This window comes from Cellulosimicrobium sp. EB106-03-01-XG111, assembly GCF_058792115.1.
Window position 1 is genome coordinate 103,476 of record NZ_JBYTEQ010000013.1, and the last position, 57,671, is coordinate 161,146.

A 57,671-nucleotide genomic window follows, 5' to 3' on the forward strand; every position below is an offset into this window, starting at 1 on the left:
AGCAGCCCGACGAGCACGAGCAGGAACAGCGCGTTCGCCCCGGGGAACCGGATGCGCGCGAACGCGTACCCGGCCATCGAGGCCACGAGGATCGTCCCGACGGTCACGACCACGGCGATGTAGAGGCTGTTCCAGTACTGCTGCGCGAACGGCTGCAGCCGGAACACCTCGCCGTAGGCCGCGAACGACGGGTCCTGGGGCCAGAGCGTCGGCACGGCCCGCAGGATCTCGCTCATCGGCTTGAGGCTCGACGTCGCCATCCACCACGTCGGGAAGACGAACGGCACGCTGAGCACCACGAGGAGCGCCACGAGCGCCGCGCGCCCCCAGCGGCGGCGCGTGCGCGCGCTCCCCGTGCGGCGCCCGCGCCGTCCGCCGCGGGTCGCCCCGCCGTCGGCGCCGCCCGTGCCCGACGCCGCGGGCCGGGCCGGGCCGTCGTCCGCGCCCGGGAGCGTGGCCGGGCCGGGCATCACGTCAGACTTCATGGAAGACCCACCTCTTGCGCGTCTGCCACTGCACGAGTGTCAGGACGAGGACGATGACGAACAGCAGGACGGAGATCGCGCTCGCGTAGCCGAAGTCGTTGAACCGGAACGCCTGCTGGTACAGGTAGTAGACGAGCACGGTGGTCGAGTTCCCCGGCCCCCCGCCCGTGAGCACGGCGATCTGCGCGAACACCTCGAGCGAGCCCACGATCGTGAGGATCGAGACCAGCAGGACGGTCGGGCTGATGAGCGGAAGCGTGATGGACCGGAACCGGCGCCACGCGCCGGCGCCGTCGATGCGCGCGGCCTCCTGGATCTCCTCGGGCACCCCCTGCAGGGCCGCGAGGAACAGGATCATGTTGAGGCCCACGTTCTTGAAGACCTGCACGACGATCACCGAGAGCATCGCCGTCGTCTCCCCGCGCAGCCAGTTCGGGCCGTCGACGCCGAGCAACGACAGGAACCCGTTGATGCCGCCGTCGGCCTGGAGCAGGAAGCTCCACACGATCGTCCACGCCACGAGGGACACGACGACCGGCGAGAAGAAGAACGTGCGGAACGTCGTCGTGCCGGGGAGCCGCTGGTTGAGCAGCACCGCGAGGACGAGCGCGAGCGAGATGTTGAGCACGACGAGCCCGACGGAGAACCACAGGCTCGCGAGGAGCGAGTCCCGCAGCCCGGGGTCGGCGAGCATCCGCTCGTAGTTGTCCGCACCCGCGAACGTGAACGTGTTCGCGAGGACGTTCCACTCGTGCAGCGAGTACCAGACGACGGCGACCAACGGCGCGACGACGAACGCGAGCGCGCCGAGCACGGCGGGCGCGACCATGGTGTAGCCCACGGCCGCGTCCCGTCGTGCGAGTGCGGAGGACGCCACGCTCAGTCCCCGAGGAGGGGCTGGATCGCCGCGCAGGTGTCGGCGAGGACGCCCTCGACGTCCGCGTCGGCGGTCCACAGCGCGTCGAGCTGGGCCCGCACCGTGTCCTGCAGCTTGGCGAAGTTCTGGTGCGACGGCTTCGTCACGGCACCCTGGATGCCGTCGACGACGACCGCCTGGAGCTGCTCCTCGCTGAGCTTCGGGTTGGCCGCCCCGAGCGTCTCGGCGGTGAGCAGCGACTCGCGCGGCGGCGGGAAGTACGCGGCGAGCGTCTCGGCGTTCTCCGGGTTGGTGAACCACGCGAGGAAGTCGGCCGCGACGTCAGGGTGCTCCCCGGCCGCGAAGACGCCGATGCCGGCCTGGCCGATGACGTTCTGCTGGCCCGCCGGGCCCGCCGGGAGCGGCACGACGTCCCACCCGAACGAGTCGTCGAGCGACGACGCGCGGCTGATCTGCGTGATCGTCATGGCGGAGTCGCCCGCGAAGAAGTCGGCCGTCGTGCCGGGGCCGGGCAGCGCCTTGTCGACGAACGTCGCGTCGTGGACCCACGTGAGCGCGTCGACCATCTCGGGGTCGGTGAACGTGCACTGCGTGCCGTCCTCGCTCCAGGGCGCCGCGTCCCAGCCGTCCCAGATCGTCGACAGGTTCTCCCACACCTTGTAGTCGAAGTCGCGCACCACGAGGCCCTGCTTGCCCGACGTCGCGGCGGCCGCCGCCGCGATCTCGCGGACCTGGTCGTAGGTCCAGTCGCCCGACGCGACGAGGTCCGCCGGGCTCGGCTGGCCCGCCGCGGCGACCTGGTCGGTGTTGACGAACAGCGCGAACGGCGAGTTGGAGAACGGGTAGGCGTACAGGCCGTCGTCCTTCTGCCACAGCGCGAGCGAGGAGTCGAGCAGGTCGTCGTACGCGTACCCCTCGGTCTCCTGCAGCTTGGGGGCGACGTCGACGAGCGCGCCGCTCGCCACGAACTCGGGCGCGTAGCTCTCGAGGATCCAGGCGAGGTCCGGCGCGTTGCCGCCGGCGAGCTGCGTCGTGAGCGACGTCGTGTAGTCCTCGAACGGGATCGTCTCGAACGTCACGCCGGACACGAGGTCCGGGTTCTCCGCGACGTACGCGTCGGCGATCTCCTGGAACTGCGCGAGCTGCGTATCGTCGGCCGTCCAGACGGTCATGCGCAGCTCGACCGGCTCGCTCGGGGTGCTCGGCTCGCCCGCGACGTCGTCGCCGCCGCCGGAGCACGCGGTGAGGACGAGGGCGAGCGCGACGCCGCCGGCGGCCAGGGGTGCACCGACGAGGCGGCGTCGGGTGCGCGGGGTGAGGGGGTTCATCAGTTCTCCTTCGGACTGAGGGTGGGCGGGGTGCCGGGCGCGGGGAGCCCGGGTCAGTAGGGGTGGGCCTCGGCGGGCCAGCGCAGCTCGACGCCCGCCCGGACGAGCTCGTCCTGGTAGTCGGCGAGGAGGTCGGCCTTCGACTGGACGGCGTGCGGCGTGCGCCCGGTCGCGAGGCAGTGCGCCGCGAGGTGGCCGGCGGCCTCGCCGATGTTCCACTCGACCGGGTGCAGGCGGTAGCAGCCGTTGGTGATGTGCGTCGTGCCGATGTTCTTGTTGGCGGCGAGCAGGTTGGTCACGCGCTGCGGCAGCAGGGCGCCGAGCGGGATCTCGAACGGCGTCGACGCGACGTCGATGTACGTGTCGCCGCCCGTCGAGGGGTGCAGGTCGATCCGGTACATGCCGACGCCGACCGAGTCGTCGTAGCGCGTCGCGCCGCGGTCGCCGCGCACGGCGTACGAGACGTCGTTCTCCGTCACCGTCGTCACGGCGCGCAGGCGGCGGGACTCGCGGTGGTAGGCCGCCTGGGCGAGCCCGTCGGCCGAGCCCATGACGTCGGGCCGCAGGCGCAGGCCCGGGAAGCCGGTCCCGCCGTCGGCGCGGGGCGCCTCGGTCTGCATCCAGTAGAGCATCGAGAGGCTGAGCTGCCGGGCGTCGGCGATCCGGGCCTCCTCCACGTCGCGCGGCACGTCGAGCACGGGCTCGAGGAAGTAGTCGATGCTCGGCCAGTTCACGAGGCACAGGTCGCTCGCGTAGTGACCCGGCGCGAAGAGGTCGCGGGCCGCGATGCGCCGGAACGTCCAGAGGTTGCCGTCGCCGGGGTTCTTCGACTGGTCGGCGTCGACGGCGCGCGGGTCGTCGCCCGGGTTCGGGGTGAACGACCGCACGTCCATCGCGAGCGTGCGCGGGTTGGGCGCCTCCCACGACAGCATCCGCCGCCCGTTCCACGGCCCGGGGGTGTACGTGCTCCAGAAGTCGTAGCGCTCGGGACGGTCGATCGTGTGGTCGCCGTCCACGTGCTCGACGGCGAAGCACACGCTGAGGGCCTGCACGTTGTCGGGCTGCGCCTCGTCCGGCGCGCTCGGCTCCCCGGTCTCGCGGTTCGACTCGAACCCGGTGACGTACTCGGTGCCCGTCAGCGGCAGGAGCTCGCCCGTCTCGGTCGCGTCGACGACGAACGCGGCGTGGACCGTCACGGCCGCGCCCGCGCCGTCGGCGGTGACCGGGGTGAGCGTCACGGAGGTGACGCGGTCGCCGTCGGTGGTGGCCGCCGTCGGGCGCACGCGCTCGAGCAGGCGGACGCGGCCCGCGGACCGCCACGGGGCGAGCATCTCCTCGAGCACGCCCACCGCGACGCGCGGCTCGTGGCACAGCTTGGAGACCCAGCCCGCGCCAGGGTTGAGGGCGTCCCACGTGCGCGCGGCGTCGGTGAGCGGGTAGGAGCGGCGGTAGACGTCGCGGATGCCGTCGCGCAGCGCGCGGTAGCGCGCGGTCACGCCGAACCGCTCGACCCACGGGCTCTCGTCCGGCGGTACCGCCTGGGACGTGAGCTGCCCGCCGATCCACGGGTGCTCCTCGGTGAGGACGACGCGGGCGCCGCGCTCCGCCGCCGCGAGCGCGGCGGCCACGCCGCCGAGCCCGCCGCCGACGACGAGGACGTCTGCCTGGAGGTCTGCATGGGTCACGCTGGGGTTTCCGTTTCTCTGGTGCTCGGTGGTGCGGTCTGAGGTCGGTCAGGCGGGCGCGGCGACGCCCGACGGCGCGGCGACGGTCTCGCCGTCGACGTCCACGCACTCGAGGAGCTGGTGGAGCTCCTCCTCCGGGACGGCGACGGCGCGCGACGCACGGCGGTCCGAGCGGCCCGAGCCGGACTCGGCCGCGACGAGGCGGGACAGCAGGACGAGGGCGCGCGCGCCCATCTCCTCGCGCGGGATGGAGAAGCCCGACCAGCGGCGCCCGCCCGGGCGCCCGTGGTGCGGCTGGCCGAGCAGGAGCACCGAGACGTCCGCCGGCACGCGCACGCCCCGGTCCTCGAGCTCGTCGACGAGCTCCTCCGGGGAGTTCTCGGGCGCCACGACGACGGCGGTGAGCCGCTGGTCCACGATCTCGGTCGCCGTCGCGGGGACGTCGTCCAGCTCGACGAACCGCACGGTCAGGCCGTGCGCCTTCATCGTCGCGCGGTAGGCGTCGACGCGGTCGAGCGTGGGCTGGTCCGTGCCGCGGGGCCCGACGTACCCGATGCGCTCGTGCCCGAGCTCGACGAGCCGCTCGACCTGGCGCGCGGTCGCCGCGACGTAGTCGGCACCGACGTAGGGCAGGCGTCCGCCGTCGCTGCCGCGCTTGCCGATGAAGACGAAGGGGTAGTTCGTGTCGAGCAGGTGCTGGAGCTCGCCGCGGTCCTCGTGCTGGCCGAGCAGCAGGCAGCCGTCGGCGATCCCGAGGCGCTGCCAGCCGTCGCGCGTGAGGCGGCGCCGCCCGTCGACGACGCGCGCGCTCGTGAACAGCAGGATGTCGATGCCGAGCTTCTCGGCCGCGTGCTCGATCCCGACGAGGAACGGCCCGTAGAAGTCGCGCCCGGCGCGCGGGAACGTCGCCTCGTAGGTGAAGACGCCGAGGATCTGGTTGCGCCCGCCCGCGAGACGCTGCGCGACGGGGTTCGCCGAGTAGCCCGTGATCCGGATCGCGTCGAGCACGCGCTGCCGCGTCTCCTCGCTGATCCGCACCCCCGCGGGCGTGGAGTCGTTCAGCACGAACGAGACCGTCGCCTGGCTGACGCCCGCCATGGCGGCGACGTCGGCCTGGGTGATGCGGTGCCTCGGCATGGATCCTCCTCGATCACGTCGTCGATGACGTGGAAGGAGTCTCGCCAGGCCGGGCCCGGCCGGTCAACGCGATAATACGCATTATTACGCCGGGATCCGCGCGACTCCGCGGCCGGGCGGGCGTCGGGTGATCCGCATAATGCCGTGCGGCACGGGCTGAGGCCGGCGCTGCGGCCGGGCGAGCGGGTCGCGGGGACGCACGACGGGCCCGGGGCCGCACCGTGGTGCGTCCCCGGGCCCGTCGCCCCCCTGCTCGCGCGGCGCGCTACCCGCAGGTCAGCGCGCCGTACGGCGCGGTCGCCGTCCCCTGCCCGACGCCGTCCGTACCGACGACCTCGACCGTCGCCTCCCCCGCCGCGACCGTCGTGGCCCGCGTCGCGAACGACTGGTACGCGCTGCGCCCGGACGCGACGTCGGCCACGGTGCGCTCGCCGAACGGCGTCGCGAGCCGGACCGCCACCGCGCCGTCGCCCGCGTTGCGCGCCGTCACGGCCACGTACGCGCGGCCCGCGAGGCACCGCGTGACGGCCTCGACCTCGACGGCGGGCTCGTCGTCGTCGCACGCCGCCGCCTCCTGGGCGGTGGGCGTCCAGCGGAACCAGTCGAACGACGCGACGATCTCCGGCGGCGTCGCCGAGCCCCGCATCGCGAACGGGCCGACGCCCGTCGCCCGGAGCGCGGCGACGTCCACCGTGCGGCCCCACGGCGCGAACTCGACGCCGTCGACCGACACCGACGCCTGCACGGCGGTCCCGTCGCTCGTCAGGCGCAACCAGAAGGTGTCGCCGAGACCCGCGGGCGGGACGACCGAGTCGAAGCCGGTGTTGCGGTCCGTCCCGTCCTGGCGCCAGATGAACTCGACCCGCGGTCCGAGCGACCCGTGCACCAGGTCGAGCTTCGCGTAGTTCGCGTCGTCGCGGTACAGCAGGAGACCGCCCTGCTGGAACCGCTCCGTCGGGGAGACGGAGACGGCCGTCGTGACCTCCCACGGCCCGGCGGGCACGGCCTGGAGCGGCAGCGCGGCGCCGGCGACGCCGGTCGGGTACGCGGGGACGCGCAGGGAGCCGTCGACGAGCTCGTGCCGGGCGGTCCCCGGCCGGACCACGGTCCAGCGCGCCGGGTCGAGCGTCGTGCCGTCGAACTCGTCGGACGCCGCGCCGCTGCACCGCTCGCGCAGCGGGTCGGGGTCCTGGCCCGGCTCCGGGGGCCGCACGGCGTCGGGGTCGCGCTGCGCCCACGCGATCGTCGCGCCCAGGCGGTCGCCGGACTCGTAGAAGAGGTACGTCTCGTCACCGTCGGTGACGATCTCGGGGGCCGCGACCCGGCCCGTGTCGTCGCCCACGCCGCTCGCCCGGTGCAGCTCCCACCGCGGGCCGACCTGCGTCATCGTCGGGTCGAGCGTGCGGGCGAACGTGATGCCCGTGGAGCCGTGGTAGATCACGTAGAGCTGGCCCTCCCACTCCCACAGGTTGCCGCCGGACACGTTGGTGCCGGTCGCGGCATCGGGCACGACGAGCGGGTCCGGCCGCACGACCCAGGTCTTGCCGTCGACCGACTCGGCCACCTTGATGCGGCGGATGTTGTCGGTCCGGTTCTGCATGTACGTCATCGCGAACCGGTAGCCGGACGACGGGTCCGGGTGCTCGACGACGCGCGCGTACGAGGTCTCCGTGGTCCCCGCGCCGCTGTCGGCGTTCGTCACGGCGACCCCCGAGTCGTCGAACGCGAGCCCGTCGGGCGACGTCGCCCAGCGCGTCGTGGAGTTCTCGCCGTGGAAGTACAGGAGCACCTGGTCCGTCGCGTCGTCCCACAGGACGTCGGGCGACGAGACGTGCGAGACGCGCTCGTAGAACGGCAGCCACTCGTCCGCGACGATCGGGTTGTGGGCGTACTCCGTCCACGGGCCCTCGAGCGAGTCGGCGTACATGACCGAGATCCCGCCCGGGGAGTCGTGCGGGGCGTAGTAGAGGTACCACTCCCCCAGCGGGTCGTCGAGGTACGCGCCCGCGTGGAAGACGCTCGGGAAGATGAACTCGTCCGTCGGGTTGTAGATCATCGACTCCTTGTCGGTGACCACGCCGCGGTACTCGAACACGGGCAGGTCGGACGCCGACGGGCCGTCGGCCGTCGCTCCGGTCGTCGCTGGGGTCGCCGTCGTTCCGGTGGTCGCTCCGGTCGTCGTCGGGGCGGTGGCCGCGGACGGCGCGCCCGCGGCCTGGGCCGTGGCCGGGACGACCGCCCCGGCGGCGAGGACCGCCGTCAGGGTGGCGACCGCCGTCGCCGCGGCGCGCGGTCTGCGGCGTGGTGCTGCTGCTCGGGTTCTCACAGGGGACCTCCGTCGGTTCCTCGCCGGCGGCGTCGTCGCCGCCGGGCGCCACGTCGGGACGTGGGCTGCTGGCAGTGTCGCCGGACGAGCACGGTGGAGGTCAAAGGGATGATGCGCATTATTAGCGTGCTCACGGTGCTCGGGGCCACGACGCTAGAGTCGTCCCGACCGCACCTGAATGTCGGACATCAGACGTATTGACCGGAGGATCGCCCCGTGCCGCTCTTCGACCTGCCCCTCGCCGAGCTCGAGACCTACGCCCCCGTGCTCGACGAGCCCGCCGACCTCGACGCCTTCTGGGCGAAGACCCTCGCGGAGTCGCGCGAGGCGGGCGGGGACCTGGCCGGGTCGGTGCGGCTGGAGCGCGCGGAGACCGGCCTCGACCTCGTCGTGGTCGACGACGTGACGTTCCCCGGGTTCGCCGGCCAGCCCGTCAAGGCGTGGCTCGTGCGGCCCGCCGAGGCCGCCCGCGCCGCCGCGGCCGGCGACGGCGCCCCGCTGCCCGCGGTCGTCGAGTTCCTCGGGTACGGCGGCGGTCGCGGCCTGCCCCACGAGCACCTCGCGTGGGCGAACGCCGGGTACGCGCACCTCGTCGTCGACACGCGCGGTCAGGGCAGCCAGTGGGGCAGCGGCGGTGGAACGCCCGACCCGGCCGGGTCGGGACCCGCCGTCCCGGGCGTCCTCACGCGCGGCATCGAGGACCCGCACGACCACTACTACCGTCGCGTCTTCACCGACGGCGTGCGCGCCGTCGACGCCGTCCGCTCCCTGCCCGGCATCGACCCCGAGCGTGTCGCGGTGCACGGCGTGAGCCAGGGCGGCGGCATCGCCATCGCCGTCGCGGGCCTCGCCGACGGGCTCGTCGCGGCCCTCCCGGACGTCCCGTTCCTGTGCCACTACCGCCGCGCCGTCGAGATCACGGACCGGGACCCGTACCGTGAGCTGACGCGCTACCTCGCCGTCCACCGCGACGCGGAGGAGACCGTGTTCCGCACGCTGTCCTACCTCGACGGGGCGGTCCTCGGGCGCCGCGCCACCGCGCCGACGCTGTTCTCCGTCGCGCTCATGGACCAGGTCTGCCCGCCGTCCACCGTCTACGCGGCGTACAACGGCTGGGGCGCGGCCGCCGGGGCGGCACCCGCGGCCGAGCGAGCGATCGACGTCTACCGCTACAACGAGCACGAGGGCGGCCAGGGCTACCGCTTCGCCCGCCAGCTCGCCTGGCTGCGCGACCGCTAGACCGCCGGGACGTCAGTGCGCGACGACGCGCGCGCCCGCCGCGGGGGCCGTCGTGCACCAGACGGTGTCGCACGCGTCGTTCGCGGTCCACGAGGCGGCGATCGCGAGCGCGTGCTGGCGGCTGCGCGCGAGCGCGGCGACGGTCGGGCCGGAGCCGGACACGATCGCGCCCAGGGCGCCGGCCTCGGTCGCGACGTCGATCGTCCGCCGGAGCTCGGGCCGCAGCGCGAGCGCCGGGCCCTGGAGGTCGTTGCGCAGCACCTGCCCGAGCCCGACGGCGTCGCCCGCGCGCAGGGCCTGCATGAGCGCGGTGTCCTCCGCGAGGTCGAGCTCGGCCGGCCCGCCCACGGTCTCGTCGAAGGTGCGGTAGACCTGCGCGGTCGACAGCCCCTCGGCCTGGACCGCGAACACCCAGTGGAACTCCCCGCGCGTCATCGCGGGCGTGAGCACGTCGCCGCGCCCCGTGCCGACGGCGGTGTGCCCGACGAGGCCGAACGCGACGTCGGCCCCGAGCCCCGCGGCGAGGCGGACGAGCTCGGCCCGCGGCACGCCCGCGTCCCAGAGCGCGTCGCACGCGACGAGCGCGGCGGCGGCGTCGGCCGACCCGCCGGCCATGCCGCCCGCGACCGGGACCTCCTTGTGGATCTCCAGCCGGACGTCGGGGTCGAGCCCCACGTGCTCCGCGAGCGCGACGGCGGCGCGCCACGCGAGGTTCGTCTCGTCGGTCGGCACGGCGTCCGCCTGGAGGCCCGAGACGCTGAGCGACACCCCGGAGCCGGGCGGCACCTGGTGCGCGACGACGTCCTCGCTGAGCCCCACGGCCTGGAAGATCGTCACGAGCGGGTGGTAGCCGTCGTCCTGCACCGCACCGACGCGCAGCGAGAGGTTGACCTTGCCGGGCGCGCGCACGCGGACGGACGGGGGCGGCGCGAGGGAGATGCTCGGCGGGCGCGGGGGTGTCACGCGTCCACTGTGCCAGGTCGGCCGGTGGGCCGCCCCGCGGCGGGGCCGGCGCCGCGCACCGGTCGGTCGGCGAGGCCGACGCGGCGGACGAGCTGCTCGGCGACGCGCGCGAAGGCCGCGACGTCGAGCACCTCGCCGCGCGCCTGCGGGTCGACGTCCGCGGCCTCCAGCACCTCGGCCGCGACGCTCGCCGAGCCGGCGAGGCCGGACAGCGCCGAGCGCAGCATCTTGCGGCGCTGCGCGAACGCGGCGTCCACGACGGCGAAGACCTGCTCCCGGGTCGCCACGGTGGCGGGGGGCTCGCGGCGGTCGAGCGCGACGAGGGCCGAGTCGACGTTGGGGACGGGCCAGAACACGTTGCGCCCGATCGTGCCCGCGCGTCGTGCGTCGGCGTACCAGGCGGCCTTCACCGACGGCACGCCGTACGTGCGCGACCCCGGGGGCGCGGCGAGCCGGTCCGCGACCTCGGCCTGCACCATGACGAGCACGCGCTCGAGCGAGTCGAAGCGCTCGAGGAACGTGAGCAGCACCGGCACCGCGACGTTGTACGGGAGGTTCGCGACGAGCGCCGTCGGGGCCTCGCCGGGCAGCGTCGTCACCTCGAGCGCGTCCGCGCCCACGACCTCGAGCCGGTCGCCGACGTCGGGCACGTGCGCCGCGACCGTGTCGGGGAGCTGGCGCGCGAGGACGGGGTCGATCTCGACCGCGACGACGCTCGCGCCCGCCTCGAGCAGCCCGAGGGTCAGCGAGCCGAGGCCGGGCCCGACCTCGACGACGCGCTCGCCCGGGCGGACGTCCGCCGCGCGCACGATCTTGCGGACGGTACCGCCGTCGTGCACGAAGTTCTGGCCGAGGGTCTTCGTGGGGCGGACGCCGAGACGCCCCGCCAGGTCACGGATCTCGGCCGGACCCAGCAGGGCGCCTCGGGTATCGCTCATGGGACGCAAGCCTACCGACCCGGCGCCGACCGGCCCTCGCCGGGCACGACGGAGGGCGGGGCGCCGTGCGCCCCGCCCTCCGCGGTGTTCGTCGGTCCGCCGTCAGGCGGCCGCGTGCGTGCCGTGCGGGCTCAGAGGAGCCCGAGCTTGCGCGCGCACGCGGGCCACTGGCCCCAGCCCGAGCGGGCCTGGAGCGCCTGGGCACGCTGCGTCTGCTCGGCCGCCGAGGCCTCCGACGGGAGGCCGGAGCCGCCCATCGCCCGCCACGTGGAGAGCGAGAACTGGTACAGGCCGTAGTAGCCGTTGCCCGTGTTCGTCGCGGGGTTGCCCCCGGACTCGCACTGCGCGAGGGCCGACCAGACACCCGCCGGGGCCGACCCGAGGTCGGCGGCCGGGGCCGGCGCCGGGGCGGGCGAGCCGCCCGACGCGGAGCCACCGCTCGACGACGACGAGGACGACGAGCGCTGCGGCGCCGCAGGCTTGGGCTCCGGCTTGGGGCGCTCCTTGGTGCCCTGCACGAGGATCTTGTTCACCGGGGGCGTCGTGACGCCCTCGGAGACGAGCTCGCGGGACTCCTCGACGCCGTCGACCGTCGTGACGCGGTGCACGGTCGTGTGGACGCCGTCGGCGCCCTCCTGCTTGACGACCGGGTCGAGGTCCTTGAAGCGGTCGGCGTCCTCCTCGGTGACCGTCTCGAACGGGACGGCCGCCTCGGTGGGCACCTCCTCGACCTTGACGCGCTGCACGACGAGCGAGACGGGCGCGGCGTCCGCCGCGGCCTCGGTGTCCTTGGACGTCGCGACGGCCGCAGGCTCCTCGGTGGCGGCCGCGTCGGCGGCGGGCGCCTCCTCGGCCGGGGCCGCGGCGGCCTGGGCCGCCTCGACCTGCTCGGTCTTCTCGACGTGGACGCGGTCGAGCTCGCCGAGCTGGACGCCCTGCTGGTCGAGGATCGCGTCGATGCCGATGCTGCCGTCGGGGGCGACCTTCGTCTCGCCGTCGACGACGACGTTCACGGGGCCGTCCGCGTCGAGGCGGATCGGGAGGGAGGCGCGCTCGCCGGAGCGCGACGCCACGAGGCGCACGTCGCTGCCGCGCGAGGCGAGGGTCGTCAGCGCCTCGTCGGCGTCGAGCGACGTGAGCCAGACGGAGGACTGGGAGCCGTCGACCTGCACGGGCACCTCGCGCCCGTAGCGCACGACGACGTCGCCGCCGCCGCGCAGGGCCGAGTCGACGTCGGGGACGACGAGGTCGCGGTCGCCCACGGCGACGTCCTGCTCGGCGAGCAGGCCCTCGACGGAGCCGGCGAAGGTGGTGACGGTGGTGATCTGGCCGTCGACGTCGAGCTCGACGGTCTTGCGCGCGTTGCCGTAGGCGACGGCACCGGTCGCGAGGAGCACGACGGTGGTCGCGCCGGCGACGAGCGGCCAGCGACGGCGACGGTGCGCGGTGGTGGTCGCGGGGCTCTGGGGGCTCTCCGCGAGGGTCTCGGTGGTGTCGGGGGTGATGTCGGCGCCCTCGGGGGCGCCGGCCGCGTCAGCGGTCCGGTGGAAGGGGTTCTTCACTCGGGTCCAGTCGTCGTGCGTCCCGGGCACGGAGGCTCGACGGCGCGTAGCACCACCCGTGGCCCACGGCGGACTGTCGTCCTCCGCGGCGGGCGCACACGTGCGACCACGGGTCTCGAGCGGCCGATCCGGCTGCCGGCGCCACCCTCGGCACCCCTTCCCCAGGGCCCGTCGACGGCGCACCGCTCGCGTCGGTCCGGGCACGTCCCGCCGGTCCGGGTGGACCGTCGGGGCACGCCGTTCACGCGCGAGCGACGATCGACCGTAACCGATCTGTTATCGAAGTCCAACCCCTGGGGGGATACGCTGGCGAGTTCTGTCCGTATTTCGGCGTGAATGTCGTGCGCCCTCCACGACTCCCGCACGCCGTCTCACGGGCCCTCCCCCTCCGCACGCGCACGCCCGGCGCGCACGCCGCGCGCCCCGAGCCGGGCGAGGACGGCCGCGAGCTCGGGCGGGTCCAGCACGGTGAGGTCCACGTCCAGGCTCAGCAGGAACCCCGCGACCTGGGCGAGCGACGTGCCCCCGGTCTCGAGCACGCACGCGTCGGGGCCGTCGTCGGCGAGCGCGCCCGCGACCGGGGAGAGCCGCTCCGCCACGACGCTCGCCGGGGCGTGCAGCCGCACCCGTACCGGCCGCGCCCACGCGGCCGAGCCGACGCCGCGCACGACGTGCGCGACGGCGTCGCCGCCCGGCACGGGGCGCGGCACGAACCGCGGGCCCCCGGGCGTGCGCAGCGCGAGCCGGTCCACGCGGAACGTGCGCCAGTCGTCCCGGTCGAGGTCGAACGCGAGCAGGTACCAGCGGCGCCCCACGTGGACGAGACGGTAGGGCTCGACGGCGCGGGACGTCGTCGTGCCGTCGTGCGCGCGGTAGTCGAGGCGCAGCCCCGTGCGCGCGGCGATCGCCGCCGCGACGTCCGCCAGCACCTGCGCCCCGACGGCCGGCCCGCCGCCGGGCGCGCTCGCCACGGCGGCGCGCAGCGCGTCCGCCCGGACCCGCAGGCGGGCGGGCAGGACCGTGTCGAGCTTGACCAGCGCACGTGCCGCGACCTCCTCGACCCCGGCGATCGACCCGGCGGCCGCGGCGATCGACCCGGCGGCCGCGGCGCGCAGCGCGACCGCCATGACGGTCGCCTCCTCGTCGTCGAGCAGGAGCGGCGGCAGCGCCGCCCCCGAGCCCAGCCGGTACCCGCCCGCCGCTCCCGGAGACGACCGCACCTCGTAGCCGAGGATGCGCAGGCGCTCGACGTCGTTGCGCACCGTGCGGGTCGTCACGCCCAGGCGCTCGGCGAGCTCGGGACCGGACCACGACGGGCGGGCCGGCAGGAGCGCCAGGAGGCGCAGGAGCCGGACCGAGGTGTCGAGCACGTCCCCATCGTGCCGCAGGATCCGGAACCGCACGTTCCGCAGGGGGTCCTACGTTCGAGGTGTCGGCCCCGCCGGGGGCGACGGGACGACAGCACCGGGCACCGCCCGACGACGAAGGAGACGACGATGCTGCGTGGGATGGCGACGCTGAACCTGTGGGCCGACGACCTCGAGGCCGCGTCCGCGTGGTACGCGGAGGTGCTCGGGACCGAGCCCTACTACGTGGTGCCGGGCGGGTACGTGGAGTTCCGGGTGGGCGACCGGCAGGACGAGCTGGGCATCATCGCCCGCTCGTGGTCGCCGCACCCCCAGCCGGGGACGCCGGGCGGCGCGATCGCGAACTGGCACGTCGACGACGTGCGGGCCGCGTTCGCCCGGCTCCTGGCGCTCGGCGCGACCGAGTACGAGGGCGTCGTCGAGCGCGGGCAGGGCGAGGGCTTCGTCACCGCCTCGGTCGTGGACCCGTTCGGCAACGTCCTCGGGATCATGCAGAACCCGCACTACCTGGAGATGCTCGGGCGATGACGGGCCGACGGCGGGGCGGCAGCGGGGAGGCAGCGGGGAGCGGTCAGTACCAGCCCTTGGCGACGGAGTGGGACCACGCCGAGCACGGCGTGCCGTAGCGGCCCTCGATGTACCCGAGGCCCCACGTGATCTGCGTCGCCGGGTTGGTGCGCCAGTCGGAGCCGGCGCTCGCCATCTTGGAGCCGGGGAGGGCCTGCGGGATCCCGTACGCGCTCGAGCTCGGGTTGTCCGCGTCGACGCGCCAGTTGCTCTCCTTGGTCCAGAGCTTGTCGAGGCACACGAACTGGTCGTCGCCCCAGCCGCGCTGCGCGGCGAGGGAGCGGCCCACGGCGCGCGCCGAGCCGGGGTCGACCGAGACCGAGACGTCCATCGTCCCGACCTTGATGACCTCGTTGCGCGGCTCCGTCGTGACCGTGCGCGTGAGGACCGTGCGCGACACCTCCGCCCCGCCGAGCGTCTGCACCGAGTAGGTCGTGACCGCCTCGCCGACGCGACCGGACTGCACGACGACGCGGTGCCCCTGCGGGAGCGTGGGGTCCTCTCGCTCCTCCGTCTCGAACGGCAGGACCTCCGTGACCGTGTCCGCGGTGGCCGCCGCGCGGCTCACGAGCACGAGCATGCCGTCCACCGCCGCGGCGTCGAGCGGCGCGGACGTGCCGTCGCCCTCGGCGAGCACGATGCCCGCGGTCGCGAGGACCCCGCGCACCGTGGGCTCGGCCGTCGTGATGGGCATGACCGCGCCGTCCACCGCGACGTGGACCGTCTTGAGCGTGGAGACCCGGATCGGCTCGCGCCCGAGGGCCTGGGTACGCGACACCTCGGTCACGGCGCCCTCCGCGCGCGGGCCGAGGTACGTGAGCAGCTCGCCCACGGTGCGGGCCGTCGTCGGGATCGTCTGCACCTGGCCGTCGATCTCGACGGTGACGTCGTGGCTCGTGCGCACGACGATCGTGCCGCCGTCGCGCGCCGGGTCGGCGAGCGCGGGCTCGACGAGGTCCTGCTCGCCGACCGCGACGCCCTGGTAGTCGAGCACCGCGGCGACCGTGCGCCCGTAGGCGGAGACCTGGTGCAGCTCGCCGTCGACGTCGAGCGTGACGTCCTTGTGGAGCGTGGCGAACGCGCCGGTGACCCCGACGAGGCTCGCGACGACGAGGCCCTGGGCCGCGAGGCGCTGCACGCGCCGCCGACCGGTTCCGTCAGGTGCGAGCACGCGGGCGGTCCCTTCTGCGGGAGGACGCCCGTCGGCGAGCGCCGAGGGCGAGGTGCGGGACGTCGTCGGCGCGGGGCGCACGACGCACGGACCCGACCGTAGCCGAAACGTGACCTGGGGCGAAACCTCGCAGCCCTCGCGCACCGGACGCGGTCCGCCCGCCCGACCGCGTCGTCGTCACCAGGGTCCGTAGACCGCGACGGAGGTCGCGGCCAGGCGCTCGCACACGTCCGCGAGCGGGAGGTCCACGACCTCGGCGACGGTACGGACCGTCGTCGGCAGGACGTACGGAGCGTTGGGACGCCCGCGGTACGGGTGCGGCGTGAGGTACGGGGCGTCCGTCTCGACGAGGACCTGCTCGAGCGGGACGGCGCGCAGCGCCGCCCGCAGCTCGTCGTTCGCGCGGAACGTCACCGGGCCCGCGAAGGACAGGTACCAGCCCTGCTCCGCGCAGGACCGGGCCATCGCGGCGTCGCCCGAGTAGCAGTGGAAGACCGTCCGCTCGGGGGCGCCGTCGCGCGCGAGGACGTCGAGCACCTGCGCGTGGGCGTCGCGGTCGTGGATCTGGAGCGCGAGACCGAGCTCCTTCGCGAGCGCGACGTGCGCGCGGAACGCCTCGCGCTGGACGGCCTCGCCCCGGGGGCCGGTCCGGAACAGGTCCATCCCGGTCTCGCCGATCGCGCGCACGCGGTCGTTCGCGCGGGCGATCGCCGCGATCTCCGCGACCGCGTCGTCGAGCGGTACGTCGTGGTGCGGCCGCGGGTCGGGCTCGAGCCCGTCCGGGCCGACCTCCCGCACCCCACCGTGCAGCACGGCCTCGTTCGGATGGATCGCCACGGCCCCGAGCACGCTCGCGACCCCCGGCGCCCCCGCGCGGCCGACCAGGTGGTCCTGGCTCGTCCCCGCCTCAGCACGCGCCGGATCCGCCTGCTCGCGACCCCAGATCGCCTGGTCGCCGCGCAGGAGGGCGTCCGTCCACCGCGCCGCCGGCAGGTCGCAGCCGACCTGCACGACCCGGTCCACGCCGACGGCCGCCGCCCGGGCCAGGTGGTCCGCGACGGTCGGGGCAGGGGTGTCCCCGGGGAGGACGTGGGCGATCGAGTCGAGGTGCGTGTGGTTGTCCACCACCGGGACCGGCAGCGGCTCCGGGTCCGGCGGCCAGCCGCGCTCGCGCTGCTTCGCCACCGTCAGGCGTTCTCGCGCAGGCGGTCGAGCTCCTCCTCGACGATCGAGTCGTCGAGCTTGGTGAACACCGGCGTCGGCTTGCCGACCGGGGTGCCGGGCACGACGGCCTTCGGCTCCCACGTCGCCAGGCCCTCGGCGCGGTAGTCGCCCGTGATGACCGGGTAGTGGCGCGAGTCGTCGTCGAGGTCGGTCACCTCGTCGATGCGCGGCTGGGCGGCGAACGTGCCCGTGCCGCCGAACGCCTCGTGCACCTGCTGCGCCGAGTGCGGCAGGAACGGGGACAGGATCGTGTTGAGGTCGCTCACGGCCTGGGTCACCGTGTGCAGCACGGTCGCGAGCCGGTCCGGGTCGGTCTTGAGCTTCCACGGCTCGGTGTCCGACACGTACTTGTTCACCTCGCCGACCGTCTTCATGGCCTCGGCGACGGCGGCGCGCTGACGGTGCGTCGCGATGAGCTCGCCCACGCGCCCGAACGCGGTCGTCGTCGTCGCGAGGACGCCCTCGTCGATCGGCTGGCGCTGCCCCGGCTCCGGGATCGCCCCGAAGTTCTTGTGCACGAGGTTCGCCGTGCGGTTCACGAGGTTGCCCCAGCCGGCCACGAGCTCGTCGTTCGTGCGGCGCTGGAAGTCCGCCCACGTGAAGTCGACGTCCTGCGTCTCCGGCCCGGCCGACGCCACGTAGTACCGGAACGCGTCCGGCTGGTAGCGGGCCAGCATGTCGCGCACGTAGATGACGACGCCGCGCGACGACGAGAACTTCTGGCCCTCGACGTTGAGGAACTCGCTCGACACGACCTCGGTCGGGAGCTGGAGGTTCCCGTACGGGCCCGGGGCGCCGCCCTTGCTCCCCCGGCCGTCGTAGCCGAGCAGCTCGGCCGGCCAGATCTGGGAGTGGAACGTGATGTTGTCCTTGCCCATGAAGTAGTACGACCGCGCCTCCGGGTCGTTCCAGAACGCGCGCCACGCGTCCGGGTCGCCGCTGCGCCGCGCCCACTCGATCGAGGCCGAGAGGTACCCGATCACCGCGTCGAACCACACGTACAGGCGCTTGCTCGAGTTCTCCTCCCACCCGGGGAGCGGGACCGGGATGCCCCAGTCGATGTCGCGCGTCATGGCGCGCGGGCGCACGTCGTCGAGCAGGTTGAGCGAGAACTTCAGGACGTTCGGGCGCCACGCGGTGCGCGTGCGCAGCCAGTCCCCCAGCGCGTCGACGAACGCGGGCAGGTCGAGGAAGAAGTGGTTCGACTCGACGAACTTCGGCGTCTCGCCGTTGATGCGGCTGTGCGGGTTGATGAGGTCGATCGCGTCGAGCTGGTTGCCGCAGTTGTCGCACTGGTCGCCGCGCGCGCCGTCGTAGCCGCAGATGGGGCACGTGCCCTCGATGTAGCGGTCGGGCAGCGTGCGGCCCGTGGAGGGCGAGATCGCGCCCATGGTCGTCTGCTCGACCATGTACCCGTTCTTGTGCACCGTGCGGAACATCTCCTGCACGACGGCGTAGTGGTTGCGCGTCGTGGTCCGCGTGAACAGGTCGTACGACAGGCCGAGCTGGTGCAGGTCCTCGACGATGACCCGGTTGTACCGGTCCGCGAGCTCCTGCGGGGTCACGCCCTCCTTGTCGGCCTGGACGAGGATCGGCGTGCCGTGCTCGTCGGTGCCCGAGACCATGAGGACGTCGTGACCCGCCATCCGCATGTGCCGGCTGAAGACGTCCGACGGGACACCGAAACCTGCGACGTGGCCGATGTGGCGCGGCCCGTTGGCATACGGCCACGCCACGGCCGAGAGGATGTGGGTCATGGTGCCCGATCCTAGTCGGGCCGCGCCGCGCTCTGCGGCGGCGTCCGCCTCCCGGAGATCGAGCGACGCCGAGCACGGGGTCGTCGACCTTCCTCAGCCTGGGAAGGTCGGCAACCCCGTGCTCGGCGGGAGCGCGCTCGTGCTCAGTACCAGTTGACGGCCTGCGAGTGCGACCACGCGCCGCACGGCGAGCCGTAGGAGCCGGCGATGTAGTCGAGGCCCCAGGCGATCTGGGTCGCGGGGTTGGTCGCCCAGTCGGCGCCCTTGCTCGCCATCTTCGAGCCGGGCAGCGACTGCGGGATGCCGTAGGCGCTCGACGTCGGGTTGTCCGCCGTCGGGTTCCAGTTGGACTCCTTGGTCCACAGGTTCTCGAGGCACGTCCACTGCGAGCCGGTCCAGCCGCGCTCGGCGGCCATGGCCTGCCCGATGGAGCGCGGGTCCTTCGGGCGCTCCTTCGTGCCGGTCGCGACGACCTCGTCCACGGGAGCGGTCGTCACCTCCTGCGAGAGCTGCTCGCGCGACTCCTCGACGCCGTCCACGAGGGTGACCTGGAACGTCGTCGTGGTGACGCCGTCGGCACCCGCCTGGGTGACGGCCGACTCGTCGGTGTACCTGGCGTCGTCGGGCTGCTGCACGGTCCCGTGCGGCACGGGGGTCGCGGCCTGCTGCTGCTCGACGACGACGCGCTGCACGACGAGCGACACCGCCGGTGCGCCCGGCTCGGGCGCCTCGACGCGCTGGACGCTCACGCGGTCCAGCTCGCCGAGCTCGATGCCCTGCTGGTCGAGGATCGCGGGGATGCCGATGCTGCCGTCGGGCGCGACCTTCGTCTGCCCGTCGGCGACCACGTTCACCGGCCCGTCGGTGTCGAGGCGCAGGTCGAGCGACGCGCGCTCGCCGGACCGCGACGCGACGAGGCGGACGTCGCCGCCGCGCTCCGCGAGGGTGTCGAGCGCCTCGTCGGCGTCGAGCGCGGTGAGCCAGACGTCGGACTGCGCGCCGTCGGTCTGGACGGTGACCTTCTTGCCGAGGCGCACCACGACGTCGTCGCCGTCGCCGAGCGCGGAGCCGGGATCGGGCGCGACCTGGTCGCGCGCGCCGACCTCGACGCCGGCGGCGTCGAGCGCGCCGCCGACGGAGCCGGCGAGCGTGCTGACGGTGGTCGTCTCGCCGTCGACGTCGATCGTCACGGTCTTGCTGGCCTCGCCGTAGGCGACGGCGCCGGAGCCGACGAGCGCGACGGCGGTGGCCGCCGTCACGATCGACCAGCGCCGCCGACGCGTCGACCGGAGGGACCGGGCCGCGCGGGCGGACCGACGGGTGGGGTTCTCGGGGCTCTCGGCGGTCGGCACCGCCTCAGGGGTGGTCTCGGGGGTGTGCGCCGTGACGTCGGCCGTCTCGGGCGCGCGGGAACGGAAGGGGTTGTGCACAGTGGTCCAAGTCGTCGGGGGCTCCCGGGCACGGGGGTCGACGGCGCGCACGCGCCTCCGGGGTGCTCCGCAGCGTGGCGGGCGCACCCGGCTCGACCGGCCGATCCGGCGTCCTGCGGCCCTCGGCGCCCTGGGCGCCCGGGAGAGGCCGCGTCCCACGGCCGGCCAATACACCTGTCCCCGGTGAGCGGCTACGCGAGACACTCGACCGTAACCGATTCGTTATCGCACACCAAACCGCCTGGTCACGGCGCGCGTCCCCCGACATCGGCCCGGCGGTCTCCAGATCGGCCCTCGGCGGGTCGGTCTCCGACGCCCGGGCCGCTCCCGCGGCCAAGCCCCGGGCGGTCCCGGTGCTCACCCCGTCGGCGTCACCGTGACGCGCAGGAGCCGGTCGTCTCCGTCGCGCGGGTCGCCCCGACCGTCCGTGCTGCCCGTCAGCACGTAGAGCACCGCGCTCCCGTCGGCACCGGGCGGCGTCGCCGGGTCCACGAGGACCGCGCGCAGCCGACCGCGGTCCGTGAGCACCGCCTGCGGCGCGCCGAACGCGGCGGCGTCGCTGCCGCCGTCGGGCGACGTGAACGGCACGCGCCACAGGCGCTCCCCGCGCAGCCCGGCGAGGTACGCGCCCTCGCGGGTCACGGCGAGCCCGCTCGGCGAGGCGTCCGACGTCGGCCACGTCGCCACCGGGTCGACGAACCCGGCCGCCGCCCCGCCCGTGCCCTCGACGTCGGGCCAGCCGTAGTTCCCGCCGGGCACGACGACGTTGAGCTCGTCGAACGTGTCCTGGCCGAACTCGGACGCGAGCATCCGGCCCGTCGCGTCCCACGCGATCCCCTGGACGTTGCGGTGCCCGAGGCTCCACACCGGCGAGGCCGGGTCCGGGTTGCCGGGCGCGGGATCGCCGTCCACCGTGACGCGCAGGATCTTGCCCGCGAGCGCTCCCGGGTCCTGCGCCGCGCCGCGCTGCTGCGCGTCCCCCGTTGTGACGTAGAGGTGGCCGTCGGGACCGAACGCGAGCCGTCCGCCGTCGTGCGTGGACGCCGCGGGCACGCCCTCGACGACCGTGGTCAGGGCGGAGAGCTCGCGCCCCGCGAGCGTCCCGCGCAGCACCTCGTTGCCGTCCGGCGCGGTCCGGTACGCGAACACCTCCCCCGCCGCGGCCCCGCCCGCCGGGCCCACCGCGACGCCGAGGAGCCCCGACTCGCCGCGCGCGACCGTGCCGTCGCGCAGGTCGTCCGCTCCCGGGCCGGTCACCGGTTCGACGGCGCCCGTCGCCGGGTCGACGACGACCAGCCGGCGCTCGTCGCGCAGCGAGACGAGCAGCGTGCCGTCCGCGAGCGCCGCGAGCCCCCACGGCGCGGGGAGCCCGGTCGCGACCTCGGCCACGTCGACGCGCACCTCGGGCACCACGACCAGGCCGTCGGAGGCGGCCTCCGGCGACGGGGCGGACGCGTCGGGCGCGACAGGGTCGGCGGGCGGGGACGTGGCGGTCGTGGCCGACGGCGCGGGGGCGGGCGCGTCGTCCGGCGCCCCGTCCGAGCACGCGCCCGCGCCGAGCACGACGGCGAGCCCGACGGCGAGCGCGGGCACGCCGGCCCGCGCGGGCACGGCGGGCCCTCGACCTGAGGCCCGGGTCCCGTGGTGGCGTCGCACCCGCCCATCGTCACCCGCAGCGGCGGGTCGTGCCGGGTGACGACGGGCGGGGCGACGGACCTTCGGCCCGCGCCGCCGGTCCTTCGGCGGCCGTCGGGGGCCGCACGACCAGGCATGCTGGAGGTGTCCCCGAGATCCGGGGACGTGGGCGAGGAGGCGTGTGCACATGTCGCGGACGTACGTGGTGACGGGATCGGCATCGGGCGTAGGAGCCTGCGTGGCCGGGCTGCTGCGCGAGCGGGGCGACCGGGTCGTCGGCGTGGACCTGCGCGACGCCGAGGTCCAGGCGGACCTCAGCACCGACGAGGGTCGCGGGCGCGCCGTCGACGAGGTGCTCGCCGCGACGGACGGCACGGTCGACGCCGTCGTCGCGTGCGCCGGGATCTCGGCGCCCGTGCCGACGACGGTCGCGGTGAACTTCTTCGGCGTCACCCGGTTCCTCACGGGCCTCCTGCCCGCGCTCGAGCGCTCGCAGGCGCCGCGCGTCGCCGTCGTGTCGTCGATGGCGACGCTCCAGCCCGTGTCCGAGGCGATCGTGGACGCGTGCCTCGCGGACGACGAGGACGAGGCCCTGCGCGTCGCGGGCACGCTCGCCGAGCAGGGCCCGCAGGTCGGGTACCTCGCCTACCCGTCGTCCAAGCGCGCGCTGTCGCGCTGGGTGCGGCGCGAGTGCGTGACGCCCGCGTGGGCCGGGCGGGGCGTCCCGCTCAACGCCGTCGCGCCCGGGACCGTGCTCACGCCCATGACGGCCCAGCTCCTGTCGACCCCGGAGTCGGTCGCCATGGTCGACGCCGCGGTGCCGATGCCCCTCAACGGGCACCAGTCCCCCGAGTCGGTCGCGTCGCTCCTGCTGTGGCTGACCGACGTCGCGAACACGCACGTCACCGGGCAGACGATCTACGACGACGGCGGCGCCGACGCCGTGCTGCGCGGCGACGACGTGTGGACGGGGACGGTCCCTAGCCCAGTCGCGTGAGCCCGCGGCGCAGGCCCCGGACGGCCTGACCGATGCGGTGCTCGTTCTCGATGAGCGCGAACCGCACGAACTCGTCGCCGCCGGGGCCGAACCCGACGCCCGGGGACACCGCGACGTCGCACTCCTCGACGAGGTGCGTCGCGAACTCGATCGAGCCCATGTCGCGGTACGGCTCGGGGATGCGGGCCCACGCGAACATCGTGCCGCCGGGCTTGTGGATGTCCCAGCCGATGCGCTGCAGGCCGTCGTACAGGGCGTCGCGACGAGACTCGTAGACGGACGAGATCTCCCGGGGGAACTCCGTCGCCTCGTTGAGCGTCACGGTCGCGGCGATCTGGATCGGCTGGAACGTGCCGTAGTCGAGGTAGCTCTTGAGCTTCGCGAGCGCCCCGACGACGTCCCGGCGCCCCACGAGGAACGCGACGCGCCAGCCCGCCATGGAGAACGACTTCGTCATCGAGTACAGCTCGACCGCGACCTCGCGCGCGCCCTCGCACTCCATGATCGACGGCGGCTCGAACCCGTCGAACGTCATGTCGGCGTACGCGAGGTCGTGCACGAGCACGACGTCCTTGTCCCGCGCCCAGTCGACGAGGCGCTGGAGGTCCGCCTTCGTCGCGACGGTCGTCGTCGGGTTGTGCGGGAACGACAGCACGACGACGCGCGGCTTGGGCCAGCCCAGCTCCCACGCCTCGATGATGCGGTCGATGTACCCCGCGGCGTCGGTCCCGTCGCCGATGGGGACCTGGCGCGCGTCGGCGCCCGCGAAGTAGGGCCCCCAGATGTGGATCGGGTAGCTCGGGGTGGGGACGAGCGCGACGTCGCCCGGCTGCAGCAGCACCCACATGAGGTGGCTGAAGCCCTCCTTGGCGCCGATGGTCGAGATGATCTCCGTGTCCGGGTCGAGGCTCACGCCGAACCGGCGCTGGTACAGCCCGGCGACGGCCTCGCGGAGCTTCGGGATGCCGCGCGACGCGGAGTAGCGGTGGTTGCGCGAGTTCTGCGCGGCCTCGGCGAGCTTGTCGACCGCGACCTGCGGGCTCGGCAGGTCCGGGTTGCCGAAGCCGAGGTCCACGACGTCGCGCCCCGCTCGGCGTGCCTCGATCTTGAGCCCGTCGATGATCGTGAAGACGTAGGGCGGCAGACCGGGGATCCGGCGGAACTCCATCGCAGTGCTCCAGCTCTGTGCGGCGCTCCCGGGCGCGGGGGTGCGCACGGGTCGCGGGTCTCGCAGGGTACGCCTGCCGCCCGACGGCGTGACACCGCGTCTCGCGACCGGCTCACCGGCCGCGGGTCAGCCCGACCAGCCGAGGTTGCGCGCCATGCGCTCGAGCGTCGCGACCGTCCGCGCGTACTCCTCGCGGCTCACGCCCTGCGCGACGCGCTCGCGCGCGACCGACACCGCGTCGAGCAGGTCGTGGTACGCGTGGTTGCCCGCGACCGTCACGGACAGCCCCTGGTCGCCGCGCGCGACCCAGCCGCGGCGCACGAGGTCGTCGATCTCGGCCGTCACCGCGCTCGCGCCGCCCGCCCCCGCCACGACGCCCGTGAAGGGCGACAGCACGCCGTCGACGCTCGTCTCCTCGCTCACGCCGTCGCGGATGGTGTTGAGCACCTGCCAGTGCCGGCGCGTGAGGCCCGAGTGCTGGAACACTCCGTCGAGGTTCTCGTCGATGAGCCGGTCCACGAGCTTGAGCCAGTACCCGATGGGGCGTCCGGCGTCCGCGCCGGAGGGGGTCGTGGGCGGTGTCTGGTCCTCGGTCATGGGCTGCCTCCCGGTCGGATCACGGCTGGCCCCACTCTCGCACCCGCGCTCCCCCGGTGCCCGCCGGGGGTGGCAGAGTGGGCGCATGACCGAGAGCACCCCCGCGCCGCGCCGCGCGCTGATCGTCGTCGACGTCCAGCCCACGTTCTGCGAGGGCGGCGAGCTGGGCGTCGAGGGCGGGAACGCCGTCGCCGAGCGCATCGCCGAGCACGCGCGCGACCACCGCGACGCGTACGACCTCGTCGTGACCACCCAGGACTGGCACGTCGACCCGGGCCAGCACTGGAGCCCCGACCCGGACTTCGTCGACACCTGGCCGCCGCACGGGATCGCGGGCACCCCGAACGCCGAGCTGCACCCGGCCCTCGCCGACCTGGCGCCCGACGCCGGGGTGAAGAAGGGCGAGTACCAGGCCGCCTACTCGGGCTTCGAGGGCGTCGACGTCGCGGGCCGCCCGCTCGCGGACCTGCTGCGCGACGCCAAGATCGAGGCGGTCGACGTCGTCGGCATCGCCGAGTCCCACTGCGTGCGGGCGACCGCGCTCGACGCGCACGCGCTCGGCCTCGCGACGCGGGTCCTCACCGACCTCACCGTGCCGGTCACGCCCGAGCTCGGTGCCGCCGCGCGCGAGGAGCTCGCCGCGGCGGGCGTCGCGCTCGTGGCGAGCGACGCCGTCGGGCGCTGAGCACCGCGGGCGCGGGCCGGGCCACCCCGCGGGGCGCCCGGCCCGCGCTCACCCGCGGCGCGCGTCGAGCGCCGCGGCGTACAGGTCGCGCTTGGGCACCCCGGCGCCCTGGGCCACGTCCGCGACCACGTCCTTGAGCCGCTCCCCGCCGTCGACGCGCGCCAGGACGGCGGGGACGAGCTCCGCGAGCGGGACCGGCCCGCGCGGCGGCGCACCGCCGACGACGACGCAGATCTCCCCGCGCAGCTGCTCCCGCCCCGCGTGCTCCGCGAGCTCGGCGAGCGGACCGCGCAGCACCTCCTCGTACGTCTTGGTCAGCTCGCGCGCGACGGCGGCCGGCCGGTCCGGGCCGAACGCGTCGGCCATCGCGACGAGCGTGTCCGCCACGCGGTGCGGCGCCTCGAAGAACACGAGCGTGCGCGGCTCGTCGACGAGCGCCGCGAGCGCGCGCGACCGGTCCCCCGCCTTGCGGGGCAGGAAGCCCTCGAAGCAGAACCGGTCCGTCGGGAGCCCCGAGAGCGCGAGAGCGGTGAGGACCGCGCTCGGGCCGGGCGCCGTCGTCACAGGGAGGCCGCGCTCGACCGCGCGGCCCACGACGCGGAAGCCCGGGTCGGACACGCTCGGCATCCCCGCGTCCGACACGACGAGCACCGTCCCGCCGCCGTCGACGACGTCGAGCAGGTCGTCGGCGCGCTCCGCCTCGTTGTGCTCGTGGAAGCTCACGACCCGCCCGCCCACCTGGACGCCGAGGCGGCCCGCGAGCGCGTGCAGGCGGCGGGTGTCCTCCGCCGCGACGACGTCGGCCTCCGCGAGCAGGCGGCGCAGGCGCGGGCTCGCGTCCTCCGCGTTCCCGATGGGCGTGCCGCCGAGCACGAGGTGCCCGGCCTCCCGCCGGGTCGTGGGCGCGTCGGGGCCGGGGACGTCGGTCGAGGAGGACATGGCTCCCAGGGTTCCACACGCGCGCGGCCCCTACGATGGCCAGCGTGTCCCAGCCGCCCGCCGACGCGACCCCCGGCCCCCGCCCCCCGGTCGACGCCACCGACGCGCCGGCCGACCTGCCGGTCGACGAGCCCGCCGTGGGTGACGACGGGGCACCGCCGACGCACGTGACGTCGGACGTCGGCCCCGCGCCGAGCCACCGCGAGCGGCTCCTCCTCGCGCTGCTCGGCCCACGACGGCTCGCGCTCGGCGCGACCGCGCACGACCGCTTGTGGGGATGGCTCGGCGTCGCGATCGTCGCCGTCGTCGCGGCGGTGCTGCGGCTGTGGAACCTCGGCCGACCCGACACCCTCGTGTTCGACGAGACCTACTACGTCAAGCACGCGTGGACCCTCCTCCAGGTCGGGTACGAGGCCGACTGGCCCGAGGAGCCGAACCCGGCGTTCGAGGCCGGCGACGTGAACTCGTTCCTGCCCACGGCCGACTACGTGGTCCACCCGCCGCTCGGCAAGTGGATGATCGCGCTCGGCATGAAGGCGTTCGGCGGGGCGGGGAACCCGTGGTCGTGGCGGGTCGCGTCGGCCGTCGTCGGGGTGATCGCCGTCGTGCTCGTCGCGCGCATCGCGCGCCGGCTGTTCGGCTCGACGGCGATGGGCATCGTCGCGGGTGCGCTCATGGCCGTGGACGGCGAGGCGATCGTGCACTCCCGCACCGGCCTGCTCGACAACATGCTCATGCTCTGGGTGCTCGTCGCCTTCGGCTGCCTGCTGCTCGACCGCGAGCAGGCCCGGCGACGCCTCGCCGAGCGCTGCGGGGCGATCCTCGACGCGGGCGGACGCATCGGCCGCTACGGCCCCGGGCTCGGGTGGCGGTGGTGGCGGTTCGCCGCGGCCGTCGCGCTCGGGCTCGCGTGCGGGATCAAGTGGTCCGGCCTCTACTTCCTCGCGGTCCTCGCGGTCGTCTCCGTGCTCTGGGACGCGACGGCGCGGCGCACCGCGGGCGTCGGGCGCTGGTGGGAGGACGCGCTCGTGCGCGACGCGATCCCGGCCGCGCTCGTCATGCTCCCCACCGCCGCGCTCACGTACGTCGCGACGTGGACGTCGTGGTTCCGGTCCCCCGGCGCGTACATGCGCCAGTGGGCCGTCGAGCACCCCGGGGAGGGCGTCCAGTGGCTGCCCCCGGCGCTGCGGTCGTGGTGGGAGTACCACCTGAAGATGTGGGACTTCCACACGGGACTCACGTCCGAGCACACGTACGAGGCGCACCCGCTCGGCTGGATCCTCCAGTGGCGGCCCACGTCCTTCTACTGGCGCTCGTACGAGGCCGGCGAGGCGGGCTGCGAGATCGAGCGGTGCGTGCGGGCGATCACGTCGCTCGGGAACCCCGTCCTGTGGTGGGCAGCGGCGCTCGCGATCCTCGTCGCGCTCTACGCGCTCGTCCGGCTCAAGGACTGGCGAGCGCTCGCCGTGCTCAGCGGGCTCGTCGCCGGGTGGGCGCCGTGGTTCCTCTACGCCGAGCGGACGATCTTCACGTTCTACTCGATCGCGTTCCTGCCGTGGGTCGTGCTCACGCTCGTCTACGCGATCACGCTCGCGCTCGAGCGCACGGAGGGCCGGGCGGTCGCCCGGGCCCGCGTGCGCGTCGGGATCACGGTGCTCCTCACGACGATCGGCGCCGTGAGCCTGTTCTTCTACCCGATCTGGACGGCGTGGCAGGTGCCGTACTGGTTCTGGCGCATGCACATGTGGCTGCCCACGTGGATCTGACGCGCTGACCCGTCGCGCCGGGCCGGCCTCACTGGTAGCTGACGAAGTCCGGCGTCGGGCTGATCCCCCACGTCTGCTCGGGCGTGAGCATGGGCGCGTCCTCGTCGAAGAAGTTCTTCCAGCCCCAGAACAGCCCCGCCGGCGCGTCCTGGTGGAGCGTGGACCACGTGGCGGCCTTCGCCTCCTGGCCGCCCTGGCCGTCGGCGTGGACGACGGTCGCGAGCTCGGGGTGCGCGGTGTCGAGGCGCACGCGGTCGGTGATCATCGACGTCCGGAACTGGTGCAGCAGGAAGACCTTCTGCGGGAGGTCGCGCTCGCGCACGAGGCCCGCGAGGTAGTCGCCGACGGCGTTGACCTCGTCCACCCCGACGGAGCCGATCTGGGCGAGGTGCACCTGGTCGGGGCCGAGGCGCCACTCCGGGTCGAGCGCGACGCCGACGTGCGGCTGTGCCACGAGGTCCTCGTACGCGCGCACCTGCGTGAGGAAGTCCGTACGGCCCGGCTGGAAGTCCAGCACGACGTACACCCCCGCCTCGCGCGCGGCGTCCACGTAGGGGCGCACGAGGTCGGCGGCGCGCTCGTTGGAGTAGTTCCCGTCGGGGCCCGCGGAGCCGGAGGCGACCGTCGTGATGACCTCGAGCGTCGGCACCACGGGCTCGTCCGTGAAGCCCTGGTACCAGGCCGCGTGCTCCTGGGCGCGCGCGATCGTCGCGGCGACGTCCTGCTCGCCGAGCACGCCGAGCACCGGCGCACCCGGCGACCCGTAGAGCGCGACGTAGCGCTTGCCCGGCAGGGCGAGCTGCCCGCCGCCGGGCAGCTCCGTGCCCGTCGCGGCCGCCTCGACGCGCCACGCGAGGTCGTCCGGGCTGCCGAACGACGCCCCGAGCCCGACGGTCGCCGTCGCCCCGGCCGCGGCGACCGCCCGGACGGCCTCGGACGTGGTGCGGGGGTCGCCGCCGGGGGCGTCGACGACCGTCGCGCCCGACGCGCGGGCCGTCGCGGCCGCCGGTCGGGCCGCGCTCCCGGTCGCGGGGTCCGTGAGCGCGAGGACGCCGGTCGACGCCTCGGCGTCGCCTGTCGCCGGCACGTCCTGGACCGCGAGGTCGGCGGCGCCCGCGAGCGACTCCTCGTCGACGGCCCCGTCCGGCGCGACGGCCGCCGGGTCGACGTGCACCGCGGTGACGTCGCCGAGGCCGGGGACGCTCGTGCCCTCCGGTGCGACGACGACGGCCTCGGCGGCGTCCAGGCGTGCCAGCTCGTCGGCGAGCGCCGCGTCGTCCCCGGCGACGAGGACGGGGGCGACGACCCGCTGGGCCAGCGCCTCGGCGACGCCGACCGCGACGGCGTCCTCGGCGGCGTCGGCCGGCACGACGACCGCGACCGGCGCGGTCGTGAAGAACGTGCGGCTCGCCGCGAGCGCGAGCGCGGCGGGGTCCTCCTCGGCGAGGGTGACGACGCCCTCGGGCGCCGCGGCACGAGCGCCGTCGGCCTCGGCGCCGGCGGCGGGTCCCGTGGTGCTCGCCGACGGCTCCGGGTCGCCGCCCGTGCACGCGGCGAGCGCGGTCGCCAGGGTGAGCGTCGCGGCGAGCACGACCGCACGACGGCGTGGGCCGCGGCGGCCCGTACGGGTGCCGGGACGCGGGGTGGAGGAGGGAGGTCCGGACGGGTCGTCGTGGCGGGAGGCGGGCAGGGTCACGAAGGCCATCGATCGATGGTCCGTCAGCCGCCCCCCGGCTCGCGACCGCAGACGGGTGTTCTGCCGGTGACGTCCGCCACCCCGCGGGCGCCGCCCGCGCGCGTCACCAGTCGACCTGCTCCGAGGGGTGGAACGCGGTGCCGGAGCGGCGCCACGCGTGCGCCTCGCGCGCGACGCGGCGGCGGTAGTCGTCCCAGTCCTTGCGGTCGGGGGCCGTCCACGCGACCTCCGCGACGGCGGTCAGGCGCGGCAGGAGCATCGTGAACAGCGCGTCGAGCGTGGGGATGCGCTCTGTCCAGACCGCGGCCTCCACGCCCTCGATCGCGTCGGCCGGCATCCCCGGGACCGCCTGCTCGGGCTCCCAGTCGTACGCGTCGCGCACCTCGACGAGCCCCGCCCAGTCCTGCCCGAGCGGGAAGTCGGCCGTGTACTTCATGTCCAGGTAGACGCGGTTCGCGGGCGACATGATGATGCGTGCCCCCGCCGTGGCGGCGTCGACGAGGTACGTGAGGTCCATGGGGTGGGTGTCCCAGTACTGCACGAGCGTGCCCGGACGCAGGGGTGCCTTCGCCGCCTCCTGCCACGCGACGGGCTTCTTGCCCGCCTCGAGGATCAGCCGCTCGCACAGCTCGACGAACCGCGCGTACTCGGCAGGCTCCATCTTCAGCACCTCGTCACCGCCGAGGTGCACGTGCTCGCCGTCGGTCGCGTGCGCGAGGTCCGTGAAGACGTCGCGCAGGAAGGGCTCGGTGGCCGGGAGGTCGAACGTCAGGCGCGAGAAGCCCACCTCGATACCGGAGTAGGCGTCCGTGGGGACGCCGTCGGGCATGAGGTCGCCGTACACGTGGGTCGCCGCGTTGATGTGGCCCGGCACGTCGATCTCCGGCACGACGCGCACGAAGCGCTCGGCCGCGTGGTCCTGCAGGGCGCGGAAGTCGGCGAGCGAGAGGTGGCCGCCCGTCCCGCCGGACGTGTCGCCGCCCGAGGACAGCTTGGCGAGCTCGGGCCGCGACGGCGACTCGATGCGCCAGCCCTGGTCGTCCGTGAGGTGCAGGTGCAGCACGTTGAGCTTGTACGCCGCCGCGACGTCGACCACGGCCCGCAGCGCGTCCAGCCCGAAGAACGTGCGCGCGACGTCCACGGAGAGACCGCGCCAGGGGTAGCGCGGCGCGTCGTGCACGACGACGTACGGCACCCGAGCGGGCGCACCGTCGCCCGCCGGGACGACGAGCTGGCGCAGCGTCTGCACCGCGTGGAAGAGCCCCGCCGGCTCGGGCGCCGTGGCGGTCACCCCGCCGGCGTCGACGACGAGGCTGTAGCGCTCGGGGCTCGTGGAGCCTTGCGGACCGGCCGACCCGTCGACGCGCAGCACGAGCGCGGTGCGCCCGCCGTCCGCGGCGGACGCCGGGCCGGCCGCGGGGTCGTCGTGGGTCGCGGTGACGCCGTCGAGGCCGGAGAGGAGGCCCGCGGCGAGGTCGGCGAGCCACGGGGCGGCGCCGTCGAGCCCGACCGCGTGGACCTCCAGGGCGCCGGCGGGCACGTGGCCCTCGCCGGGCTCGACGTGCAGGGGCTGGGGGATGATCGAGACCATCAGGTACCTCGTCGTCTGGGTCTGGTCGAATCGATTCGGCTTTTGCGAGCGCAACACCCTAACCCGCCTGCGCGGGACCGACCAAGTGCCCGACGGGGCGGACCCGTCAGTGCGACGGCGCCACGTAGCGCGGGCTCGGGTCGAGCGACAGGACGCCCTCGACGTCCCGCGCCGGGTCTGCCGAGCCCGTGGTCCAGCCGCCCACCACGCCTGCCGGCACGTCGTCGAGCAGCGTCCCCCACTCGCGCGCGCGGGCGCCGAAGCCCGACTGCGAGGTCGGCTGGAGCACGACGGCGGCCTCGCCCGCCCCCACGTCGAGCGCGGCGGCGTCGAGCACCGCCTCGGCGTCGGGTCGCTGCACGACGACGAGCTTCTGCGGCAGGCCCTGCGTGCGCACGACCTCCCCGACGGCGTCGATCGCGGCGCTGAGCTCCGCGGCGCCCACCGTGCCCGCGCGCGACCCTTCACCTGCACGACGCGCGTCGACCGCGAGCGCGACGCCCACGGTCGGGCGTGCGAGCACGTCCGCGTACTCGGCGACCTGCTCGTCGAAGCTCGCGCGGCCGGGCTCCAGGCGCAGCACCACGAGCACCCCGGCGGCCGCCGCGGTGTCGACGAGCGGCACGAGCTCCTCGGCGGGGATCTCCGTCGAGTAGTCGCGGTCCGCGCCCGGGTTCGACGACGCCCGCGTGGCCGGCACCTCGAGCACCGGGACCACCACGTCCTCCGGGGCCGCCTCGGCGTACGCCGCCGCCGCCTCCTGCGCGCGCGTGACGGCCTCCGACGCCGAACGCTCCCCCACCGCCACGAGGCCCGACGTCACGGCGTCCGCCTCGACCGCGACGTACCGGACGCCGTCGGCGAGGACGAGCTGGGAACCGCTGGGGAGCAGGTCGCCCGCCTCGGCCGTCCGCAGCCGCCATGCGAGGTCGTCGGCCGTGCCGAAGCTCTCGCCGATGCCGACGACCGCGAGCGCCTTCGCGGCCGAGATCGCGTCGACGACCTCCGCGGACGCCCGCGGGTCGCCCTGCGGCACCTCGAGCGGCACGGCACCTGCGGCGCGCGCGGTCGCGATGGCCGCGGACTGCGGGCCGCCGGGCGTCGCGAGGCTCCCGGGCTCCGTGAGGGCGAGGACCTCGGTCAGCGTCTCCGGCTCGCCCCGCTCGGGCAGCGCGGAGCGGACCTCGTCGAGGTCGCGCTCGTCGAGCGTCCCGTCAGGAAGGAGCGCCCCGACCTCGAGCAGGACGCGCTCGACGCCGTCCACGTCCCCCAGGGTCGCGCGCGCGGGCTCCTCGCCCGCGTCCTCCTGGCCGGGAGGCGCGTCCGCCTCTCCCACCTCGACGACGGCGACCGTGCCGAGCCGGCTCAGCTCCGTGCGCAGCCCGCCGTCCGAGATGGCGCCGCCCACGAGGAGCACGGGCGCGGCGAGCTCGACGGCGGCCGCGGCCGCCGTCGCGCGCGCGGTCTCGTCGTCCGCCGTGGAGAGCACGACGACGGGCGCGTTGGTGAAGAACGCCTGGCTGCTGGTCAGCGCGAGCTCCGCCGGCTCGGTCGAGCCGAGCACGAGGACGCCGTCGCTCGGCTCGGCGGCGCGGGCGACGAGCCCGGTCTCGCCCGAGGACGGCCCGTCGGCCTTCGCGGTCTCCGCGGCACAGCCGCCCAGTGCGACGACCGCACCGAGCGAGAGGACGACGGGGAGGGCGACAGGGACGAATCGGACCTTCCGAGTGTTCACGCCCCCATCATCGCGCACCCCGCGCGCCACGCCGACCGAGGGATGTGAGGGACTCGTGATGGTCGGACCCGGCCCGCGTGACCCGCACCACCTGCGCCGGTCGCCGGACGCGCCGCGGAATCACAGGGCGCGCGGCCGCCCCGACCGGCATACTGGGCAGGCCCTGACCGAACGCCGAGGAGATCGCATGTCGACCCCCGACCAGCCCGACCAGAACCCGCAGCAGCCCGGCGGGACGCCGTCCGGCCCGCCCGCCTACGGCGCGCCGCAGTCCGGCGAGCCGCAGCAGCCGCCGCAGGCCCCGCAGTACGGCGCCCCTCAGGCCCCGCAGTACGGCGCCCCGCAGGCGCCCCAGTACGGCGCCCCGCAGGCGGGCACGCCGTCGTACGCCGCCCCGGGCCAGGACCCGGGCAAGACGATGGGGATCGTCGGCCTCGTGCTGTCGTTCCTCGGCTGCCTCTCGATCGTGGGTCTGATCCTCAGCATCGTGGCCTTCAACAAGTCGAAGAAGGCCGGCTACAAGAACGGCCTGGCGCTCGCCGGCATCATCGTCGGCGCGATCGTGCTCGTCCTGACGATCATCGGCTCGATCGTGTTCTTCAGCACCGTCGGCGCCGTGACGCAGGAGGTCCTCGACGCCTGCTCCGGCGTGCCGTCCGGCACGGTCGTCGAGGTGCGTGGCGAGCCCGTCACCTGCCCCTGACCTCTCCGCGGCGACGCCGCTCCGCGAAGGCCCTCACCGCTCTGTGGGGGCCTTCGCCGTGCCCGGGCGGGAGCGGCTCGCCGACCCGCGGTCAGGGGGCGACCGCGGCGCAGCGGAACCCGAGGTGGGTCGTCGCGCTGTCGTCGGACTGCGCGGACCGGGCCGCGGGCCGGTAGCGGCGGCAGTACTCGGGTGCGCACAGGTACGAGCCGCCCTTCGTCACGCGCGGGACCTCCGGCGACGTCGTGGGGGCCAGCAGGTTCGGCCGCCCGCCGGCGTCCGGCCCCCGAGCGCCCGGGACGACGTGGCGCGGCGTGAACGTGTCCGCCGTCCACTCCCACGTGTTCCCGACGAGGTCCACGAGCCCGTACCCGTTCGGGTCGTACGAGCCGACGGGCGAGGTGCCGCCCCACCCCTCGTCGAGGTACGGGAACCGGCCCTGCCACGTGTTGGCCATCACCCGCCCACCCGGGGCGAGCTCGTCGCCCCACGCGTACTCCGCGTCGTGGAGCCCGCCCCGCGCGGCGCGCTCCCACTCGGCCTCGGTGGGCAGACGACGTCCCGCCCACCCCGCGTAGGCCGAGGCGTCCTCGAACGCGACGAGCACCACCGGGTGGTCCGGCCGGTCGTCGACGTCGGAGCCCGGCCCCTGCGGCGCGCGCCACGACGCCCCAGGCTGCCACCGCCACCACTGCCGCCAGTCGCGCAGGTCGACCGGTCCGGCCGTCGGGGTGAACACGAGCCCCCCGGGCACCAGGTCCGCCGGGTCGGCACCCGGGAAGTCGGCCGGGTCGAGCGGGCGCTCCGCGACCGTCACGTAGCAGGTGTCCGCGACGAACGCCGCGAACTGCGCGTTCGTCACCGCGTGCCGCTCCAGGAGGAACGGCTCGACCTGCCGGTCGTGGGCCGGCCCTTCCTCCGGGTAGTGCCGGTCCGAGCCCATGCGGAACGTCCCACCGGGGACCGGGACCAGCTCGGTGAGGGTCACGTCGCCAGGATAGGTCCGGCGCGCCGGCCGAGCGCGCGGGCTCGGCACCGCCTCCAGGACGTCGACGTCGGGGCGCAAGCACGGACGCCGGCCTCGCGGGAAAGTGCCGGGAAAAGACGAGACCCTCGCCGTCTCAGGTCGTCGACCTGGTCTGGCGAGGGTCTCTCCGGTGGAGCTAGGGGGATTCGAACCCCCGACCTTCTCATTGCGAACGAGACGCGCTACCAACTGCGCCATAGCCCCTCAAGCGAGGAACAGATTAGCACCCCGAGGGCGGGGTCTCGCAAACCGGCCGCCCCCGGGGGGTCTACTGCCCCGCCGCCCGACGGCGCGCCAGGATCTCGTTGAGGTCGAGACCGAGCGTCTCCGTGGAGGGCTTGCGCTCGTCGCCCGCGGCGGGCGCCGGGGCGCCCGACGGGGCGGCGTCCGCGACGGCCGCGACCACGGGCTCGACGCGCGCCGACCGCGTCGGCGAGACGACGTCGTCGTCCGTGAGCGGGGCGGGCTCGCGGCGGGGCGCCGTGGGCTTCATGGTGTACGTCGGCGGGGGCACCGGCACGGGGTCCCACGCGCGACCCGTCGGGACGCGCTCCGCGTCGACGACCTCGGCCTCGACGACCGGTGCCGTCTCGCGAGCGGTGGTCGGCTCGTCGGCCGCTGGGGCGGGCTCCTCGGACGCGGGACCTTCGGTCGCGCCGGACGCGGTGACCCGCTCGCGGGAGGACGCGGCGGGCGCGCCGGCGTCGGCCGACGCCGCGGCGTTCGCCCGCGCGAGGTCCTGCGGGGTGACGCGCGGGATCATCTGCGTGCTCACCTGCGACCCGTGGACGGCGCGACCCGTGACGCGCGGGCGCGCGCCCCGGGGTGCGGGCGGTGCGCCGAGCACGGCGCCGCGCGCCGCGCGGGCCGCGGCACGACGCTCGGCCAGCCACGCGGCGTCGGACCGCTGCGCGGCGAGCACCGCACGACGGCCGAGCACGAGGACCAGCCCGAGGAACGCCGTCGGGACCACGCCCGCCCACCACGGGACGAGCCCGAGCGCGACGACGACCCACACCCCGACGGTCGCGAGGAGCAGCACGACCGTGAGCGTGAGACGACGGCGTGCCGCGGCGGCGCGCCGCTCGAGGAGCTCGAGGCGGGACTGCTCGGAGGCCGGCTGACGGCGCGGCGGTGCCCCGCGCGAGGGTGACGCGCTGACGGTGCTCCCCATGGCGTGCGTTCCCTCCTCGTCGTGCGTCCGGTCCTCGGACCGGCCCTGCGTGCCCGCTCCCCCGAGCAGGGGGCGCCCTCCGCCACCGGCCGGACCGGAGGCGATCGCCGCGACGGTCGTGACGCCGCCGAGCCGGGCGTCCCAGCGGTCGAAGCCCCCGCCGCCCGGGCCGGCGACGGCCAGGACGCGCAGGGAGCCGGAGAAGCGGTCGTCCGTGCGCGCGTCCAGCAGCTGCTGCCGGTGACGCACCCGGTGCGGGACGTAGAAGCCGACCCACAGCAGGAACACCGCGAGCGCGACGATCCCCGAGGCCGATTCCACATCACGACCGTAGGCGAGGCCCGCGGCCACGCTCCGCACGCGCCCCGGCGTGTCGGGCGGCTCAGATGCTCTCGCGGCGCGTCGCCTGCCAGCGCGCGAGGAGACCGTCCGGGACCTCCTCGCTCGTGACGGCGAACGTCCGGTGGTCGCGCCACTCCCCCTGGATGTGCAGGTACCGCTCGCGGACGCCCTCGTCGCGCAGGCCCAGCTTCTCCACGACGCGCAGGCTCGGGCCGTTCTCCGGGCGGATGTTGATCTCGATCCGGTGCAGCCCGAGGATCGTGAAGCAGTAGTCCGTGGCCATCGCGACGGCGGTCGGGATGACGCCGCGGCCCGCGACGTGCTCGCTCACCCAGTAGCCGATGCTCGCACCGCACAGCGAGCCGTACGTGATGGACGACACGGTGAGCTGGCCGACGAGCTCGCCGTCCAGCTCGACGGCGAACGGCAGCGAGGACCCGGCGCGCGCCTGCGCCGACAGGACCCGGACGTACTCCGCGAACGTGGGCGGCCCGCCCGGCGTGCCGGGGCGCGGCGACGTGCCTTCCCACCGCTCCAGCCAGTCGGCGTTGCGGGCGCGCAGGCGCATCCAGGCGTTCGCGTCCCGACGCCGCAGCGGGCGCAGGACGACGGACCCGCCCAGCGTGTCGTCCCGCAGCGTCACGGGCCACGGCTTGGCGACGGTCCAGCCGCGGGCGATCTTGTGGGTCATGCGGCGGTGTACCGTCCTCGGCCTGTCGGTGGGCGTGGCGACGAGGACAGACGGTGCGCCCGACCCTCGGTGCACAGGGTGACACCACCGGGCGCCCGCGCGCCACCGACCGGTGACGCGGGCACCCGGTGGTGTCACCCGTGCTCAGTCCCGCGCTCAGCCCCGTCCTCAGCCCAGCGTGACGACGACCTTCGCCTCCGTGCCCGCGGGCAGCGCGGGGATCGGGGTCGCCGGGTCGTGCTCGACGCCGTCGACCGTCACCGAGCGCACGCCCTTCGACACGTGGTCCGGGTTGCGGACCTCGATGTCGTAGACGGCGCCGCGCCACTCGCGACGCACCTCGAACCCGTCCCAGTCCTTCGGGATCGACGGGTCGACGACCAGGCCGTCGAGCGCGAGGCGGACGCCGAGCACGTACTTGGTCACGGCGGTGTACATCCAGCCGGCCGTGCCCGTGAGCCACGGGTTCTGCGCCTTGCCGAACCACTCGTGGTCGCGGCCGTAGAGGAACTGGACGTACGCGTACGGCTCCGCCCCGCGGACCTCGATGTTGTCGTTCTGGTGGTACGGCAGGATCGCGTCGTAGAACTGCACCGCCTCGTCGCCGCGGCCCAGCATCGCCTCGGCGATGATCGGCCACGCGTTCGGGTGCGAGAAGATCGCGGCGTTCTCCTTGATGCCCGGGTAGACGCGCGTCACGAAGCCGACAGTGTCGTCGACCTTCGTGAACGCCGGCCAGTTGAGGTGGTTGCCGTACTCGGAACCCAGGAGCTCGCGCACCGCGTCCATCGACGCCTCGCCGCGCTCCTGGGTCGTGATGCCCGCGATGACGGGCCAGGCCTGGTGCTCGAGGAAGATCTTGCCCTCGTCGTTCTGCGCCGAGCCGATCTTCACGCCGTCGCGCGTGTAGCCGCGGATCCACCAGCGCCCGTCCCAGAGCTGCGCGTCCGCGACCTTCGCGATGCGCTCGCGCTCCGCCGTGAACCGGACGACGTCCGCCTCGGCGCGCTCGTCGCCCGCCGCCGCGAGGGGCTCCGCGACCTCGAGGAACGCGCCGATCGCCCACGCGTGGAGGAACGTCACGAGCGACGTCTCGCCGCCACCGAGGTTGAGGCAGTCGTTCCAGTCGGCGCGCAGGCCGAGCGCGACGCCGTTCTGGCCCACCTGTTCCGCGGAGAACTCGAGCGCGCGGACGAGGTGGTCGTAGACGGTCGCGGGCGTGCCCTCGGCGAACGGGATCTCCAGGTCGAGGAACGCGCGGTCGCCCGTCTCCTTGACGTACTCCACGACCGACGGCACGAGCCACAGGTGGTCGTCCGAGCACGTGTCCTCGAGGCCGTGGATGAGGTCCTTCGGGTCGACCGTCGGGACGATCGTGGGCGACGGGACGTCGGGCAGCTTCTCCGCGTCGGGGTCGAACGCCTTGGGGTCGAACAGGTGCAGGCCGTAGCCCGCCTCCGTCTGGGCCCGCAGGAGCTCGACGATGCGCTGCCGCGTCTTCGTGGGGTTCGAGTGGATGACGCTCATGACGTCCTGCGCGGTGTCGCGGTAGCCGAGCCCGGCACGCCCGCCCACCTCGACGAACGACGCGAACCGCGACCACACGACGCACGTCTCCGCCTGGAGCAGCGTCCACGCGTTGATCATCGTGTTCATGCCCTCGTGGGGCGTACGGATGCGCAGCTTGTCCTGCTTGGCGCGCCAGAAGTCGCGCAGGCGCTCGCGCTCGTGGTCCACCGCCGCGACGTCCGAGTACTTCGCCTGGATCGCTCGCCCGACCGCGTCACGCGAGCCGTAGCCGAGCATGAAGACGAGGCGCTTGGTCTCGCCCGGCGCGAGCGTCACCTTGTGCAGCAGCGCGCCGCAGTGGTTCTGCGTCGTCGCGCTCGCGTTGGAACCCTCGCCCCGCTCGATCGCGATCGGGTTGCTCTCGGTGCGGTACGGGCCGACGAAGCTGTCGCGCAGCGAGTCGTACGACGACGGCGTCTCGCTCGACGCGAAGTAGTGGTACGTCCAGGGCTCGTAGTAGAAGTCGTACTCGATGATCCCGTCCTCGTACGAGGAGCCGGACGCGTAGAGCGACATCTGCAGGTTCTGGTTGTCGATCGTGATCGTGTGGAAGGAGAACTCGACGTACGACCCGACGGTGAGCTCGCGCACCTCGTCCGTCGTGTTGGTGACGCGCACGTCCCACAGCTCGACGTCGTCGTCGAGGGGGATGAAGACCGTCTGCTCGGCGTCGATGCCCTTGTACTCGGAGCGGAACGTCGTGTAGCTCAGGCCGTGGCGCGTGGTCCAGCGCCCCGCGCCGCCGGCCGGGTCGAGCTCCTCGTCCGGCCCGACGAACGGCTTGCCGACCGGCTGCCAGGACACCGACCAGTAGTCGCCGTCCGCGTCGTCGCGCAGGTAGACGTAGTGGCCGGGGCGGTCGAGCGGCACCCCGTTCTGGCGGAAGCGCGAGATGCGCCCGTACTGCGAGCTCTTGTAGTACGAGTACCCGCCGCCGTGGTGCGACAGGACCGTGCACATGTCCTTGGTGCCGAGGTAGTTCGTCCACGAGACGGGGACGTCGGGGCGCTCGACGACGTACTCGTCGTGCGTGGTGTCGAAGTGGCCGTAGCGCATCGTTGCTCTGGTTCCTGTCCTGGGGTGGGGCTGGGGGCTGGGTGCGGCGGGGGTGCCGAGTGGGGGCGCGGGCGTCAGACGCCGGCGGTGACGAACCCCTGCAGCCACTCGAGGAGCTCGGCGGCCTTCTCGGGGGTGTCCGCCTCGACGAACATGCGCAGGACGGGCTCGGTCCCGGAGAACCGCAGGAGCGCCCAGTTGTCGTTCTCGAGGAGGATCTTGGTGCCGTCGAGGTGGGAGACCGAGACGACCGGGTACGGCCCGACGTGCGTGAGGGGCTGCGCCTCGAGCCGGCGCGGCACCTCGACGCGCATCTCCGGGGTGGCCGGAACGCCCGCCTCGAGCGTGTACAGGCGACCGGTGATCTCGTACAGCATCGCGCGCAGCTCGGAGATCCGCTTGCCCGTGCGCGCGAGCATCTCGGCCACCAGGGCGCACGCGAAGATGCCGTCCTTGCCGAGGATCCAGCCGCGGATCGTCAGGCCGCCCGACGACTCGCCGCCGAGCACCGCGCCGATCTCCTCCATGCCGGCCGTCACGTGCTTGAACCCGACCTTGACCTCGCGCGACTCCTCACCGAAGTGCGCCGCGAGCCGGTCGAGCAGGTGCGTCGTCGCGAGGTTGCGCACCACGCCGCCCTTCTCCCCGCGGACCTCGTGCAGGTACCAGTACAGGAGGAGGAGCAGGTCGTTCGTCGAGATGTACTCGCCGGTCTCGTCGACGATCCCGATGCGGTCCGAGTCGCCGTCCGTCGCCATGCCGAGGTCGTAGCGGCCGCCGCCCTGCTGGATCATCGTCACGAGCGTGCTGAGGCGCTGCAGGTCCGGTGCCGGCGCGACGCCGCCGAACAGCGGGTTGTGCGCCGCGTGGATGAACTCCGACCGCACGCGCATGTCCGACAGGATGGTGCCGAGCGTGAGCTGGCTCGTGCCGTACATCGGGTCGACGACGACCTGGAGGTCCGAGCCGCGGACCGCCTCGACGTCGATGATCCGCTCGATCGCGTCGACGTAGGGGTCCGTGAGCGACCGGTCGACGACGACGCCCGTGCGGCGGGCCACGTCGATGTCGAGCGTGATGACGTCGTCGACCGAGAGCGCGTTCGCCTCGTCCTGGTAGCGGTCCGTCTCGTCGTCGAGCGGGAGCGAGCCGTCCTGGCGGAACACCTTCATGCCGTTCCACTCGGGCGGGTTGTGGCTCGACGTGACGATGATGCCGTAGGCCGCCCCGAGGTAGGGCGCGGCGAACGTCACGAGCGGCGTCGGGACGTCGTCGGGCAGGAGGGTCACGGCGATGTTGTTGCCCGCGAAGACCTCAGCCGCGGCGATGGCCGACTCGCGCGAGAGGAAGCGGCGGTCGCCGCCGATCACCACGCCCTTCGCGTCCAGCCCGCGGCGGATCGTCTCGTTGGCGATGGCCTGGCACAGCCGGCGCACGTTGGCGAGCGTGTAGCCCTCGCCGATGACCGCGCGCCAGCCGCCGGTGCCGAACACGATCTTCGTGTCGGTGTTCTTCTTCGGCACGAACAGGCGCTTGAGGACGATGTCCGCAGCCTGCGCGAGCTCGTCCGGGGTGTTGATGCCGCGGACCTCGTCCACGTCGACGATGCGGTACGACGAGATGCGCTTGCCCGCCCCGATGACGCGGCGGGCGAGCTCGGTGAGCCGGTGCTCGCCGTCGGCCGCCATGCGCTCCAGCTCGCCGAACAGCAGGCGGGGTGCCGCGACGTACGCGCCCACGTTGATCTCGGTGCGCGGCTCGGGAGCGGCGTCCGCGACCTCGGACGACTCGAGGATCGCCGTGATCTCGCCCCCGGCGCGGACCACGCGTCCGTAGCCGTCCGGGTCGTCGACGACGGCGGAGAGCAGCGACAGGTCGGCGCCCGTGAGGGTGTGCCGCGTGAGCAGCCCGAGGAGCGACTCGGAGCGCAGCAGCGGCGTGTCCGCGTAGGCGACGAGGACCGGCTCGTCGACGCCCGGCCCGAGCACCGACGCGATCGCCTCGCGCGCCGCGAGGACCGCGTCACCGGTGCCGAGCGGCGACTCCTGCTCCACGTAGACGACGTCCTCGCCGAGCAGCTCGCGCACGGTCGGGTCGTCGGGCGACACGACCACGACGATGCGGCCCGCGTCCACGACGCGGCGGACGTTCGCGACCGCCAGCTCGACGACCGTCGCGCCGCCGAGCGGCCGCGACAGCAGCTCGCGCGACGCCTCGTCGTGGCCCGCGGCGAGCACGACGGCGGCGCGTCCGGTCCTCGGGTGGGAGTCCCCTCGCGGGGTCGTCGCGGTGGGGTTCGCGGTCGTCGCGGTCATGGCGTCCTCACTGTCGGCACCTCTGTCGGACGGCGACCCATTTGTCAGGAGTCCGAACTACTGGCTCCCTCCGATCATAGGCACCCGGGACGCGTGCACGGAAGCCGCTCCGGGCGTCCGGGGCCGAAGGTCACCCGCGCGGCGTCGGCGCGGAGGCGCGCGCCGGGTGACAATAGGGACATGAGTGGCCCGGTCCAGCCATACCCCCTGCACGGAAGCATCGAAGCCGAGGACGCGAAGGAGATCCTCCGCAAGGCCATCCGCACCCACCGCCAGGCGCGGTCCGAGCGGCTCCGCAAGGAAGCGGACGCCGCCATCGCCGACGTCGTCGAGACCATCCCCGAGGTCGCCGCCGCCACGTGCGTCGCGACCTACGCCGCGCGACCGGGCGAGCCGGGCACGTCGGCGATGCTCGAGCGTCTCGCCGCGCGCGGCGTCCGCCTGCTGCTGCCCGTGCTCGGCGCGGGGCTCCAGCGGGACTGGGCCGTCTACGACGGCCCCGCCGACCTCCAGGTCCGCGCACCCGGGCGGCCGCCCGAGCCCGGCACCCCGACCCTGGGCCCGGAGGCGATCGCCGAGGCCGACGTCGTCGTCGCGCCCGCGCTCGCCGTCGACTCGCGCGGCGTCCGGCTCGGCCAGGGCGGCGGGTGGTACGACCGCGCGCTCGAGCACGTGCGCCCCGGGACGAAGGTCGTGGCGGTCGTGTTCCCGGAGGAGGTCTACGACGCGAGCGACCGACCGCTGCCCGTCGAGCCGCACGACCGCACGGTCGACGCCGTCGCGACGCCCCTCGGCTGGCGCTGGCTGCCGTAGCGGCCCGCCCCGTCGTCCCCGGGGCGATCTCCGCCCCGAGACGATCTGCGCCCCGCCCGTGGAGGCGTGGAGGCTCCGAGCCCCGACGCCGCTACGGGACGAGGGTGAGCTCGTCCTTGCTCGCCTCGGCGACGGCCTCGGTGGAGAACGGCCACGCGTAGGTCTCGCCGCGGGCCCAGGTCGAGAGCTGGTCCGCGTAGTGCTTCGACGCGGGGTGCCCCGAGGTGCCCGTGACGGTCACCCACGTCGAGCGGTCGAGGTCGCCGAGGTCGACGACCATGCGCATCGACGGCCCGGCCGTCACGTCGAACGACCCGGACGCGGCGTCCCACGCGGTCGCGTTGACGATCGACGAACCACCGGGCATCCCGACCGGGTTGGGGTTGACGAAGTCGCGCACCGGCCCCGGGATCGACTCGCCGCCCAGCACGGGGTGCTCGAGGGCGAGCACGTGGATCTTGCCCCACGCCCAGTCCGAGGGCTGCTTGCTCTGCTCGACGGTGAGGTCGAGCCGCGCGGAGACGAGCGCCTGCGTGAGCACCTCGTCGCGCGTCTCGACGACGCTGACCGTCTGGCGGTCGTCCCAGAACGGGTCGGTCGGGTTCTCCAGGAGGTTCTGGACGACGGCGAGCCAGCGGCTCCCGCCGCTCGGGCGCGCCGACTCGGGCAGGTCGTCCCAGAAGGTGAGCTGGAGCAGGTTCCGCCACACGGCGGCGAAGTACGCGGCCGCGGCGGAGTCGGTGTCGGTCCGGTAGTCCCAGTCCGCGAGGAGCTCCTGGCCCTCGGCCGCGAAGTCGTCGTCGATCTCCTGCTCGAGCAGGGACGGCACGAGCACCTCGGCGTAGGGGCTGCGGTCGTCGACCTGGACCTCGTTCATCGTGTCGACGTCCACGGTGCGGCCGGCCGCGATCTCGGCCTCCAGGAGCTGACGGATGCGCTGCGAGCGGTAGCCGTAGTCCCAGTCGGTCGTGAGGAAGGGCGCGACGCCGTCGGGCAGCACGGCCTGGTTGGCGGCCACGACGAAGCCCTCGGCCGGGTCCACGACGCGCGGCATCTCCTCGCTGGGGACGTAGCCCTGCCAGTCGTAGCGCTCGTCGGAGCCGTCGCGCGGCCACGTGCCGTCGGAAGGCACCTCGGCGTCGGGGACCGCCTGGCGGACGGGGATCTTCCCGGGCGCCTGGTAGCCGATGTGGCCGTCCGCGGTCGCGAAGACGATGTTCTGGGCCGGCACCTCGAAGAGCGCGGCGGCCGCCTGCATGTCCTCGGCGTCCTGCGCGAGGTTGAACGCGAAGACGGCGTCGGCCGTGCGGCCCGGCTCGAGCGCGGTCCACTGCAGCGCGACGGCGTACTCCCCCAGCCGCGTGTCCAGCGCGGGCGTGTCGACGGCCGCTTCCGTCGCCGGGATCGCCTCGGAGACGATCGGGCCGTGGAGCGTCGAGCGGACCTCGATCTCGATGTCGTCGCCCTCGGCGACGCGCAGCGTCTCGGTCCGGGTCTCCAGCGGTACCCACTCGTCGCCGCGGAGGTAGGTGTCGTCGCGCACGCGCTCGACGAAGAAGTCCGTGACGTCGGCACCCATGTTCGTCAGGCCCCAGGCGAGCTGGGCGTTGTGCCCGATGACGACGCCGGGGAAGCCGGCGAACGAGAAGCCCGCGACGTCGAACCCGCACGCCGGGGAGACCTCGTTGCAGTGCAGCCCCACCTGCGCCCAGATGCCGGGAGCCCCGAGCGCGAGGTGCGGGTCGTTCGCGAGGATCGGCTTGCCCGACGCCGTGTGCTCGCCGGACACGACCCACGAGTTCGAGCCGGTGCCCTCGCCGCGGCCGATGAGCACGGGGACGGCGCCGAGCGCGCGGTCTGCGGCCTCGAGCGCGGCCTGGAGGTGGTCGGAGCCGTACTCCGCGCGGGCCTGCGGACCGAGGTCCAGCGCGACCTGCTGCGGGTTCTCCAGCTCGCCGGGGTCGAGGATCGGCGCGTTGAGCTCGGACGGGTAGGCGGGGAACAGCTCCGCCACGCGCGCCGTGTCCTGGATCGTCCCGTAGGCCAGCGCGCGGTCGAGCTCGTCGTCGTAGTTGCCCCGCAGGTCCCAGGCCATCGCCTTGAGCCACGCGAGGGAGTCGACCGGGTCCCACGGCTCGGGCTCGGCGACGTCGACCTGGAGCCCGAGCACCGTGTACTCGACGGCGATCTCGGACGGGCTGCGGTCGTCCAGGTAGGCGTTCACGCCCTCCGCGTACGCCTGGAGGTACGCCTTCGTCTCGGGGGAGACGACGTCCCACTCCTCCTCCGCGACCTGGCGCCAGCCGAACGTGCGCGTCACCGTGTCGGCGGCGATCGCGTCCGGGTTGTCCCCGACGAGCTCGGCGAGCCGCCCCGACGTGACGTGGCGGCGGTAGTCCATCTCGAAGAAGCGGTCCTGCGCCTGGACGTAGCCCTGGGCGCGGAAGAGGTCCTCGGGGGTGTCGGCGTAGATCTGCGGGACACCCTGCGCGTCGCGCAGCACGGTCACCTCGCTGCCGAGCCCGGGCACGGAGATCTCGCCGGACGCCTGCGGCAGCGGGCGCCGGACGGTGACCACGACGAACGCTGCGCCGGCGACGAGCGCGACGACGAGCAGCGCGGCCACGCCGATCAGGACGCGCCGGCGCGCGGACCGGCGACGGCGCCGCGGCGGGCCCGGGGCATCGCCCGGGGTCGCGGGGTCGGCAGCGGTGGCGGGGTCACCGGCGGGGGCCTCGGCGGGTTCGTGCGCAGACACGGATGCGAGACTACCCCGGCCCTGCCCGGCCGCCGGTCCGCGTATGATTAGCACTCGGAAGTTTCGAGTGCCAGGCGGTGTTGACACCGTCGACCAGGCCGAGACCGTCCCGATCCCGACCCGCCGGTGGCCGCCTCGACGGCCGTCTCGTGAACGAGGAGAACCCGTGCCCACCTACGCGTACACCTGCACCGCCTGCGGTCACGCCTTCGACATCCACCAGTCGTTCAGCGACGACGCCCTCACCGTGTGCCCCGAGTGCTCGGGCCGCCTGCGCAAGGTGTTCTCCTCGGTGGGCGTGACGTTCAAGGGCTCCGGCTTCTACCGCACGGACTCGCGGTCGGGCGGGAAGACGTCGACGGCGCCCGCCGCCCCGGCGTCCAGCGCGTCGTCGTCCTCGTCGTCGGCGGGGTCGTCCTCGTCGTCGGGCGGCACGAGCTCGAGCGGCACGTCGAGCAGCTCGGCCGCGTCGTCCTGACCTGACGCGGCGCTGCTCGCCCCGGGCTCGGTCGGCTGCTCGGCCGGGCCGGCGCCGACGCCCCACCGCTGCACGGCCGACCACAGCGGGTCGGTCGGCGCACGGTGCGCGGGTCCCCGCGCCGCGTCGTCCACAGGTCGTCGCGCACCGCGTCCGCCGGCCCGCCGCGCGCGGCTACGGTCGCGCCATGCCTCGCTCCTCCCGCCCGCCCGGCCCGTCGACCCACCCCGGTCGCGCCGCCGCGCGGCGACGCCTGCTGCACGGCCTGTGGTGGCGGTCCCGGTACGTCGTCGCGGCGCTCTGCTGCGGGCTCGCGGCGTCGGTCGTCGTCGGCGCGCTGCGGCCGCCGCCCCCGCCGACGGCTCCCGCGGTCGTGACGGCCCGTGCCGTGCCGCCCGGCACCACGCTGGCGGCACCCGACGTGCGGGTGGACCACGTCCCGGCCGACCTGCTGCCCGCCGGGGCACCGACCCGGGCCGACGACGTCGTCGGGCGCCGCGCGACCGTCGCCCTGCCGGAGGGCACGCTCCTCCAGGACGGCCTGGTCGCCGGCGGGGAGCTCGCCGCCGGGGCGCCCGACGGGACCGTGGTCGCACCCGTCCGGCTCGACCCGGGCGTCGCCGCGCTCCTCGGGCCGGGCGACCGCGTCGACCTGCTGGCCGCGGGCGACCCGGTGCTCGCCCCGGTGCCGACGGACGCCGTGGACGCGGGGGCCGCTCCCCCGGACGACCCGTACCTGGCCCGCGCCGCGGTCGTCGTGCCGGCGCCCGAGCCCGACGACGGCGAAGGGCTGCTCGGCACCGGCGGGTCGGGCTCCGACGTCGTGACGCTCGTCGCGGTGCTCCCCGAGGAGGCCGTGCGGCTCGCGGCCCGGACCGGCCACGCCCCGGTCACGGCGGTGCTGGTGCCCTGAGGACGTCGCGGGGCCGGCCGGAGCCGACCCGCCGGGCCGAGCCGTTGCCCCGTGCCGCGCACGTTGGCAGGATCGCGCGTGCACGCGCCGTGGCACCGCCGCGCCGCGCGATCGTCGACAGGAGAGGGAAGCAGCACATGAAGGGCGTGTTCCAAGGGTTCAAGGAGTTCGTGCTCCGCGGCAACGCGATCGACCTGGCGGTCGGCGTCGTCATCGGGGCGGCGTTCTCCGGGGTCGTCACGGCGATCGTCGAGGACTTCATCAACCCCCTCATCGGGGCGATCTTCGGCAAGCCCGACCTGACCGGCCTGTGGGACATCACGCTGCGCGCGGGAGACGCGGCGAAGGACATCCCGCCCTCCGTCATCTCCGTCGGCGGGGTCCTCAACGCGATCCTCCAGTTCCTCATCATCGCCGTCGCCCTCTACTTCGTCATCGTCCTGCCGATGAACAAGCTCGCGGAGCGGCGCAAGAAGGACGAGGAGCCCGAGCCCGAGGCACCGGCCGAGGACGTGCGCGTGCTCCAGGAGATCCGCGACCTCCTCGCGGCCCAGGCGGGCGGCGGCCCGGGCGCGGCACCGGGCGGGATCGCACCCGGAGGGCCGACGCCCCCGCGCCACCTCTGACGCGACCGTCGCTCACGAGCGGGGGTCGCCCGGCGGGCCGTCAGTGACGCCCGTAGTGGGGCGGCACGTCGCCCAGCAGGCGGTCGTCGCTCTCGCCCGGCGCGCCGCGGCGCGGCGCCGCCGCGTCGCCCCAGCCCTCGGCGCGCTCGTCGGCGCTCGTGCCGGGCACCACCGTGCTCTCGGTCCCCCGCCGCACGGCCCGCCGCGGACGCCGACGGTGCCCGGTCTCGGGACGGTCGCGTGCGTCGTCGGGCAGTCGCTGCGGGTCGGGGCTCGGGTCGGCGGTCGTGCTCACGCCTCCCATGGTCCCACCGGCGGCCCTAGAGGTCGTCGCCTCCGTGCTGCTCGTCGTCGTCGAGCACCGGCACGACGACGATCCGGTCGCCCCCGCCCGTCTGCGCGACGCCGCCCGTCTCCGGGAGCCGCGCGTCGCGCACGGCCTGCACGACCCGCCGGATGCGCTCGGCCTCCTTGGCGGGGTCGAGGAACGCGGCGGCGGACCAGACCTGCGCGACCGTCCAGCCGATGCGCTCGAGCCGCTCGGCGACCTGCCGGTCGCGCACGCGGACGCTGCGCTCGGCGACGTAGGCCGCGTCGTCGGTGAGCACGGCGACGAGGAGCTCGCCGGGCAGGTCCGGGTGGCCGACGACGAGCGGGATGCGGTCGCCGTCGCCGATGCCGTAGTCGGTCTCGACGACGAGCCCCGCGCGCCAGAGCCGCTCGGCGAGGTCCAGCACGAGCCGGTCGGGGCTGCCGCCCAGGTCGACGCCGTTGCCCAGCGTGACCTGGTCGGCGGCGCCGCTGCGCTGCTCGGCCAGGTCGAGCACCTCGGCGAGCAGCCGGGCGCCCGCGCCGCGCAGGCGCTCGGGGTCGAGGTCGCCCGCCGTGAAGCACGAGACGACGTGGAGGCGCCGCCGCGTCGCCCCGACGGCGTCGAGCAGCATGGCCTCGGCGCCCGGGGTGTTGAGGATGCCGAACCGGTGCAGCACGCGGCCGTGCGGCGTCCGCCCGAAGCCGACGGACAGCACGATCGTGTCGCGCACGAGCCCGGCGACGCCCGAGACGTCCGCGACGACGACCGGCTCGGCGCGCGCGCCGGAGAAGAACCCGGCGAGCGCCGGGTTCTGCCGGACCTCGACGAGGAGCGCGTCGCGGATGCGGTCGGCGTGCAGGGGCGTGACGGTGACGATCGCGAGGGACTCGTCCGGCCGGGTGAGCGCGTGCTCGATCGCGACCTCGACGACGCGGTCGACCTCGGCCTGCGTGCTCTCGACCGCGCCCGACGCCGTGTCGGGCATCCCGGCGCCGTCGACGACGTCGAGCTGGACGAGGACCTCCGCGCGCGGGAGAGGCGACGGGCGCAGGACGCCCGCGTAGCCGTGCTCGGCGAGGAACGTGGTGACGAACGGGTCGCGCCGCGAGCCGTCGGCGAGCAGCGCGACCGTGGGCAGGAGCTCGGCGAGCTCGCGCACGGTGTCCGTGGACGCGGCGCGCGGGTCGCCGACGGCCACGACCTGGCGCCCGCGGGCGAGCGCCGACAGCACGAGCTCGACGGGCGTGTGCTCGATCGCGTCGAGCACGACGAGGTCGACGGTGCGGGTCGCGGGCACGAGGTGCGGGACGAGCGTCGGGGTGGCGACGAGCACCGGGCGCAGCCGGCGCAGCACGGCGGGGTGCTTCTCCGCCGTCTCGCGCAGGCTCACGAGGCGGCCCTCGAGCAGCTCGGTGAAGAGGGCCTCCGCCTCGTCGCGGTGCTCACGCATCGCGGTCCCGAGGTGGTCGCGGACCGCCGCCCGGACGGGCGCCGCGAGGGACGCGACGTGCGCGCGGTCGAGCTCGCGGAACCGGCGGGCGAGCGCGTCGAGGCCCGCGCCGTCCTGCCCGGCGAGCGCCTGGTCCTGCGCGAGGATCTGCTCGAACACCGAGCTCCACCAGGCGAGCTCCAGCTCGGGGCCCACCTCGTCGGCCTCGACGCGGCGCGCGGCGAGGTCGGCGAGCAGCCCGCCGAGGCCGAGGTCGGTGAGCCGGTGCTGGATCGCGGTCCGCGCCGGGAGCGCGTCGAGCGCGGCGGCGTCCTCGGCGAGCGCGTCGAGGCGGGCGGCGAGCGCGTCGAGCGGCACGTCGAGCAGGCCACCGCCCGCGGGCGTGCCCGCGAGCACCGGCTCGAGCTCCTCGACGTCGATGCGGACGGCCTCGTGGGTGTCCTCGATGGCCGACAACCCCTCGGGCAGCACGGGCCAGCCGCCGCGGGGGCACTGCTCCTGCCAGACGGCGCGCTGCGCCTGCACCTCGACGAGCGCGGCGTGCAGGTCGGGCACGCGGACGCCCGGCCGCACCATGTCGCGTGCCTGACGGCGCAGCCGACGACGCGCGAACCAGCCCATCTCGATCCCGTGCTGCTCGCGCCACTGCTTCGTCGCGGTCGCCTCCACCATGTCCTGCGCGGTGCGCTCGAAGATGAGCGGCTGGAACACGTCGAGCGTCCCGCGCATCCCGCCGAGCATCGTGAGCTGGTCGCCCCACTGGCGGAGCGTCGTCGCGGTGGTGAGCCCGGTGCGCTCCGCGACCTGCTCGACCTGCGCACGCAGCTGCGGCAGCGTGTGCGCGCGCAGCCGTTCGACGCGCACGAGGGCGTCGTGCGCCTCCTGCGGCGTCGTGAGCGCGGCGCCGTGCCAGGGGGTCGACGTCGCGCGCGCGGTGAACGCGCCGAGCATCGCGGCCTCGCGCAGCTCCGCGGCGACCCGCTCGCGCTGCGGCCCGACGTCGAGCACGACCTCCGTCGAGAGGCGCACCCGCGTGTCCGGCGCCGGTCGCTCGGCGGTGAGCCGGGCGAGGGCCTGGAGCGCGTCGTACGCCGACACGCCCCACGGTTCGCGGACGAGGTGCAGCGCCTCGATGTACCCGGCGAGCCGGGCGCGCGCGCCGAGCAGGGCGTCGCGCGTGCGCACGAGGTCGTCGTCCTCGACCGGCTCCGGCTCGGTCGCCATCGCGGCGAGCAGCCGGTGCGAGGCGGTCTCGCGCCACGTCGGCTCGGGGGCGACGTCGAGCGCGAGCCCGCCGAGGCCCAGCGCGTCGAGGCGGGCCAGCAGCGCGTCGGCGGCGCGGCGGTGGCCGGGGACGTAGAGGACGTGACGTCCCGACGCGGCCGCCTCCGCGACGACGGCGGCGAGCGTGCCCGCGACGTCGGACCCGGTGGGGGCGTCGACGAACAGGTGCGAGCCGCTCGCGAGGACGTCGACGACGTGCCGCTGGGACGGGTCGAGGTCGCCCGCGCCGCGCTCGAGCACGGGGTCGGCGTCGCCGACGCGCGGTGCCGGGAGGTCGGCCCGCAGCGCGGCGGCGGACCGCTCGTCCCCGGCGAGCGCGGCGACGACCTCGTGCCGCTCGAGCGCGGGCGCGAGCTCATCGAGGTCGTCGACCAGCACCTGGCCCGGGTGCACGAACGTCCCGACGAGGACCCGGTGGGTGAGGTCGAAGTCGTCGAGGACCGCCTGGCCGAGGGCCGCGATCCGGCGGGTCGCGTCGCCCGGGTCGAAGCCTGCGCCGGTGAACGTGGACCGCGCGAGCGTCACGGGGTCGAGCAGCGCTCCGTGCGCACGGAGCGTGCGGGCGAGGAGCGGGTTGATCTCGGCGGTGGGCTCGAGCGTCAGCTCGTAGTCCGTCTCGCCGTCGCCGCGGGGCGTGACGGTGAGCGGGCGCAGCAGGACGGGCGCGCGCACCGTCCGGGGCGCGGGCTCCTTCTCGGGGCCCGCCACGCCGTCGGACCGGTCGCCGGGGTGCGCGAGCTGGGCGTCCTCGGCATCGGGTGCCGCCGCCGCGGGCTCCGGGTCCGTCGGGGCGCTCGCGTCCCCGTCGCCGGGCACGACCGTGGGCGCGCGGCCGGCGACGCGGGCGAGCGCGGCGACGTCGTCCTCGGCCAGGGGCGCCGTCGGGCTCTGGGTCCAGGTCGCGACGCCGATGGCGAGGTACGTCGGGGCGACGCCGTAGCGCTGCGCGTGCTCGGCGGCCCGCACGACGACCGCGCGCGCCCGGCGGCGGGCGGCGGGCAGGGAGCCGCCCTCGCGGAAGAGGTTGGACAACCGGGTCGGCCGTCCCGCGAAGAGCTGCGCGACGCCCGAGGGGTGCGCGGCGGTGAGGTCGACGACGGCGTCGCCGAGGAGGGAGACGTCGGCGAGCGACGACCCCCCGGCGAGCTCGACGAGCCCGGCGCGCCAGCGGGCGACCGCCTCGTCGACGAGCTCGGACGTCGTGGGCTCGGGCACGAGCACAGGTCGCGACGGCGTCACGTCGGCGGGCTCGGCGTCGGGCTGGTCGGTCCCGCCGGGAGGGGTCGAGGGCAGCCGAGCAGGATCGGCCACGCTCCGGGCGGCTGAGCTGGTGCGGGCTGCGGCATTCACCCTCCGACGCTAACCGTCCGCCTCGCGCCGCTCCGCGCGGCGCGCCGGGGAGGCCACGACCCGCTGCGCCGCACGACGCCGGTCGGCGATTCCGTCGGAGAGCGGGCCGCGAGGGGACGACGAACGGCCCCGGATCACGAGAATTCGTGTTCCGAGGCCGTCGTTTCCGAGCGATTCCGAGACGATCTCCCGGAGAAGTATGAAACAGCGCGCACCGCGCAGGGGGCAGGCGATGCGCGCTGTCGAGAACTATCTTGCACGGCCGGGACACCAGGCGTCAACACGCCTCGAGGCGCTGGACGCGCGATCACCGGACGAGACGCGAGATGGCCTGAGAACGACCTGGACGAGCGTCCACGAGAGGCGCGAGATTCCGGGCCTCCGGGTCCATCACCTCAGGACCGGACGGTGTGGCGCGTATCACATCACAGCGAGCCGCACGGGGTCGGGGCGACCGCGTCGACCCTCGGCAGGATACGGCCCTCCCCCGCGGTCCGGCGCGGCAGGAGCGCCGCGGCGAGCCCACCGGTCCGGCGTCCGGCGGCCTGACCGGCGGCGTCACAGGATCTTCCCGGTTCCTCTGAGGCCCCGGCACGGCCCCCGTGGGCGAGGTCCACACGGGCGTCCTACCGTGGAAGCACGCCCGTGGACCGACGCCGGTCCCTGGCGCGCGGTCGTCACGGCCGGTGGCGGCGGGCGGACCAGCCCGTCCGACGACCGGAAGCCAGCACCACGTGACCACGCCCTCCGACAACCCCCGCCTCGACCGCGACGCCACCCGCGTCCCGCGCGACGAGCCCGGCCCCGACGCCGGGCGCCCCGCGGGACGCACCACCGCGGAGCCGGCGCCCGAGAAGGAGCGCGAGGCCCCCGCCCGCCTCTCGCTCACCCAGGTCATCGCGAGCGCGCTCGCCGCGGTGAGCACCACCGTGCTCCTGTCCTACTTCGGGACCGCCGGGACGATCATCGGCGCCGGCATCGCGAGCGCCCTGACCGTCGTCGCGAACTACGTCTACACGCGCTCGATCCAGAAGACGCGCGAGCAGCTCGTGCCCGTCGTCGGCAAGGTCGTGCAGGCCACCGCGGGCACGGCCACCACGCGCACCCGCACCACGACCGCGGTCGCGTCGGTCCCCCGCGGGGCGGTCGAGCCGGACGGGCAGGCGGACACCGTCGAGACGGCGGTGGCCGCCGCCGTCGGGTCGGGCGGGGCCGACGACGAGGCGGTCGAGGCGAGCGGGGCGGACGAGGCGGACGAGGCGGACGGGCCCGAGGGTGGCCAGAACCGCTGGCTGCGGCTCGTGGACCGGTACGGGCGCGGCCGCGTGCTCACCGTGACGGCGCTCGCGCTGTTCGTCGTCGTCATGGGCGTCGTCCTCGTGGCCGAGCTCGTCATCGGCAAGCCCCTCGCGGACGCCGTCCGCGGCGTCGAGGGATCGGGGACGACGATCAGCCGCGAGCGCACCCCGAGCACCGAGGACCCGGTGACGCCGGCGCCCAGCGCCCCCTCGCAGGACCCGGCGACCGTCCCGACGCCGGGCCCGAGCCCGTCGCCGTCGACCACGCCGTCCGACGAGCCGTCCACGACCCCCGCTCCTACCCCGGAGCCGACGGTGGACCCCACGCCCGAGCCGACGACGCCGGAGACGCCCGCGCCGACGCCCTCGCCCGGCCCGGGCGAGGGGGCCGGAGGCACGGGTGGTTCCGGCGGCACCGGCGGAACCGAGTCGGAGGCGGAGACCGGGGCGGGCGACGGGAGCACCGGGACCGCGCCGACGCCGTCGACGCCCGGCACCGGGCACGTCCCGGCGCCCGCGTCGGCCTAGCCGACCCGGGCGGCCGGACGGTGGCCGCACGCGAGAGAGCCCCGCAGTCCCGTCCGGGAGTGCGGGGCTCTGCCGTCTGCGGCGCCTACCGCAGGATCGCGTCGATGCGCTCGGCGCAGTCCCCGCCGGCGCGTCCCGCCTCGTCGACGACGACGGACGCGAGCTCGCGCAGGCGGACGTTCTTGTCGTTCGAGACCTGCTTGAGGCGGGCGAACGCCTCGTCACCGCTCACGCCGTGGGTGGCGATGAGGATGCCCTTGGCCTGCTCGATCGGGCCGCGCCCCTCGGCGGCCGCGGTGATGTCCCGGCGCGCACGCTCCTGCGCGCGCCCCGCGACCGTCGTCGTGATGTCGACGAAGTAGCCCAGGAGCTCGACGACCTCGCCCGACTCGCGGTCCCGGCGCCCCTGCCCCACGAGCACCACGTACCGCTCGACGCCGTGGGCGTCCATGATGCGGTGCACGCTCGAGAAGGGCTCGCCCGTCACCCGGGCGTGGTCGAGGACCGCACGCACGTGCTCGCGGTCGTCGGGATGCTTGTGCGCCAGGACGAGCTCGGTGGTCGGCACCACGTCGCCCGGCTCGAACCCGTGGACCCGGTACGTCTCCGACGACCACCACCAGGTGCCGGTACCCAGGTCGAGGCGGTACTGGCCGATCTTCTGACCCGTTCCGTGGGTCAAGGATGGGTCGATGGCATGGTCGTCTACGGACATGTCGGTGCTCCGTCTTCTCCAGAGGATGAGGAGCCAGGTCCAGACTCAACCCTTCGACCGTACTCCCGAACCGTGAAGTCCGACAGGTGGCGAGCACGGGGAGACGGTTCTTAGGGTGTCCTTGCGGCCGAGGTGCCGCAGGGGGCACCGGCCCGTGAAGAAGCCCGCAGCCGGTGCACCTCTGACCGACCAGCGCCCGACCAGAGGTCGAACGGCGGCCGTCGCCCAGGCAGGCTCCGCGGGGCGCCGCGCCGGGACGCACACGACCGGCCCCGGTGCTGACTACGCTGAGCGGGTGAACCACGTGCCGGAGAAGGGACCGTTCTTCCACGGGACGAAGGCCGACCTGCGGGCGGGCGACCTGCTGACCGCGGGGTTCCGCTCGAACTACCGGCCCGAGATCGTCATGAACCATGTCTACTTCACCGCGCTCGTCGGCGGCGCCGCGCTGGCCGCCGAGCTGGCGGCCGGGGACGCCGCTCCACGCGTCTACGAGGTCGAGCCGACCGGCCCGTTCGAGGACGACCCGAACGTCACCGACAAGAAGTTCCCGGGCAACCCCACGCGGTCCTACCGGAGCAGCGCGCCCCTGCGGGTGGTCCGCGAGGTCGCCGAGTGGCCGCGGCTCAGCCCCGAGGAGCTCGCGAGCTGGCGCGCGCGCCTCGCGGCCCTGCGGACCGAGGAGCGCGGCGAGATCATCAACTGACCACCAGGAGTCAGGACGTGCGCCGGTGCCGAGCCTCGCGTCCGGCGCCGGAGGCGACCCGGCGCGACCATCTCCGGGTCCGCCAAGCAGCGACGCCGACCATGCCGAGCACGGCCACGGCGATCACCGGGGACAGGAGCCACGATCGGTCGCCCGGCCGGTAGACCACCTGCGGGACGGAGAAGGCGTCGTGGTGGAGCGTGGGGTGGACGGGGCCCGGCGGCGGGTCCCCCTCGGCCGTCCCGAGGTCCTCGTCGAGGAGCACCCCCTGGATGGTCCGCTCTCCCGTGTCGGACGTCCACGTCCCGGTCCAGGTGCAGATCACCGCGCTCCGGGATCGGTCGCAGCTCTGCTCGACCGGCGTGAAGGTGCCGACCTCGCCGTCGTGCTGCGCGCTCCAGCCGTTGATGGTGCCGGACACCCCGGAGCCGACCGCGACGACCGCGGCGCAGGCGAGGACGACGTAGATCGCCACCTCGACCGAGGTGGCGATCGCACGCTGGGTCCTCGGGGAGCGCATGGCGGCCACCTCTCGGCAGGGTCGTCGGGCCAGCCACCGGTCTCCGAGTCCCGCGGAGCCGGAGCGACGTCGGCGGGGAGCCGCCGTCCGCGCACCGTGCGCCTGGCCAGATTCGAACTGGCGACACCCGCTTTAGGAGAGCGGTGCTCTATCCCCTGAGCTACAGGCGCGTGGCCCCGGGTCAGGGCCGCAGCACAGCCTAGCCGCCACGGGCGCCCGGACGCGAAGCGCCCCGGCGGGCGGCCCCGCTCCCGGGGACGCGCGAGGATGGGTCGATGTCCGTTCACGACCCGGCCCAGCCCGTCCCGCCCACCTCCGACGCTCACACGACCCCGCCCCGCCGGATCGTCCTCGACTGCGACCCCGGCCACGACGACGCGATCGCGATGCTCCTCGCGCACGGGAGCCCCGCCGTCGACCTGGTCGCGGTGACGACGGTCGCCGGGAACCAGACGCTCGAGAAGGTGACGCGGAACGCGCTCGCCGTCGCGGAGCTCGCCGGGATCGACGTCCCGGTCGCCGCCGGGTGCGACCGTCCGCTCGTCCGGCCCCGGATCGTCGCGCCGGACATCCACGGCGACTCGGGCATGGACGGGCCGGTGCTGCCCGCCCCGCGCCGCGCCGTCGACGACCGGCACGCGGTGGACCTCATCATCGAGACCGTCCTGGCGGCCGAGCCGGGCGAGATCACGCTCGTGCCGACGGGCCCGCTGACGAACGTCGCGATGGCGGCGCGCAAGGAGCCGCGGATCGTGCCGCGCGTCCGCGAGGTCGTCCTCATGGGCGGCGGGTACCACGTGGGCAACCGGACGCCGGTCGCGGAGTTCAACGTCCTCGCGGACCCGGAGGCGGCGCACGTCGTGCTCACCGAGGCGTGGCCGGTGACGATGGTGGGTCTCGACCTGACGCACCAGGCCGTCGCGACGGCGGACGTGCGCGACGGCATCGCCGCGCTCGGCACCGCGCCGGCCCGGTTCGTCGGCGAGCTGCTGGACTTCTACGGCACGACGTACCGCACCGCGCAGGGTTTCCCCTCCCCGCCCGTGCACGACCCGTGCGCGGTCGCGTACGTCGTCGACCCGGCGGTCATGACGACGCGCCGCGCCCCGCTGGACGTCGAGCTGCACGGCGGCCTGACGACCGGCATGACCGTCGCCGACCTGCGTGGCGACGAGCCCGGCCCCGAGGAGTGCCGCACGCAGGTCGCGGTCACCCTCGATCACGGCCGGTTCTGGGACCTCGTGCTCGACGCCCTGCGCCGCCTCGGCGACCCCGCCTGACCGCTGGGTGCGTGATCTCGTCGCGCTCGGACCGTGCGAGCGCGACGAGTTCACGCACTCAGCGAGGGGGGGCGGGCGTGGGTGACGACGCGGTAGCGCAGCCCGGTGGACGACGTCCCCCAGTCGCCCGCGTGCACCGACCACCCGGCGGGGACCTCGGGGGCGAACGTGTCGCCGTCGACCACGGTGTCGATCTCGGTGACCACGCAGCGGTCGGCGACGACGAGCGTCGCGGCGTAGAGCTGGGCGCCGCCCATGACCCACACCTCGTCGGAGCCGCTCGCGCGGGCCGCGGCGCGGGCGGCCGCGAGCGCCGCGTCGACCGACCCGGCCACGTGCACGGGCGCGCCGCCGTCGTCGGCGGGGCGGCCGCCGTCGGGCACCCACGCCTCCTGGCGCGTGACGACGACGTTGAGGCGCCCCGGCAGGGGCCGGAACCGCGGCGGGAGCGAGTCCCACGTGCGGCGGCCCATGACCACGGGGTGGCCCGACGTGACGCGTCGGAAGTGCGCGAGGTCCTCGGGCAGGTGCCACGGCATGGTGCCGCCCGCGCCGATGACGGGCCGCCCGGCGGCGTCGCGCGCCTGGGCCCAGATCAGTCCGAGCATCAGACCGCGATCGGCGCCTTGATCGTCGGGTGGTGCTGGTACCCGACGACCTCGATGTCCTCGTACTCGTAGGCGTCGATCGAGTCGCGGGGCGCGAGGCGCAGCGTCGGGTACGGGTACGGCTCGCGCGTGAGCTGCTCGCGCACCTGCTCGACGTGGTTGTCGTAGATGTGCACGTCGCCGCCGGTCCAGACGAAGTCGCCGACCTCGAGGCCGGTCTGCGCGGCGACCATGTGGACGAGCAGCGCGTACGACGCGATGTTGAACGGCACGCCGAGGAAGAGGTCCG

46 protein-coding genes, 2 tRNA genes and 1 pseudogene (2 of these 49 cut by a window edge) are annotated in these 57,671 nt (G+C 74.9%); 13 read left to right on the forward strand and 36 right to left on the reverse strand.

Annotated features, from left to right (window positions below; all coding sequences use genetic code 11):
- The 6 genes from AC3WT4_RS11945 to AC3WT4_RS11970 all read right to left on the reverse strand — a co-directional run.
- Positions 1 to 485, reverse strand: partial view of a carbohydrate ABC transporter permease gene (locus tag AC3WT4_RS11945; RefSeq protein WP_286186122.1) — the start only. 493 nt of this gene lie to the left of the window's left edge; 485 of the gene's 978 nt are visible here — the first part of the coding sequence; its start codon is at positions 483 to 485; the stop codon falls past the left edge of the window.
- Positions 475 to 1,362: a carbohydrate ABC transporter permease gene (locus AC3WT4_RS11950; protein ID WP_233140156.1), complete on the reverse strand. Its 888-nt coding sequence runs from the start codon at positions 1,360 to 1,362 to the stop codon at positions 475 to 477. Before AC3WT4_RS11950 ends, AC3WT4_RS11945 begins: the two co-directional genes overlap by 11 nt.
- 2 nt (positions 1,363 to 1,364) lie before the next feature.
- A complete protein-coding gene (locus AC3WT4_RS11955) occupies positions 1,365 to 2,690 on the reverse strand; it encodes an ABC transporter substrate-binding protein (protein ID WP_492315523.1) in 1,326 nt (441 codons plus the stop codon).
- Between the two features lie 53 nt (positions 2,691 to 2,743).
- Positions 2,744 to 4,375, reverse strand: coding sequence for an FAD-dependent oxidoreductase (locus AC3WT4_RS11960; RefSeq protein ID WP_108050077.1), 1,632 nt, complete (start codon positions 4,373 to 4,375; stop codon positions 2,744 to 2,746).
- Positions 4,376 to 4,423: 48 nt separating this feature from the next.
- Positions 4,424 to 5,512, reverse strand: a complete 1,089-nt coding sequence (locus AC3WT4_RS11965) for a LacI family DNA-binding transcriptional regulator (protein WP_074808016.1) — start codon at positions 5,510 to 5,512, stop codon at positions 4,424 to 4,426.
- 265 nt (positions 5,513 to 5,777) lie between these two features.
- Positions 5,778 to 7,838, reverse strand: coding sequence for a beta-xylosidase family glycoside hydrolase (locus AC3WT4_RS11970; protein ID WP_492315524.1), 2,061 nt, complete (start codon positions 7,836 to 7,838; stop codon positions 5,778 to 5,780).
- A gap of 216 nt (positions 7,839 to 8,054) precedes the next feature.
- On the opposite strand from AC3WT4_RS11970, the gene AC3WT4_RS11975 reads away from it, so the two are divergent.
- Positions 8,055 to 9,077 (forward strand): acetylxylan esterase, encoded by a 1,023-nt coding sequence (locus AC3WT4_RS11975; RefSeq protein WP_492315525.1) that lies wholly within the window; start codon positions 8,055 to 8,057, stop codon positions 9,075 to 9,077.
- A gap of 12 nt (positions 9,078 to 9,089) precedes the next feature.
- Here the strand turns inward: AC3WT4_RS11975 and AC3WT4_RS11980 are convergent, their stop codons facing one another.
- The 4 genes from AC3WT4_RS11980 to AC3WT4_RS11995 all read right to left on the reverse strand — a co-directional run bounded on the left by AC3WT4_RS11980 (position 9,090) and on the right by AC3WT4_RS11995 (position 13,910).
- On the reverse strand, positions 9,090 to 10,040 hold the full coding sequence (locus tag AC3WT4_RS11980) for a 4-(cytidine 5'-diphospho)-2-C-methyl-D-erythritol kinase (protein ID WP_083385171.1): 951 nt from the start codon (positions 10,038 to 10,040) through the stop codon (positions 9,090 to 9,092).
- Positions 10,037 to 10,978, reverse strand: coding sequence for a 16S rRNA (adenine(1518)-N(6)/adenine(1519)-N(6))-dimethyltransferase RsmA (gene rsmA, locus AC3WT4_RS11985; RefSeq protein ID WP_074808025.1), 942 nt, complete (start codon positions 10,976 to 10,978; stop codon positions 10,037 to 10,039). The genes AC3WT4_RS11980 and rsmA overlap by 4 nt, the downstream gene beginning before the upstream one ends.
- Before the next feature lie 131 nt (positions 10,979 to 11,109).
- Entirely contained in the window at positions 11,110 to 12,570 is a 1,461-nt protein-coding gene (locus AC3WT4_RS11990; RefSeq protein WP_492315526.1) for a resuscitation-promoting factor, read from the reverse strand.
- A gap of 341 nt (positions 12,571 to 12,911) precedes the next feature.
- A complete protein-coding gene (locus AC3WT4_RS11995; RefSeq protein ID WP_492315527.1) occupies positions 12,912 to 13,910 on the reverse strand; it encodes a helix-turn-helix transcriptional regulator in 999 nt (332 codons plus the stop codon).
- Positions 13,911 to 14,036: 126 nt separating this feature from the next.
- On the opposite strand from AC3WT4_RS11995, the gene AC3WT4_RS12000 reads away from it, so the two are divergent.
- Positions 14,037 to 14,435, forward strand: a complete 399-nt coding sequence (locus AC3WT4_RS12000) for a VOC family protein (protein WP_074808028.1) — start codon at positions 14,037 to 14,039, stop codon at positions 14,433 to 14,435.
- A 43-nt stretch (positions 14,436 to 14,478) separates the two neighbouring features.
- Here the strand turns inward: AC3WT4_RS12000 and AC3WT4_RS12005 are convergent, their stop codons facing one another.
- From AC3WT4_RS12005 to AC3WT4_RS12025, 5 genes are all read right to left on the reverse strand, one after another.
- Positions 14,479 to 15,645 (reverse strand): resuscitation-promoting factor, encoded by a 1,167-nt coding sequence (locus tag AC3WT4_RS12005; RefSeq protein ID WP_031316670.1) that lies wholly within the window; start codon positions 15,643 to 15,645, stop codon positions 14,479 to 14,481.
- Between the two features lie 177 nt (positions 15,646 to 15,822).
- A complete protein-coding gene (locus AC3WT4_RS12010) occupies positions 15,823 to 16,830 on the reverse strand; it encodes a TatD family hydrolase (RefSeq protein ID WP_492315528.1) in 1,008 nt (335 codons plus the stop codon).
- Positions 16,831 to 16,832: 2 nt separating this feature from the next.
- Positions 16,833 to 18,626 (reverse strand): methionine--tRNA ligase, encoded by a 1,794-nt coding sequence (metG, locus tag AC3WT4_RS12015; RefSeq protein ID WP_209829470.1) that lies wholly within the window; start codon positions 18,624 to 18,626, stop codon positions 16,833 to 16,835.
- A 143-nt stretch (positions 18,627 to 18,769) separates the two neighbouring features.
- On the reverse strand, positions 18,770 to 19,885 hold the full coding sequence (locus AC3WT4_RS12020; RefSeq protein ID WP_492315529.1) for a resuscitation-promoting factor: 1,116 nt from the start codon (positions 19,883 to 19,885) through the stop codon (positions 18,770 to 18,772).
- Positions 19,886 to 20,413: 528 nt separating this feature from the next.
- Positions 20,414 to 21,667 carry a PQQ-dependent sugar dehydrogenase gene (locus AC3WT4_RS12025; RefSeq protein ID WP_492315530.1) on the reverse strand — a complete coding sequence of 418 codons (1,254 nt, stop codon included), beginning with the start codon at positions 21,665 to 21,667 and terminating at the stop codon, positions 20,414 to 20,416.
- A gap of 211 nt (positions 21,668 to 21,878) precedes the next feature.
- On the opposite strand from AC3WT4_RS12025, the gene AC3WT4_RS12030 reads away from it, so the two are divergent.
- Positions 21,879 to 22,688, forward strand: a complete 810-nt coding sequence (locus AC3WT4_RS12030; protein ID WP_074808040.1) for an SDR family oxidoreductase — start codon at positions 21,879 to 21,881, stop codon at positions 22,686 to 22,688.
- Here the strand turns inward: AC3WT4_RS12030 and AC3WT4_RS12035 are convergent.
- On the reverse strand, positions 22,672 to 23,856 hold the full coding sequence (locus tag AC3WT4_RS12035; protein WP_074808043.1) for an aminotransferase class I/II-fold pyridoxal phosphate-dependent enzyme: 1,185 nt from the start codon (positions 23,854 to 23,856) through the stop codon (positions 22,672 to 22,674). The two genes, AC3WT4_RS12030 and AC3WT4_RS12035, sit on opposite strands and share 17 nt — an antisense overlap.
- A 126-nt stretch (positions 23,857 to 23,982) precedes the next feature.
- A complete protein-coding gene (locus AC3WT4_RS12040) occupies positions 23,983 to 24,453 on the reverse strand; it encodes a MarR family winged helix-turn-helix transcriptional regulator (RefSeq protein WP_492315531.1) in 471 nt (156 codons plus the stop codon).
- A gap of 85 nt (positions 24,454 to 24,538) precedes the next feature.
- Between AC3WT4_RS12040 and AC3WT4_RS12045 the strand changes: the two genes are divergently transcribed.
- Positions 24,539 to 25,138: an isochorismatase family protein gene (locus AC3WT4_RS12045; protein WP_074808049.1), complete on the forward strand. Its 600-nt coding sequence runs from the start codon at positions 24,539 to 24,541 to the stop codon at positions 25,136 to 25,138.
- Between the two features lie 48 nt (positions 25,139 to 25,186).
- On the opposite strand, the gene rsmI is transcribed toward AC3WT4_RS12045, so the two are convergent.
- Positions 25,187 to 26,077 carry a 16S rRNA (cytidine(1402)-2'-O)-methyltransferase gene (gene rsmI, locus AC3WT4_RS12050; RefSeq protein WP_108051562.1) on the reverse strand — a complete coding sequence of 297 codons (891 nt, stop codon included), beginning with the start codon at positions 26,075 to 26,077 and terminating at the stop codon, positions 25,187 to 25,189.
- A 44-nt stretch (positions 26,078 to 26,121) separates the two neighbouring features.
- Between rsmI and AC3WT4_RS12055 the strand changes: the two genes are divergently transcribed.
- The gene (locus AC3WT4_RS12055) at positions 26,122 to 27,843 is read left to right on the forward strand and encodes a dolichyl-phosphate-mannose--protein mannosyltransferase (RefSeq protein ID WP_492315532.1); all 1,722 of its coding nucleotides are present in this window, start codon (positions 26,122 to 26,124) and stop codon (positions 27,841 to 27,843) included.
- 28 nt (positions 27,844 to 27,871) lie between these two features.
- Here AC3WT4_RS12055 and AC3WT4_RS12060 read toward each other — a convergent pair whose 3' ends face one another.
- The 3 genes from AC3WT4_RS12060 to AC3WT4_RS12070 all read right to left on the reverse strand — a co-directional run bounded on the left by AC3WT4_RS12060 (position 27,872) and on the right by AC3WT4_RS12070 (position 32,865).
- On the reverse strand, positions 27,872 to 29,548 hold the full coding sequence (locus AC3WT4_RS12060; protein ID WP_492315533.1) for a hypothetical protein: 1,677 nt from the start codon (positions 29,546 to 29,548) through the stop codon (positions 27,872 to 27,874).
- Positions 29,549 to 29,642: 94 nt separating this feature from the next.
- A complete protein-coding gene (locus AC3WT4_RS12065) occupies positions 29,643 to 31,130 on the reverse strand; it encodes a beta-N-acetylhexosaminidase (RefSeq protein WP_108051558.1) in 1,488 nt (495 codons plus the stop codon).
- Positions 31,131 to 31,236: 106 nt separating this feature from the next.
- The gene (locus AC3WT4_RS12070) at positions 31,237 to 32,865 is read right to left on the reverse strand and encodes a hypothetical protein (RefSeq protein ID WP_492315534.1); all 1,629 of its coding nucleotides are present in this window, start codon (positions 32,863 to 32,865) and stop codon (positions 31,237 to 31,239) included.
- A gap of 187 nt (positions 32,866 to 33,052) precedes the next feature.
- On the opposite strand from AC3WT4_RS12070, the gene AC3WT4_RS12075 reads away from it, so the two are divergent.
- Positions 33,053 to 33,568: a DUF4190 domain-containing protein gene (locus AC3WT4_RS12075; RefSeq protein WP_074808066.1), complete on the forward strand. Its 516-nt coding sequence runs from the start codon at positions 33,053 to 33,055 to the stop codon at positions 33,566 to 33,568.
- Between the two features lie 91 nt (positions 33,569 to 33,659).
- On the opposite strand, the gene AC3WT4_RS12080 is transcribed toward AC3WT4_RS12075, so the two are convergent.
- The 6 genes from AC3WT4_RS12080 to AC3WT4_RS12105 form a co-directional block, all read right to left on the reverse strand.
- On the reverse strand, positions 33,660 to 34,556 hold the full coding sequence (locus AC3WT4_RS12080) for a formylglycine-generating enzyme family protein (protein ID WP_492315535.1): 897 nt from the start codon (positions 34,554 to 34,556) through the stop codon (positions 33,660 to 33,662).
- Positions 34,557 to 34,726: 170 nt separating this feature from the next.
- Positions 34,727 to 34,799 (reverse strand) — tRNA-Ala (locus tag AC3WT4_RS12085).
- Between the two features lie 64 nt (positions 34,800 to 34,863).
- A complete protein-coding gene (locus AC3WT4_RS12090) occupies positions 34,864 to 36,090 on the reverse strand; it encodes a hypothetical protein (protein ID WP_492315536.1) in 1,227 nt (408 codons plus the stop codon).
- Positions 36,091 to 36,151: 61 nt separating this feature from the next.
- Complete coding sequence (locus AC3WT4_RS12095; RefSeq protein WP_021479886.1) at positions 36,152 to 36,802, reverse strand: GNAT family N-acetyltransferase; 651 nt, start codon at positions 36,800 to 36,802, stop codon at positions 36,152 to 36,154.
- Positions 36,803 to 36,970: 168 nt separating this feature from the next.
- Positions 36,971 to 39,427 (reverse strand): glycoside hydrolase family 94 protein, encoded by a 2,457-nt coding sequence (locus AC3WT4_RS12100; protein ID WP_074808075.1) that lies wholly within the window; start codon positions 39,425 to 39,427, stop codon positions 36,971 to 36,973.
- A 74-nt stretch (positions 39,428 to 39,501) separates the two neighbouring features.
- Positions 39,502 to 41,742: an NTP transferase domain-containing protein gene (locus tag AC3WT4_RS12105; protein WP_492315537.1), complete on the reverse strand. Its 2,241-nt coding sequence runs from the start codon at positions 41,740 to 41,742 to the stop codon at positions 39,502 to 39,504.
- Between the two features lie 180 nt (positions 41,743 to 41,922).
- Between AC3WT4_RS12105 and AC3WT4_RS12110 the strand changes: the two genes are divergently transcribed.
- The gene (locus tag AC3WT4_RS12110) at positions 41,923 to 42,555 is read left to right on the forward strand and encodes a 5-formyltetrahydrofolate cyclo-ligase (RefSeq protein ID WP_034654285.1); all 633 of its coding nucleotides are present in this window, start codon (positions 41,923 to 41,925) and stop codon (positions 42,553 to 42,555) included.
- 91 nt (positions 42,556 to 42,646) lie between these two features.
- On the opposite strand, the gene AC3WT4_RS12115 is transcribed toward AC3WT4_RS12110, so the two are convergent.
- Positions 42,647 to 45,190 (reverse strand): penicillin acylase family protein, encoded by a 2,544-nt coding sequence (locus tag AC3WT4_RS12115; protein WP_492315553.1) that lies wholly within the window; start codon positions 45,188 to 45,190, stop codon positions 42,647 to 42,649.
- Between the two features lie 166 nt (positions 45,191 to 45,356).
- Here AC3WT4_RS12115 and AC3WT4_RS12120 point away from each other — a divergent pair.
- Positions 45,357 to 45,620 (forward strand): annotated as a pseudogene (locus AC3WT4_RS12120) (FmdB family zinc ribbon protein); the annotation flags it as partial.
- Positions 45,621 to 45,634: 14 nt separating this feature from the next.
- Here the strand turns inward: AC3WT4_RS12120 and AC3WT4_RS12125 are convergent.
- Positions 45,635 to 45,925: a hypothetical protein gene (locus AC3WT4_RS12125; RefSeq protein WP_492315554.1), complete on the reverse strand. Its 291-nt coding sequence runs from the start codon at positions 45,923 to 45,925 to the stop codon at positions 45,635 to 45,637.
- Positions 45,926 to 45,978: 53 nt separating this feature from the next.
- Here AC3WT4_RS12125 and AC3WT4_RS12130 point away from each other — a divergent pair, with 53 nt between their 5' ends.
- On the forward strand, positions 45,979 to 46,704 hold the full coding sequence (locus tag AC3WT4_RS12130; protein ID WP_492315538.1) for an SAF domain-containing protein: 726 nt from the start codon (positions 45,979 to 45,981) through the stop codon (positions 46,702 to 46,704).
- A 137-nt stretch (positions 46,705 to 46,841) separates the two neighbouring features.
- The gene (gene mscL, locus AC3WT4_RS12135; protein ID WP_074808090.1) at positions 46,842 to 47,330 is read left to right on the forward strand and encodes a large conductance mechanosensitive channel protein MscL; all 489 of its coding nucleotides are present in this window, start codon (positions 46,842 to 46,844) and stop codon (positions 47,328 to 47,330) included.
- 40 nt (positions 47,331 to 47,370) lie between these two features.
- Here the strand turns inward: mscL and AC3WT4_RS12140 are convergent, their stop codons facing one another.
- On the reverse strand, positions 47,371 to 47,625 hold the full coding sequence (locus AC3WT4_RS12140) for a hypothetical protein (protein ID WP_492315539.1): 255 nt from the start codon (positions 47,623 to 47,625) through the stop codon (positions 47,371 to 47,373).
- A gap of 25 nt (positions 47,626 to 47,650) precedes the next feature.
- The gene (locus AC3WT4_RS12145; protein WP_492315540.1) at positions 47,651 to 51,688 is read right to left on the reverse strand and encodes a hypothetical protein; all 4,038 of its coding nucleotides are present in this window, start codon (positions 51,686 to 51,688) and stop codon (positions 47,651 to 47,653) included.
- 773 nt (positions 51,689 to 52,461) lie between these two features.
- Here AC3WT4_RS12145 and AC3WT4_RS12150 point away from each other — a divergent pair.
- The gene (locus AC3WT4_RS12150) at positions 52,462 to 53,553 is read left to right on the forward strand and encodes a hypothetical protein (RefSeq protein ID WP_492315541.1); all 1,092 of its coding nucleotides are present in this window, start codon (positions 52,462 to 52,464) and stop codon (positions 53,551 to 53,553) included.
- Positions 53,554 to 53,638: 85 nt separating this feature from the next.
- Here AC3WT4_RS12150 and AC3WT4_RS12155 read toward each other — a convergent pair whose 3' ends face one another.
- Complete coding sequence (locus AC3WT4_RS12155; RefSeq protein WP_257417609.1) at positions 53,639 to 54,235, reverse strand: PAS and ANTAR domain-containing protein; 597 nt, start codon at positions 54,233 to 54,235, stop codon at positions 53,639 to 53,641.
- A 328-nt stretch (positions 54,236 to 54,563) separates the two neighbouring features.
- Here AC3WT4_RS12155 and arr point away from each other — a divergent pair, with 328 nt between their 5' ends.
- On the forward strand, positions 54,564 to 54,974 hold the full coding sequence (arr, locus tag AC3WT4_RS12160; protein WP_492315542.1) for an NAD(+)--rifampin ADP-ribosyltransferase: 411 nt from the start codon (positions 54,564 to 54,566) through the stop codon (positions 54,972 to 54,974).
- A gap of 10 nt (positions 54,975 to 54,984) precedes the next feature.
- On the opposite strand, the gene AC3WT4_RS12165 is transcribed toward arr, so the two are convergent.
- Positions 54,985 to 55,494, reverse strand: a complete 510-nt coding sequence (locus tag AC3WT4_RS12165) for a hypothetical protein (protein WP_492315543.1) — start codon at positions 55,492 to 55,494, stop codon at positions 54,985 to 54,987.
- Positions 55,495 to 55,591: 97 nt separating this feature from the next.
- A tRNA-Arg gene (locus tag AC3WT4_RS12170) sits at positions 55,592 to 55,664 on the reverse strand.
- A 105-nt stretch (positions 55,665 to 55,769) separates the two neighbouring features.
- On the opposite strand from AC3WT4_RS12170, the gene uriH reads away from it, so the two are divergent.
- Positions 55,770 to 56,774: a uridine-preferring nucleoside hydrolase UriH gene (uriH, locus tag AC3WT4_RS12175; protein WP_083385176.1), complete on the forward strand. Its 1,005-nt coding sequence runs from the start codon at positions 55,770 to 55,772 to the stop codon at positions 56,772 to 56,774.
- 50 nt (positions 56,775 to 56,824) lie between these two features.
- Here the strand turns inward: uriH and AC3WT4_RS12180 are convergent, their stop codons facing one another.
- Positions 56,825 to 57,382, reverse strand: a complete 558-nt coding sequence (locus AC3WT4_RS12180) for a dihydrofolate reductase (RefSeq protein ID WP_492315544.1) — start codon at positions 57,380 to 57,382, stop codon at positions 56,825 to 56,827.
- A protein-coding gene (locus AC3WT4_RS12185; protein WP_143031174.1) for a thymidylate synthase crosses the window boundary here: on the reverse strand, positions 57,382 to 57,671 show its 3' end. Its footprint extends 505 nt past the window's final position; only the last 290 of its 795 coding nucleotides appear in the window; its start codon lies beyond the right edge, outside the window; it ends in the stop codon at positions 57,382 to 57,384. Before AC3WT4_RS12185 ends, AC3WT4_RS12180 begins: the two co-directional genes overlap by 1 nt.

Bases quoted from the DNA above. Each gene is read 5' to 3' on its own strand.
- AC3WT4_RS11955 (WP_492315523.1), bottom strand. From the start codon at position 2,690: ATGAACCCCCTCACCCCGCGCACCCGACGCCGCCTCGTCGGTGCACCC.
- AC3WT4_RS11965 (WP_074808016.1), bottom strand. From the start codon at position 5,512: ATGCCGAGGCACCGCATCACCCAGGCCGACGTCGCCGCCATGGCGGGC.
- rsmA (WP_074808025.1), bottom strand. From the start codon at position 10,978: ATGAGCGATACCCGAGGCGCCCTGCTGGGTCCGGCCGAGATCCGTGAC.
- AC3WT4_RS12000 (WP_074808028.1), top strand. From the start codon at position 14,037: ATGCTGCGTGGGATGGCGACGCTGAACCTGTGGGCCGACGACCTCGAG.
- metG (WP_209829470.1), bottom strand. From the start codon at position 18,626: ATGACCCACATCCTCTCGGCCGTGGCGTGGCCGTATGCCAACGGGCCG.
- AC3WT4_RS12030 (WP_074808040.1), top strand. From the start codon at position 21,879: ATGTCGCGGACGTACGTGGTGACGGGATCGGCATCGGGCGTAGGAGCC.
- AC3WT4_RS12035 (WP_074808043.1), bottom strand. From the start codon at position 23,856: ATGGAGTTCCGCCGGATCCCCGGTCTGCCGCCCTACGTCTTCACGATC.
- AC3WT4_RS12040 (WP_492315531.1), bottom strand. From the start codon at position 24,453: ATGACCGAGGACCAGACACCGCCCACGACCCCCTCCGGCGCGGACGCC.
- AC3WT4_RS12045 (WP_074808049.1), top strand. From the start codon at position 24,539: ATGACCGAGAGCACCCCCGCGCCGCGCCGCGCGCTGATCGTCGTCGAC.
- rsmI (WP_108051562.1), bottom strand. From the start codon at position 26,077: ATGTCCTCCTCGACCGACGTCCCCGGCCCCGACGCGCCCACGACCCGG.
- AC3WT4_RS12060 (WP_492315533.1), bottom strand. From the start codon at position 29,548: ATGGCCTTCGTGACCCTGCCCGCCTCCCGCCACGACGACCCGTCCGGA.
- AC3WT4_RS12065 (WP_108051558.1), bottom strand. From the start codon at position 31,130: ATGGTCTCGATCATCCCCCAGCCCCTGCACGTCGAGCCCGGCGAGGGC.
- AC3WT4_RS12075 (WP_074808066.1), top strand. From the start codon at position 33,053: ATGTCGACCCCCGACCAGCCCGACCAGAACCCGCAGCAGCCCGGCGGG.
- AC3WT4_RS12095 (WP_021479886.1), bottom strand. From the start codon at position 36,802: ATGACCCACAAGATCGCCCGCGGCTGGACCGTCGCCAAGCCGTGGCCC.
- AC3WT4_RS12100 (WP_074808075.1), bottom strand. From the start codon at position 39,427: ATGCGCTACGGCCACTTCGACACCACGCACGACGAGTACGTCGTCGAG.
- AC3WT4_RS12105 (WP_492315537.1), bottom strand. From the start codon at position 41,742: ATGACCGCGACGACCGCGAACCCCACCGCGACGACCCCGCGAGGGGAC.
- AC3WT4_RS12110 (WP_034654285.1), top strand. From the start codon at position 41,923: ATGAGTGGCCCGGTCCAGCCATACCCCCTGCACGGAAGCATCGAAGCC.
- AC3WT4_RS12130 (WP_492315538.1), top strand. From the start codon at position 45,979: ATGCCTCGCTCCTCCCGCCCGCCCGGCCCGTCGACCCACCCCGGTCGC.
- mscL (WP_074808090.1), top strand. From the start codon at position 46,842: ATGAAGGGCGTGTTCCAAGGGTTCAAGGAGTTCGTGCTCCGCGGCAAC.
- AC3WT4_RS12165 (WP_492315543.1), bottom strand. From the start codon at position 55,494: ATGCGCTCCCCGAGGACCCAGCGTGCGATCGCCACCTCGGTCGAGGTG.
- uriH (WP_083385176.1), top strand. From the start codon at position 55,770: ATGTCCGTTCACGACCCGGCCCAGCCCGTCCCGCCCACCTCCGACGCT.
- AC3WT4_RS12180 (WP_492315544.1), bottom strand. From the start codon at position 57,382: ATGCTCGGACTGATCTGGGCCCAGGCGCGCGACGCCGCCGGGCGGCCC.